The sequence below is a fragment of the Microbacterium sp. LWH13-1.2 genome (genome assembly GCF_038397735.1).
GTDB lineage: Bacteria > Actinomycetota > Actinomycetes > Actinomycetales > Microbacteriaceae > Microbacterium.
Genome location: NZ_CP151635.1, coordinates 2,979,957 through 3,035,260 on the forward strand (window position 1 = coordinate 2,979,957; position 55,304 = coordinate 3,035,260).

Genomic DNA, 55,304 nt, shown 5'->3' on the forward strand with positions numbered 1-55,304 from the left:
ACCGCGAAGGACATCACCGTCGGCGACATCACGGTGCACCTCTACGCCGCCGTGCTCGGGCAGGCCGACGACGAACAGCGGCTGGCGCAGACTCGATCGCTGTTCTCGCAGGTCGAGACCGCGCTGCAGGCGCAGGCACCGGCCGTCGCGAAGGGCACTGTGGTCGGTACCGTCACGACGCTGTGGGGAACCACCACAGATGTCGTCGCTGACGCCGACGCCGACCTCGTGATGTGGAACGGCGCGACCGCGCAGGCGACATCGACCTTCACCCTCGGGGAGAACCGCGAGGACGGCGATGAGATCGGAACGATCACGAGCGTCGGCCCGCTGAACACCGTGACGACGTCGGTATCGCTGGCAGACGACGTGGACGCACCGAGCCCGTGGTGGCGGCTGACCCATCCGCTCGAACTGTTCGGACTGACCGAAGCCCAGCGCTGAGGCCGGCCCGGGCGTCCGGACGCCCGGACGCCCTCGCCCCCTCACGCCCTCACGCCCTCACGCAGACGCGCCGCCCCGAATGAACGGGGCGGGGCGTCTGTCGGTTCACGCTGCGTGCGCGTCAGTCGCTCTGACCACCGGAGTCCGGTCGCTCGACGATCGCCTGAGCTGCAGCGGTCTCGGCCGCGGGCGTCTGAGCGCCGACCGACGCGCCGACCTGCGCGGCTTCCGCTTCCTCTTCCGCGTCGCCGCTCACGACGACCGGAGTCGTACCCGTGAGCGCATCCTCGGCGTCGATGTCGGTCGCCGCCTGTTCGAACTGCGACTGGTACAGACGCCAGTAGGCGCCCTGCGCGGCGATCAGCTCGTCGTGCGTGCCCTTCTCGACGATGTCGCCGTGCTCCATCACGAGGATGAGGTCGGCGTCGCGGATCGTCGACAGGCGGTGGGCGATCACGAACGACGTGCGCCCCTGCCGCAGAGCCGCCATCGCGTGCTGCAGCAGCAGCTCGGTGCGTGTGTCGACCGCCGATGTGGCCTCGTCGAGGATCAGGATCGACGGCTGGGCGACGAACGCCCGCGCGATCGTGATCAGCTGACGCTCACCCGCCGAGACGTTCGACGCGTCCTCGTCGAGCACCGTGTCGTACCCCTCGGGCAGGGCGTGCACGAAGCGATCGACGTACGTCGCCTTAGCCGCTTCGAGAACCTCGTCGTCGGTCGCGGTCGAGCGGCCGTACCGGATGTTCTCACGGATGCTTCCGGCGAACAGCCACGGATCCTGCAGCACCATTCCGGTGCGCGAACGCAGCTGGTCGCGCGTGACCTCGGAGATGTCCCGGCCGTCGAGCAGGATTCGCCCGTCGTTCAGCTCGTAGAACCGCATGATCAGGTTGACGAGCGTCGTCTTTCCCGCGCCCGTGGGGCCGACGATCGCGACGGTCTGACCCGGCTCGACGCGGAACGAGAGATCGGTGATCAGAGGGCGCTCGGGCGTGTAGGAGAACGCGACGTTCTCGAACTCCACGACGCCCTGGCCGTCTGCGAGCGCCGGAGCATCTGCGTCATCGGCCTCCTGCTCCTCGGTGTCGAGAAGCTCGAACACCCGCTCGGCCGACGCGGTTCCCGACTGCACGACCGCGGCCATGCCGCCCAGCTCCGACAGCGGCTGCGTGAACTGCTGCGAGTACTGGATGAACGCCTGCACGTCACCGAGGCGCAGCTGGCCGTTCGCGACCATGAGCCCACCGAGCACGGCGATGCCCACGTAGGTGAGGCTGCCGACGAAGGTCATCGCGGGCATGATGATGCCTGAGAGGAACTGCGCCTTGAAGCTCGCCTGGAACAGCTCCTCGTTCTCGTCCTTGAACTTGTCGAGGGCGTCCTGCTCGCGTCCGAAGACCTTCACGAGCGCGTGGCCCGAGAATGCCTCCTCGACGCGGGCGTTCAGCCGACCGACCTTTCGCCACTGCGTGCCGAAGGCCTTCTGCGACCTCGGTCCGATGACGCCGAAGATCACACCCATCAGCGGGAGGGCGACGAGCGCGACGAGCGCGAGCTGCCACGAGATCGAGAACATCAGCACCAGCACGCCCACGACCGTGAGAACGGCCGTGATCGCACCGGACAGCGACTGCTGCATGGTCTGGGTGATGTTGTCGATGTCGTTGGTGACGCGCGAGATCAGGTCGCCGCGCTGCACCTTGTCGAAGTACGACAGCGGCAGACGGTTGATCTTCGCCTCGACCTGCTCGCGCAGACGCCACATGGTGCGCACCATGATGACGTTGATGACGTAGCCCTGGATCCAGCTGAGGAAGGCGGCGGCGATGTAGATCGCGAGGACCGCGATGATGACCCACCGGAGCGCGCCGAAGTCGACGCCGTCGCCGACCTGGAAGCTGCCGAGCGCGGCGATCTGGTTCGCGAAGTCGTCCTGTCCGCCCTGGCGGAGCGTGGCGACCACGTCGTCCTGCGACGTTCCGGCCGGGAAGCCGGGGAAGTCGCCGTTCGCCTGCCCGAGCTGCACCGAGATGAAGCCCTTGTAGATGAGGTTGGTGGCCTCGCCGAGCACCTTCGGCGCGGCGACGGTGAGCACGACGCCGACCGCGCCGGCGATGGAGACCAGGATGAACCACACGGCCGAGGGCTTCAGCAGTCCGATCATCCGGCTGAAGCTCTTGCCGAAGTTGTCGGCCTTGCCCGGTGCGACGCTGTCCCACCCGCCGCCGTTCTGGCGCGCCTTCTCGGCGAGCTCGGCCTCGTACTTCTCTTCGTCCGTCAGTTCCGGCTCGGCCGTCGCGGTGGTTGCCGTGGCCTCGGCGGCCGTCGCCTTGGCGGCACGGCCCCGACGCGTCCGGGGTTCGTTCTGCTCGCTCATGCGTCCACCCCCAGCTGCGACTCGACGATCTCTCGATAGGTCGTGCTCGTCTCGAGGAGCTCCTCGTGCGTGCCGACGCCGACCATGGTGCCCCCTTCGAGCACGACGATGCGATCCGCATCGGTGATGGACGAGACGCGCTGCGCGACAACGATCTTGGTCACGTGAGGCAGCTCACGCCACAGCGCCTGCCTCAGATGCGCGTCGGTGGTGAGGTCGAGCGCCGAGAACGAATCGTCGAACACGAGGATCTGCGGCTGCCGCACGATGGCGCGGGCGATCGCGAGACGCTGACGCTGCCCGCCCGAGACGTTCGTGCCGCCCTGGGTGATCCGCGATTCGAGACCCTCGGGCATCTCCTCGACGAAGTCGCGACCCTGCGCGATCTCGAGGGCATGCCACAGCTCTTCGTCCGTCGCGTCTTCTCGGCCGTAGCGCAGGTTCGACGCGACGGTTCCCGTGAACAGGAACGGGCGCTGGGGAACCAGCCCGATGGTCGCCCACAGCGACTCGACGTCGGCCTTGCGGACATCGGTTCCCCCGACGAACACCGCGCCGCCCGTGGCATCGAAGAGTCGAGGGATCAGCGAGACGAGCGTGGTCTTGCCCGCACCCGTCGATCCCACGATCGCCACCGTCTCGCCGGGTTCGGCCGCGAAGCTGATGCCGGTGAGCACGGGCGAATCCGCACCGGGGTAGGTGAACTCGACGTCGTCGAACGCGACAGCACCCGGGGCCGGGAAGTCGGTGACGCCGTCGGTCGGGCGCTCCATGCTCGAGGTCGTGTCGAGGACCTCGCCGATGCGCTCTGCCGAGACGGCGGCGCGCGGGATCATGATGGCCATGAAGCTCGCCATGATGACACCGCCCATGATCTGACCGATGTACTGCATGAAGGCGAAGATCGTGCCGACCTGCACGGTGCCGCTGTTGACCTCGATGCCGCCGAACCAGACGACCGCCACGACCGTGACGTTGAGGATCAGCATGAACAGCGGGAACAGGAGCACGAACAGCGAGCCGACCTTGCGCCCGACGACCATGATGTCGGTGTTCGCTTCACGGAATCGCTCTTCTTCGATGCGCTCGCGCACGAAGGCCCGGACGACGCGCACGCCGGTCAGCTGCTCGCGCATGACGCGGTTCACGGTGTCGAGCTTGCCCTGGTAGCTGCGGAACAGCGGCACCATGCGGCTCACGACGAGGCCGGCGACGATCAGCAGCAGCGGCACGGAGACCGCGATCAGCCAGCTGAGACCGATGTTCGTCTGCACGGCGAAGATGATGCCGCCGATCGCGAGGAGCGGCGCGGTGACGAGCATGGTGGCGCCCATCATCGCGAGCATCTGCACCTGCTGCACGTCGTTCGTGTTGCGGGTGATGAGGGAACCGGCCCCGAACTGCGAGACCTCGCGCTCGGAGAAGCCGCTCACCTTGCCGAACACGTCGGCCCGGATGTCGCGGCCCGCTCCCATCGACGCACGGGCGGCGAAATAGGTGGCGATGACGGAAGCGATGATCTGGCCGAGCGACACGGCGAGCATGAACAGGCCGGTGCGCCAGATGTAGTCGGTGTCGGACTGAGCGACGCCTTTGTTGATGATGTCTTCGTTGAGACGGGGAAGGTACAGAGTCGCGATCGCGCTGGCGAACTGGAAGACCAGCACGGCCACGAGCAACCACTTATAGCGGGACAGATATCGAACGAGGATTTTTCCCAGCACAGGCGGACTTTCTAGGAAGGATGAAGCGCCAGATCTCCCGACGGGCGTACGCGGGCCGACGATCGCGCATATGACAGAGTGCCACGAACCGCGGACATTCGTATCCCCCTGTGGGCGGACCTTCGCTGACAGCGAACCATTCCCTGCGTGGCCAGCCTTTTCTGCACGGCGATGAACAACCGCGGATATATCGATATGCCTCAGAAGAGAGGGCGATCCGGCACGAACTCGCGTGCCTCGGCACCCGCATCCGCAGCAAGATCGGCGATGCTCGCGGGATCCCACTTCGGGTTGCGGTCCTTGTCGATGAGCTGCGCGCGGATCCCCTCGACGAGATCGGGATGACGGGTCGCGAACCACATCACCCGTCGGTACTCTCCCTCGAGCGCGGCCCGGAGGTTCGGAAGCGCCCGCGCCTCCCTGACCGCATCGAGGGTCACGGCGAGGCCGGTCGGGGCGAGACTCTCGAGCAGATCGGCGGCGGCCGCGGTCTCCGCCGTCCCCTGCTCGTGCAGGCGGGCGACGATCTCGACGACGGTGTCGGCGGAGAACGCCTCGTCGATCCAGGCGCGCGCGGCGGGCAGCTCGGACGGATCGGGCGTCTCGTCGAAGAGCAGAACGATCTCTGCCGGCCCCGTGGGATCGGCACGGTAGGCGAGCGCCTCGCGCAGCGCGTCGAGGCGCTCGGACGGGACGAAGTGATCGGCGAAGCCCATCAGCACGGCATCCGCTCCGTTCATGGTGCCGCCCGTGAGGCCGAAGTACTCGCCCAGCCGACCGGGAGCACGACCGAGAAGCCACGTTCCCCCCACGTCGGGCGTGAAGCCGATACGGGTCTCGGGCATCGCGAGCTTCGAGCGCTCCGTGACGATGCGGATGGCCGCGTGACCCGAGAGGCCGACGCCCCCGCCCATCGTGATGCCGTCGGCCAGCGACACGACGGGCTTCGAGTACTCGGCGATCATCGCGTTCAGTGCGTACTCGGCACGGAAGAACTCCGCGGTCTCGTCGGCTCGACCGGCCACGATCTGCGCATGCAGGCCGCGTACGTCGCCGCCGGCGCACATCCCGCGCTCGCCCTCGCCGTCGATCAGGACGATCTGCACATCCGTGTCCTCTCGCCATGCCTCGAGCGCCTCGGTGAGCAGCTGGATCATGCCCAGATCGAGGGCATTGATCGCCTCCGGCCGGTTGAGCGTCAGCCTGCCGAGCGCGCCTTCTGTGCGGACGAGGACCCGGGGAGCGGCGGTGGAATCGGTCACGGGTGCCACGTTACCCCTCGGCCGCAGCCTTGCATTCGGGTGGGTTTGTACGGTAAATGCGCGATCCGGCGGCTTTTCCGGCAGGATAGAGAGAACTGCCCACTGCAACGAGAGGTCGCAGATGCCCGACGGACAGGTGCTCGAGTTCACGCGCGTCACCAAGCGCTTCAATGACGTGACGGCGGTGTCAGACTTCTCCGCACGAGTCGAGCCCGGCGTCGTGACCGCTTTCCTCGGCCCGAACGGAGCCGGGAAGACCACGACGCTGCGCATCCTGCTCGGCCAGGTGCGCGCAAACTCCGGCACGGCCACGATCGGCGGGGTCGCTTTTCCCGAGCTCCGCCATCCCCTGCGCACCATCGGATCAGTGCTCGAGGAGACGGTCTACCGCCCACGCCGTTCAGCTGCGCGCCAGCTGACCATCGCGGCCAAGGCCAACGGCATCCCGCTCTCGCGCGTCGACGAGGTCCTCTCACTGGTCGGTCTCGAGCACGAGAGCGAAGGGCGCATCGGCAGCTTCTCGCTGGGCATGCGTCAGCGGCTGAGCGTCGCACACGCCCTGCTGGGCGACCCCGGCGCCCTCGTGTTCGACGAGCCGGCCAACGGACTCGATCCCGAAGGCATCCGCTGGATGCGCCTGCTCATGCGCCGCCTCGCCGATGAGGGCCGCACGGTCCTCGTCTCCTCGCACGTGCTGAGCGAGATCGAGCAGGTCGCCGACCACGTGCTCGTGCTCTCGAAGGGACAGCTCATGCTGTCCAGCGGCATCGAGAAGCTCGCAGACCCGTCTGCCGGATCGGTCGTCGTGGATGCCGCAGACCGCGCCGCGCTGAAGGCGGCGCTCTCGGCCGCAGGCCTCGAGGTCGAGGTGCTCCGCTCCGGACTCACCGTCCGCGGCAGCAACGCCGGAAAGGTCGGCGCCATCGCTGCGTCGGCCGGCATCGCCCTCACCACGCTGGTGCAGCGCGGCCCCACGCTCGAAGACGTGTTCATCGAACTCGTGCGCGGCGGCACGCTCGCGCCGCACGCGATCGCGGCAGCCTCTCAGTTCATCGCTCCCGAAGCCGAGACTGGGACGTCGGATGCTGCGCTCGACGCCGCTCCTGCGACCACGGTCCTGCCTGCGGTGATCGGCGAGGCCGCTGCGGATGCCTCCGTCGATACGGTGGACGCCTCCGTCGAGACGGTGGATGCCGCGGACGGCTCTGACGGCTCTGACGACGCTGAGGATGCGCCTGCCGACGACGCGGCGAACGTCGACGAGGGTGCGGAGATCGCCGAGACTGACGCATCCGAGACCGAGTCTTCTGCGGATGGGGCCACCGGCACCGCGGCTTCGGATGCTGCGGCTCCGGAAGCTGCGGCTTCGGATGCGGGACAGACTGACGCTGCGGCTCAGACTGACGCCGCGGCGGCGGATGCCGCTGAGGCCAAGGCCGACGACGCTGCCTACGCGGCCGCGGCGGCTCGCGACGTCGAGCACGCGGCAGCAGAGCTCGGCTACGCGGCCGATGCCTCAGACGCGAACGACGCCGAAGATGCGGCAGATGTCGTGTCGGAGGCCGCCGAGGCCGAAGAACACTCCGGACACGACGCGGATGCCGACGGTGCATCCGATGATGGCGACGCCGTCTCCGCGGAGGGCGCCCGTCCCTCTTTCGATGACATCCTCTTCGGGACCGCGTCGGCGAACGATGCGGAACCGTCGGTCGACGCCGGCACCGAGTCCGCGCCTGCAGTCGAGGGGATCGACGAGCACTCCGGCGTCGAGTTCTTCACCGAGGTGCCGGCATCCGATGAGCCTGTGTCCGATGAGCCTGTGTCCGATGAGCCTGTGTCCGACGACGACTCGGCCGCCGCCGAGGGAGATGCGTCGGATGACGACCCGCGCTCCGCGGCTGTCAGCTCGATGCTCGCCGCAGCCGCACGCGCCTACTACGAGGACGAGCCGAAGGACTACCCGCTCGGCGAGTCGGAGGCACCCGAGCCCTCGTCCGACGCGCAGACCGATAACCACGACGACGAGCATCACGAGCAGCACGACGGCGAGCATCACCGCTCCTGAGGCCGCGACGCAGCGCTTCACGCGAACGCCCTCCGCGCCGAAAGGCTGCGGAGGGCGTTCGTCTCGTTCTGGACCCCGGGTCAGGCGGGTCGGGGTCGGATCACCGGGCGACGGCTGCCCTTCGACACCGGAGTCGGCGACGTGGCGACGATCTCCTCGACGTCTGCAGGTTCATCGGAGACATCGAGCCTGAGCGCCTGGGTCAGCGCGAGGCCGTGTCGGGTCGTGAGGATCAGTCGACGGTACTGCTCGTCGCCCGAGAGATCGATGACGACGCTGGGGCGACGCCGACGGATCAGCACGAAGTCCACGCTTCCGGCGGCCTTCCACGTGCCCGCGGCGAGAACGCCGGGGATGTGCGTCCCGGGGTTCGGCACTCCGCGCAACCAGGTCCATGCGTCGTCGATCAGCTGCACCTTGGTGATGGTGTCGCGGACGAGTCGCACGTTGTCACGGTGGAAGCTCGCCGCACGCTCGATCGGCGAGAGCACGATCTCGAGTTGCGTCTGGTCGAGCAGCAACGTCACCATGCGTCCAGTCTGCCAGCGGCACCCTCCCAGATGTCTGTGTCTTGCTCACAGGAAGGCAACGATCCGTTGTCGGTTCCCACGATTCCACCCCTCTCCCATTCCGATGTTCCGCACGACTTTCGAACAAATCTACTAGACTCAGGTTATGACATCCGCCACCGACAACGGTCTCGAGCAGCGCCGGGAGCTGCTCGACTCCTGGGTCGAGAAGCGGCGGCAGATCGCCTGTCTCGAGGCGGAGGCATCTGACCTCCTCGCCGAGCGGATGCGGCTCGCCCGTACGGATTCCGATGACAGCCCGTTCCACCGCGATGCGATCCATCGATCTATGGTCGCGGAATACGCGGCAGCAGCCCGCATGACCCAGGGCAGCGTCGAGTACGCCTTCACCGACGCGGGCTTCCTCGACGCCAGCCATCCGCGCGTGCGCGAGGCGTTCCGGCGCGGCAGCATCAGCGGTGCGCACGTCCGCGAGATCGTACGCGCTGCCGGAGTCGTGCGCGAGGCGGTGAACAACGGCCGAGCGGACGCCGATGCACTGCCGCTGTACGACACCGTCGCCGTCATCGTCGCCGAGCGTGAGACTGCTGCGCGCACACGTGTGCATCTGCGCGAGCTGGCGGCGGTGCTGGCGGGCTCGACGACCACCGAGCGCCACGCACGTGCGGCGTCGGAGCGCACGGTGACCGTGCGGCCTGCAGGAGACGGGCTCTCCGTCCTGACTGTCGTGCTTCCCGAGCATCTCGCCGCCGCGATCCTCGATCGCCTCACCCAGCTCGCTCACGCCGTCATCGACGGACGGGACGACCGCGAGCCGGCGCTCGAGCCGATCGATGACGGCGAAGATCCGATCTATCCGGAGGACATCGCTCACGACGATCCGTCACGCGATGACTACGCGATCTTCGGAGAGGGGACGTTCACGACCGACCCCACCTGCCCCGCGGGGCCCGCGGTCGAGCACATCCCGGCAGACACACGCACGATCGATCAGGTGCGCGCCGATCTGCTGATCGACCTCTTGCTCGCGTCCGACCCGAGCGCCGCTGCCGGCTCGGGGCTCGACAACATTCGGGGACGGATCCACGTCACGGTGGCCGCGACCACTCTCGCAGGGTACGACGATCGTTCCGCCCAGCTCGACGGGCATGGTCCTCTTCACCCCGACGTCGCTCGCGACCTCGCCGGCCGAAACGGCGGCTGGTCACGCCTGTTCCTCGATCCGACCGGCTTGGTCGTCGAGACCGACACCTACCGCCCCACCGAGCCGATGCGACGATTCCTACGTGCCCGAGACCAGCACTGTCGATTCCCCGGATGCAGGATGCCGGTGCATCGGTGCCAGATCGATCACACCTTCGATCATGCGAAGGGCGGCAGGACGGACATCCACAATCTGGGTCACCTCTGTGCGACCCATCATGTGATAAAGCATCCCGATGTCGCAGACGAGCACAGGTGGACGGCGCGCCAGCTGCCCGACGGCACGATCGACTGGCTCAGCCCGCTCGGGCGCACCTACAGGGATTCACCGCGACGGCGAGTCATTTTCGTCTGAGCGAAACGCGTTCGTCTGAACGAAACGCGTTGGTCTGAGCGAAACGCGTTCGACTGGCGACATCCATCCGGCGAGCGATGTGCGACAGAATCCCCGTCCGCCGACGTGCCGACGGTTCGTTCGCGACTCAGGCGGTCGCCTGCGCCGCCGCACGGGCGGCGATCGGCAGCGCCGACTCGATGCGCTGCAGCTCCTCCTCGCCGTGAGCGGCGGTCAGGAACCACGCTTCGAACACGCTGGGCGGCAACGCGACCCCCCGCTCGCGCATGGCGTGGAAGAACGGCGCGTATCGGAACGACTCCTGCGCCTGTGCCTCGGCATACGTACGAGGCGCCGAAGCTCGGAAGGACGCGCTGAACAGGTTCCCCGCATGGGCGACGGCGTGCGTGACACCGGCATCGGTCAGCGCGGCATCCAGCGCACCGGCGACGCGAGCGGCCGCCGCATCGACCGTCGCATAGACCTCCGGCGTCGCGAGGCGCAGCGTCGCGAGGCCCGCTGCGACCGAGAGCGGGTTACCCGAGAGTGTGCCCGCCTGGTAGACGGGACCCACGGGCGCCAGCATGTCCATGACCTCGGCACGTCCGCCGAGAGCTGCCAGGGGCATTCCTCCGCCGACGACCTTGCCGAACGTGATGATGTCGGGCAGATAGTCCTCGCCTGCCGCAGCCTGAAGCCCCCAGAAACCCGCCGGGTGCACGCGGAAGCCCGTCAGCACCTCGTCGAGGATGAGCAGTGCTCCGTGCGCGTGGGCAGTGTCGGCCAGCAGCCGATTGAATCCGGGCGCAGGCGGCACCACGCCCATGTTGGCGGCTGCCGCCTCGACGATCACCGCGGCGATGCGATCACCGTGCTCGGCGAAGACCGCAGCCAGCGCATCAGGGTCGTTGTAGTCGATGACCAGAGTCTGGGCCGCGATCGGCGCGGGAACACCCGCAGACCCCGGCAGTGCGAGCGTCGCGACGCCCGATCCCGCCGCCGCGAGGAGGCCGTCGGAGTGCCCGTGATAGTGGCCGGCGAACTTCACCAGCAGGTCGCGGCCTGTCGCACCCCGCGCGAGGCGGATCGCCGTCATGGTGGCCTCGGTGCCGGTCGACACCAGGCGCACCCGCTCGATGGGTCGGACCTCGCCGAATCGCACGCGGTCTGCGATCAGCTGGGCGAGTTCGACCTCGCCCTCGGTCGGAGCGCCGAACGAGAGCCCTCGGGTGGCAGCCTCCTGCACCGCGGCGACGACCTCGGGCTGCGCATGTCCGAGCAGTGCAGGGCCCCACGAGGCGACCAGGTCGACGTACTCGTTGCCCGCGGCATCCGTGACCGTCGCGCCCTTCGCAGACGCGAGGAAACGCGGCGTACCGCCGACGGAACCGTACGCGCGCACCGGCGAATTCACGCCGCCGGGGATCACCGTGCGGGCAGCGGAGAACAGGTCGTCATTGCGGTCGGTCACAGCACACTCCTCAGCGATGGGCGGACCTCTCCCGCCATCCCTTCCAGGCTAGCCCGCACACCTGTGCGCGAGTCCCAGCGGACGATCGGCACGGGGGCAGAACTCGCTCAGCCGCGCAGCCAGCGGGCGGCTTCGGTGGCCCAGTACGTGAGGACGACGTCGGCACCTGCCCGACGGATCGACAGGAGGGACTCGAGGATCGACGCGCGACGATCGATCCAGCCGTTCGCCGCAGCCGCCTCGATCATGGCGTACTCACCAGACACCTGGTATGCCCACACCGGAATATGCACGGTGTCTCGAACCTCGCGCAGCACGTCGAGGAAGGCCATTGCCGGCTTCACCATGACGATGTCCGCGCCCTCCTCCTCATCGACGACGGCCTCGCGCACACCCTCGCGGCGGTTGCCGGGGTCGAGCTGGTAAGTGCGGCGATCGCCTGTGAGCTGAGAGTCGACGGCCTCGCGGAACGGGCCGTAGAACGCGCTCGCGTACTTCGCCGCGTAGGCGAGCAGAAGCACGTCGGTGTAGCCGTCCGAGTCGAGCGCCTCGCGGATGACGGCGACCTGGCCGTCCATCATCCCCGACAGGCCGAGCAGCTGGGAGCCGGCGCGGGCCTGCGCGAGTGCCATCGATGCGTAGCGCTCGAGCGTGGCGTCGTTGTCGACCGAGCCGTCTTCCGCGAGAACGCCGCAGTGCCCGTGGTCGGTGAACTCGTCGAGGCACAGGTCGGTCTGCACCACGAGCGCGTCGCCGACCTCGGCAGCGAGCGCCTCGGTCGCGACATTCAGGATGCCCTTCGGGTCATCCGCACCCGAGCCCTGCGCATCGCGCACGGCGGGCACGCCGAACAGCATCACACCCCCGACGCCTGCCTCGGCGGCCTCCGTCGCGGCCTTCCGCAGCGAGTCGAGCGAGTGCTGCGCGACCCCGGGCATCGAGCCGATCGGCGCGGCCTCGGTGATGCCTTCGCGCACGAACAGCGGCAGCACCAGTTGACGCGGCTCGAGAGAGGTCTCGCGCACCAGACCACGGACGGCCGGGGACTGACGCAGTCGGCGCAGTCGGACGTCGGGGAAGCTCACGGTGCCAGCTCGTCTGCCGCGTGCGGGAGGGTGAAGGTCGACACCGCATCGATCAGCGCATCCACGGTCTGCTTGTCGGCGACGACCGTGATCGGCAGGCCGGCCTTTCCGGCGTCCTTCGCCGTCCGAGGACCGATCGCCGCCAGAAGCGTCTCATCGGGGATCTCGGGGAACTGCTCGCGCACCTGCGCCGCGACAGAACCGCTCGTGATCAGGATGGCGTTGATGCGGCCGTTTTCGACATCACGCTTGATGCGATCCGTGACAGGCACGCCGACCGTGCGATATGCCACCACGCTGTCGACGTCGTGGCCCGCCTCCTGCAGCAGCACACTGAGCACGGGCTTCGCGATCTCGCTGCGCAGGGCCAGGATGCGGCGTGGCTGCGTCTCGAGAGCGATCAGCTGCTCGGCCATGCCTTCGGCCGAGTTGTCCTGCTCGGGAACCAGCGCGACCTCGTACCCGACGGCCTGCAGAGCGGCAGCCGTGGTCTCGCCGACGGCGGCGATCTTCGTGCCGCGCGGCACGACGGCCCTGTGGGCGAACATCACGTCGACGGTGGTCGCGCTCGTCACCGTCAGCCAGTCGTACGACCCGCCGGCGAGCTGTGCGAGCGCCACGTCGAGCGCCGCCTGGTCGGTGGTCGGTGCGAAGTTGATCAGCGGCGCGACGACGGGCACCGCGCCCTGCGCGCGCAGGCTCGCTGCCACACCGTCGCCCCACGGGCCTCCGCGGGGTACGAGGATGCGCCAGCCGTCCAGCGGTCGGTCCTGCTTCGAATTGGTCATGATGAGGAATGCTCTCGGGAGACGAGGTCGGCCGCCCCTTGCTCGAGCAGCCGATGGGCGACAGACAACCCGATCTCGCGTGCTGCGTGCATCGGGTCTGCACCACCGGCAGCATCCGCTCCGTTGCCGCTGCCGTTCCGACGAATATACTCCCCGTTCAGGGCTTCGGTGACGTCGAGGCCGATACGCCGGGTCCCGTCGGCCGCGTAGACCACCGTCCTGACGCGGATCTCATCGCCGTCGACGACCGCGTGTGCGGCCATCGGAGCCTGGCATCCCGCGTCGAGTCCTTCGAGCACAGCGCGCTCCACGGTGACGGCGAGGCGGGTGGCCTCGTCATCGAGTTCGGCGAGCGCCGAGAGCAGCTCCTCCGGAGCATCCGTCGTCGTCTCGACCGCGAGCGATCCCTGCCCCGGCGCGGTCGGCCACTCGGCGAGACCGAGCTCCTCGCGCCGAAGCGGCGAGTCGGAGCCGAGACGCGACAATCCGGCGGCAGCCAGGATGACGGCATCCAGCTCCCCCGATGCGACCCGCTGCAGTCGGGAGTCCACGTTGCCGCGGATGTCGACGACCTCGGCGTGCGGAGCCCTGCGTCGCACCTGCGCGATGCGCCGGGGCGACCCGGTGCCGACCTTGCTGCCGGAACGCAGCTCATGCAGCGGCGTGCCCCCACGAGTGATCGCGACATCGCGAGCGTCCTCGCGCACGGGGGTGGCAGCGATCACGAGGCCCTCCGGGATCACGGTGGGCAGGTCCTTCAGGGAGTGCACGAGGAAGTCGCACTCTCCCGCGAGCAGCGCCTCACGCAGACGCGTGGCGAAGATGCCCTGACCGCCGATCTCCGACAGCGAGGCACGGTTCGTGTCGCCCTCGCTCGTGATCGGAACCAGCTCGACGGTGCGACCCGAGATCCGCTCGAGGGCGGCGGCGACGTGACCGGACTGCGCCTGCGCGAGCGCGCTGCGGCGGGTGCCCAGTCGGATCGGTGTGGTCCGAGTGCTCTGAATGCTCATCGTCGGCCTACTGCAGCACGTCCGCGATCTCGTCGAACCGGAGGCGACGCCCCGTGTAGAAGGGGACCTCCTCCTTCACGTACAGACGCGCATCGGTGTAGCGCAGGTCGCGCATGAGGTCGACGAGCTCGGTGACGTCATCGGCCTCGAGCGGCAGGATCCACTCGTAGTCGCCGAGAGCGAATGCGGCCACGGTGTTCGCGATGACGCCCGTGAATGCGGCGCCCTTGCGACCGTGATCGGCGAGCATCTTCCGACGCTCCTCCTCGGGCGCGAGATACCACTCGGGCGTGCGCACGAACGGGTACAGGCACAGCCAGTCCTTGGGCTCGACACCCCGCAGGAACCCGGGCACGTGAGCGCGGTTGAACTCCGCGTCGCGGTGCACGCCCATGACGTTCCACACCGGCAGCAGCGTGCGCAGCAGCTCGGTGCGACGCAGGCGCCGGAGGGCCTTCTGGAGGTCTTCTGCGGTGTCGCCGTGCAGCCAGACGAGCAGGTCGGCGTCGGCCTTCAGGCCCGAGACATCGTAGAAGCCGCGAACCGTGACGCCGGAGTCCTCGACGTACGAGACGATCGTCTCGAGTTCGGTCGAATCGGATTCGGTGACCGGAACGTCGGGGTTTCGTCGCCAGACGGCCCACAGGGTGAAGCCGGACGGGTTCTCTTCGCGCTCATCGGACATACGACCAGTCTGCCCCCTTTGCAGAGCGCTCGCGAACGCGAGCCAGGATGCCGGAGTTCCGCCGAGCGATCAGCGCGAGAGCACCGGAAGCGATCAGCGAGAGAGCGCCCGAGCGATGACCCAGACGGCCCCACCGACGACCGCGGCGACGCCGACGGCCGCAGCGATCGCGGCCGCGGGGTTGCGGTCGGCGAACACACGCGCCTTCGCCGCGGCACGCTTGGATGCCTTGTCGATCCGCCGCGGGAAGTTGCCCTTGACCTCGATCGCCGCGAGAGCGGCCTTCAACTCGGCGCGAGCCGACTGCACAGGATCGACGATCCCCGCGGGGACGGCGGTCTTCGGCAGCGACCTCGTGATGTCAGAGTTCGTCATCGCCGGCCTCCTTCACGAGTCGGATGTCCTCGCCCACCGCCTGCGCGGGGTTCTTCCGGGCGAGCACCTTGCGGAACTTCAGGATGCCGAGCAGCGCGAACAGCAGCACGGCGAGGATCAGGATGCCGAGGACGGCGAGCGCCGACAGCCACACCGGCCACCAGGACGAGAGTCCCGCGATCGCGAACACCAGGATCACCGGCACGGCCCAGAACAGGAAGAACAGGGCGACCAGGAACCAGACGGACCCGATGCCCGCATCCTTCGCGGTCTTCGAGACCCACGCCTTGGCCGCATTGATCTCGGCCTTGACCAGGCTGCTGATGAGTTCGGGGAGGTCGCCGATCAGGGACAGCAGGCTGTCCTCGGCACGGTCGCGGTATCCGCGGGGCATGTCAGCTACCGGACTTCGCAGCGGTCGAGCTCGACGATGCCGGCTTCTTGACAGGGGGCTTCTTCGCAGCCGGCTTCTTCGCGGCGTCCTTGGCCTCGTCGACGGCGTCCTCGGTCGCATCGACGATGTCCTCCGCGGCCTTCTTGCCTGCGGCGACAGCCGAGTCGATACGCTGACCGGCGGTCTTGTCGCCGCCGCCTGCCGACTTGACGACCTTCTGCACGCCGGTCCAGATCGCACCGGGCACCGCCGCGGCCTTGTCGCCGACGTAGCCCTTGACCCGATCGACCTGCTCCTGCACAGGGTCGAGGTTCCAGACCTTGAGCCACTGCGTCTTGATCTGCTCGTAGCGCTCGCGGCCTGCGCGCGTTCCGAGCACGTATCCCACGCCGAGTCCTACGACGAGTCCGATCTTCCCCTTCATGGGGTCTCCTCACGTTGTTCCGGTGTGAACGCCTGGGGCGAACCGGCGGTTCGGCGCCGCCTGCCAGGTGTCCAGCGTAGCCCCGTATGCCGATTTGGGCATCTATCGGGCAGAGGGTTGACAGCCGAGCGTCTTTCGGGTTGGCCCGGCAGGGCGGGCAGGCGCGACCCGGCGATCACGACACGTCCGGTTCCCGGATCAGTCCCAGAGCAGTGCTCGACGAAGGCGATCCGCTTCCTCTCGCGCATCCGGGATGACCTGCGCGAGACCGGTGCCGGCGAGCCACGCCCCCACCGCTGCGACCCCGGAGACCGCCTGGATGGCGCTTCGCGCCGCCTCGCGTCGCGCGGCCGAGCCGATGATCGATGCGGGCTGCGACTGCACGTAGCGCGCACGATGCGCGTCGACGAGGACGCTTTCGGGCAGCGGGACGCCGAGCAGAGCGGATGCTTCACGCAAGGCGAGTCGCGCAGCAGCGGCGTCGTCGAGGCCCGCTGTCGCAGCAGGCTCGCCCTGCGCCCCGAAGGAGACGCGCAGGAGGTGCCGGCCGCCGGCTGCGTCGCGCACCCAGCCCCACTTCGCACTCGAGTGGGTCAGCGCCTTGGCCGTGTGACTTCCGGGGACAGTGAGCACACCGGTGCCACGAGGGGCGCCGTCCAACGCCGACGCAGCCAGCAACAGGGTCACGATCTCGATCTCGGGGGCGTCGGCCGCCGTGGTCTCGGCGAGTGCGGGCACCGCCTTGTCGAGCAGCCGGCGCGCGACATCCTCAGAGGTGGCGATCACGACCCCGTCGGCGGTGAGATCGAGATCTTCCGCCTCGCCGGCATCGGACTCATCGCTCGCGTCGACAGTCGTCTTCGCCTCGGCCCGCACCGACCAGGCATCCCCCGCCTGGGTGATGTCCGTCACGCGAGCGGCCGTGCGGACCACCCCGCCGAGTTTCTCGATGTCTGCGACGAGCGCCTCGACCAGCACCATCATGCCGCCGTCGATCCCCTCGACCGCGGCGCCGGGAGCCTGGGCGGCGCGCGCTGCGCTCTGCTCGCGCAGTGCCTGGACGGCTCCCGACAGCGAGCCGACGCTCGTCAGCGCGGCGTTGAGACCCGGAGCAGCGATGTCGACGTCGACGTCGTCGGGCGAGGCGGAGTACACACCGGTCGTCACGGGTGCCACGAGACGATCGCGGACCTTGGCGCCCATGCGCGACGACACCAGCTTGCCGAGGCTGTGGTTGTGGCCGATCGTCAGCGGCGGGCGCACCCGATCGAGGTACGCACGCCACGCTCCCGACCATCCGATGACGCGGCGGACGTCCTCCTGGAACGGGTTGCCGGGGATGCCGAGGATGCCGCCGACCGGCAACGGTGCGGCCCCGACACCGGGGATGCCGGCGAGCCAGGCGCCTCCTGCCGCGGGCGCGACGATGCGATCGGTGAGCCCGAGCTCCTCGAGGAGCGCGCGCACCCGGCCGCCCCTGGTCGCGTAGCTCTCGGCGCCTGCGTCGACCACGATCCCGTCGAGCTCGGCACGACGGATCGCTCCGCCCACGGCATCCGAGCCCTCCAGCAGCGTCACGCGCATGCCGACCTTCACGCACTCGCGGGCTGCGATCAGCCCGCCGGCGCCTCCGCCGACCACGACGATGTGTCGCTTCGCCGCGCGGGCGACCAGATCTGCGGGCTCGGCACGGGTCGACTCACGGTTCGCGGGCTTCGGGGTCATGGGTCAATCCTTTCACCCGCAGCCTGGACGGCATCCGGTCACAGACCGGAGAAACAGGCACGCGCGCTGGCGGGTCGCGCGCTCAGGCTTCAGCGGGAGTCTGTGCTCCACGGCCGGAGCCGCGTTTGCGCACCTCGCGGAGCACCATCTGCTCGGGGCACACGGTCGAGAGGAAGTCGCCGACCGAGAGCGCCAGGCGCTCGCCCACGAGCGAGTACAGGATGCGGTTGGCATCGCGGCGCTCGCTGACGAGACCGGCCTGACGGAGCACGCTGAGGTGCCTCGAGATGGTCGGCCCGCTCGACGAGAATCGTGAGGCGATCTCGCCCGCCGCGAGCTCTCCCTCTTTGAGGTCCTGGAGGATCTGACGCCGGGTCGGGTGGGCCAACGCGGCGAAGATGTCTGACGCGCTATCTGCCATGTTTGCAATATAGCACCCGAGCTAGATAGGCCCGCAGTATCCCGGACCGATCAGATCGAGTGCACCAGTTCGACGATGCGCGTGAGCTGGTCGGGGTCGGTCTCGGGCGGCACGCCGTGTCCGAGGTTGACGATGTGGCCACGGGCAGCGCGACCGCGCTCGACCACATCGCGCACATGGGCCTCGAGAACGGGCCAGGGAGCCGACAGGAGCGCCGGGTCGATGTTGCCCTGCACCGAGACGTCGGGTCCGAGGATCGCCGCGGCCTCGTCCAGCGGCAGCCGCCAGTCGACGCCCACTCCGTCTGCGATGCCGCCGAGTCGCATGTCGGCGAGGAACGGCCCGGTGCCCACACCGAAGTGGATGCTCGGCACGCCGATGCCCTCGAGAGCCACGTGGGAGTGCGGGGCGACGAAGGCGCGGTAGTCGGCGGTGCTCAGCGAGCCCGCCCACGAGTCGAACAGCTGCACGACGGATGCTCCGGCGTCGCGCTGGATCTCGAGGAAGCGCCGCGAGACCTGGGCCAGCCAGCCGGCGAGACGGTTCCACGACTCGGGATCCGAGTGCATCATGGCCCGAGCACGCAGGTGCTCCTTCGACGGGCCGCCCTCGACCAGGTAGGCGGCGAGAGTGAACGGCGCACCCGCGAAGCCGATCAGCGGGGTGTCGCCGAGCTCTGCCGTGACGATTCTCACGGCCTCGGCGATCGCGGTGCCGTCGAGCGAGAGCGGATCGATGGCCGTGATGCGATCGACGTCCGCCGCCGAGCGCACGGGGTTCGCGAAGACGGGCCCGCGGCCGGCCTCGATCTCGACGTCCACACCGGCGAGCCGCAGGGGGATGACGATGTCGCTGAAGAACACCGCGGCGTCGACACCGTGGCGACGCACCGGCTGCAGGGTGATCTCGGCGGCGAGGTCGGGCGTGAGGCAGGCGTCGAGCATGCGCGTTCCGACCCTCAGCTCGCGGTACTCGGGCAGCGACCTGCCCGCCTGCCGCATGAACCAGACGGGGGCATGCTCGGGACGGGGGCCGGTGAGGGCGCGCAGCAGCGGAGCGTCGGAGAGGGCCATGGATCCATCCTCCCATCCGGTCCTGGGCCGACCTGCATGAAGCCTCAGGTAGAATCGATGCGTGCTGCTGGTTGTCACGGCGAGTCACAAGACCGCCTCCTTCGAATTGCTCGAACGCCTGAGCCGCACCCCCGACGACGTCGCCTCCACTGTTGTGGACATGGCGTCCTGCGTGCAGGGTGCGGTCGTTCTTGCTACCTGCAACCGCTTCGAGGCCTACGTCGAGATGGACGAGCCGGTCACCGCCGCGGGTGCGATCGGCGTCGAGGCGGTGCTCGAAGCCGTCGAAGCCTCGACCGGCATCAGCACGGCAGAACTCGACGGCGCCTACGAGGTGCACTCCGGTCGCCGGGTCGCGGAGCATCTCTTCTCCGTCGCTTCAGGGCTCGAGTCCGTCGTCTCCGGCGAGGGCGAGATCGCAGGGCAGGTACGCCGCGCGCTGAAGTCCGCCCGCAAGGAGGGCACCACCTCCCCCGAACTCGAGCGACTGTTCCAGCGCGCGAGCCAGGCGCAGCGCAAGGTCAAGAACGTCACGGCTCTCGGTCGTGCGGGCCGGTCGCTCGTGCGACTCGCGCTCGAACTCGCCGACAGCCGAATCGCCGACTGGTCGACCGAGCGCGTGCTGCTCGTCGGCACCGGCGCCTACGCCGCGGTCACGCTCGCGACGCTCCGCGAACGCGGGGCCGTCAACATCTCGGTCTACTCGCCCTCCGGCCGCGCCGAGAAGTTCGCCGCGAAGCACGGCATCCGCCCGGTCGCGGCCGAGGACTACGCTCGCGTCGCTTCGCGATCGAGCCTGCTGATCACCTGCACGGCCGCCGCCGAACCCGTGCTGACGCCCCAGCATCTGCAGGCACCGACCGGCATCGCCCCCGAGGGATGCCCCGTCGCGTCGCACAGCCAGATGGTCGTCGACCTGGGCATGCCCCGCAATGTCGATCCTGCCGTCGCGACCCTCGAAGGCGTCGCGCTGCTCGACCTCGAGACCATCAGCCTGCACGCCCCGCTCGAAGAGCTGCAGGCGACCGATGCCGCTCGCACCGTCGTGCGCGAAGCCGCCGACACCTTCCACGTCGTCGGCAGCCGACAGAGCGTGACTCCGTCGGTCGTCGCCCTGCGGTCGCACATGTTCGCGCTGTTGGAAGCCGAGATCGGCCGCGCCCGTGCGCGCGGCGATGAAGACGGCAAGGTCGAGCAGGCGCTTCGCCACCTCACCGGCGTTCTGCTGCACACGCCGACCACTCGTGCGCACGAGCTCGCGGCCACCGGCCAGGCGGATGAATTCGCCGCCGCACTCTCGACGCTGTACGGCATCCAGCCGGTCGAGCCCGCGCAGGCGTCCGACGACGCCGCCGCGACCGCCTGAGTCGCCACCCTCACTGCACAGGATCCTTCGTCAGGATCCTGTTCCCCGTGCTCGGGATTCGCACGACGACCGGGCCACGCGCATCGCTCCTGCTTCATATCGTCGAACCATGACAAAGCCCATCCCCGGACGCAGACTGGGAGGATGCTCGTGGATCCCGATGTGATCAGCATCATCGTCGCCCTCTTCGCCTTCAGCGCGACCGTGCTCGGCGGGGTCTCTCGCATGATCGCCCGTCAGTCCCGAGGGCTGGAGGTGCGTTTCGACAGGATCGACGAGCGGTTCACGTCGGTCGAAACCGACATCGCCGACCTGAAGACGGAACTCAAGGCGGACATCGCCGAGGTCAGAGTCGAGATGGCCGATCTCAGAACCGAACTCAAGGGCGACGTCGCCGAACTCAGAACCGAACTCAAGGGCGACATCGCCGATCTCAGAACCGAACTCAAGGGCGACATCGCCGAACTCAGAACCGAACTCAAGGGCGACATCGCCGAGCTGCGGGCCGAGCTGAAGCAGGAGATCCATGAGGTCAAGACCGAGCTCAAAGCCGATATCGCCGACCTCCGGGTCTCGATCGCGCGCTTGGAGGGCCCTCTCCCGAAGCTGCAGCGCATCTGACTCCGGTCCGTGAGCGCGGGATGCCAGACTGGAGACATGGCCCTTCACATCACCGGAGACACCGCCGCCGATGCCCTGCTCACCGACAACCCGCTCGCCCTTCTGGTCGGGATGCTGTTGGATCAGCAGGTTCCGATGGAGACCGCGTTCGCGGGTCCGCTCAAGATCGAGCAGCGCACCGGAGCCACGGATGCGTCCACCATCGCCGGTATGGACCCCGACGAGTTCCTCGAGGCATTCAAGGCCACCCCCGCGGTCCACCGTTTCCCCGGCTCGATGGCCGCTCGGGTGCAGACCCTGTGCCAGGATCTCGTCGACCAGTGGGGCGGAGACGCGTCGGCGATCTGGACGGATGGCGATCCCTCTGGTGCAGAGGTACTGAAGCGTCTGAAGGCTCTGCCGGGGTTCGGTGAGCAGAAGGCCAAGATCTTCCTCGCGCTGCTCGGCAAGCAGTACGGCTTCACGGGTGCCGGCTGGCGCGAGGCCGCCGGCGACTACGGCGTCGAGGGCTCGTATCGCAGCGTCGCGGACATCGTGTCGCCCGAGTCACTGACCAAAGTGCGCGAGCACAAGAAGGCCATGAAGGCCGCGGCGAAGGCGAAAGCGTGAAGCCCACCGGCGACGACGTCGCAGGCCTCATCGCCCGTTCCAGCCCCGCGATCCGTCGTCGGGATGCCGAGACACTGACGGCGCTGATGCAGGACATCACCGGTCGCGCGCCGCAGACCTGGGGCACGATCATCGGCTTCGGCAGCTGCCATTACAGGTACCCGACGGGGACCGAGGGCGACAGCGGGCTGCTCGGCTTCGCGCCCCGCAAGGCAGCGACCACGATCTATCTGTTCGACGGCGTCGACGCCCACGCAGACGCCCTCGCGAACCTCGGCCCGCACACCACCGGCGTCGGCTGCCTCTACATCAAAGACCTCGAGCAGATCGATCTCGGCGTGCTCCGTGGCATCCTCGAGCGCTCGCTCGCGTGGGTCGAGGCCGGCGGCACAGATCAGGTGCAGCTCACCGTCACCGGCTGATCAGGTCCCGCTGATCCGTCCGCGGGGCCCGTCAGCGGAGCACCTCGACCAGCGCCACCCACGAGACCACGATCGCGGACACGATCGCGAGCAGGCAACCGGCAGCCGCGAGGTAGAGCCCTGCCGGATGGCCGAGGCCGACGAAGACACCCGCGACGAAATACGCCGTGATCGGTAGGAATCCCACCAGATACTTCAGCGGTCTGGCGCGATCCGCCGGATCCGGGTCGCGCGCGATGAGCACGGTCGCGTGGATCTGGGATGCCGACGCGAGCAGAGCTGCGATGAACGTCAGACTGCCGAGCCAGACCCCGTCGATGCCGGGCACGAGACCCAGCGCCGATACCGCGAGCGCGAGCAGAAGCGCCGCAATGCCCGCGAGCAGCCGCGCGGTGAGGGTGCGCGACTTCACGATCTCCCCGATGTTGACGCTCGCGGCGACGATGACGAGACCGGCGAGAGCAGCCGTCGCGCCCGCCATCGCCACGTTGAACTCGCTCCAGTCGTCGATCATGGGGTCAGCATAGAAGAACTCCATCCGTGGAAGACCCCCTCGTGCGAGCGAGGGGGTCTTCGGTCAGTTACGGAGGCGGACGGCTCAGCGCGCCCCGGCGAAGAACTCGCGGATGTCGCCGGCCAGCACCGCCGGGCGCTCGAGGGCAGCGAAGTGGCCGCCCTCGTCGAAGCGGTTCCAGTGGACGATGTTCGAGTTGTCGCGCTCCGCGAAGACTCGGATCGTCTGGAAGTCGTCCTTGAAGACCGCGACACCGGTGCGTGCGGCGTTGATGTGCGGCTCCGCCCCCTCCCCCGCGTCGGCTCGCGCGTTCTCGAGGTAGCTGCGGCTCATGCCTGAGGCCGCGTTCGCGAACCAGGCGACGCTCACCTCGAGCAGGATCTGATCCAACCGCACGAGCGACGTACCGTTGCCGAACGAGTTGAAGAGCTCGCTGTAGGCGAGCAATCCGATCGGAGAGTCGCTGATCCCCACCGAGACGGTCTGCGGGCGGGACGAGTTCATCGCGTTGTACCCGCCGACCGACTGGAACCACTGCATGTGCTCGAGCCCGGCATAGTCCTGCGGCTCGAGCTTCTCGAATTCGGCAGGGTCTCCGGAAGGGAACGAGAAGAGCTGCAGCACATGCAGTCCGAGGAAGCCGTCGGGGTTCAGCAGGCCGAGCTCACGCGCGACCATCGCGCCATTGTCGGAGCCATGGATCCCATAGCTGTCGTAGCCGAGCCCGCGCATCAGACGGTCGTACGCCGCAGCGACCCGCGCCGTCGTCCAGCCCGCCGAGGACAGCGGCTGCGAGAACCCGTAGCCGGGAGCATCCGGGATCACGACGTCGAAGGCGTCCTCCGCCCGACCTCCGTGCGCGACGGGATCGACCAGCTCGTCGATCAGGTCGAGGTAGTCGACCGCCGAGCCCGGGTAGGTGTGAGCGAGCAGCAGCGGCGTCGCTCCCTCATGCGCGGAGCGGACGTGGATGAAGTGCAGGTTCTGTCCGTCGATCTCGGTCGTGAAGTGCGGGACGGCGTTGATGCGGGCCTCGGCGGCGGTCCAGTCGAACTCGCGCCAGGCGTCGAGCGCCTCGCTGAGGTAGGTGTTGGGTGCTCCCGCATCCCAGTCGTCCGTCGGCGAAGGCTGCGGAAGACGGGTCCGGGCGAGGCGATCATGCAGATCGGCGACCTCGGCGGCGGACACCGAGACGGTGAAAGGCATGGCGGAGAAGGGGCTGGGGGTGGTGTTCGTGTTGTCCATATCTCGAGAGTAGAAACCAACTAGGTTGAATATGTTCCTAATGAAAGAATCGCTTCCAGGAGTTCTCATGGCCGATCCGACAGCTCGATTACTCGCCCTTCTGGCGCTGCTGCAGACGGGCCCCGAGCGCTCCGGCACCGAGCTCGCCTCGCGTCTGGGGGTGTCTACCCGCACGGTCCGCCACGACGTCGAGCGCCTCCGGGACCTCGGCTACCCGGTCGATGCGACGAGGGGATCGATCGGCGGATACCGGCTCGGCTCGGGCGGCAAGCTTCCACCCCTGCTTCTCGATGACGAGGAGGCCGTCGCGGTCACAGTCGGGCTGCGGGCGGCGGCGGGGATCGCAGGCATCGCGGAATCGGGCGCCAGGGCTCTCGCGAAGCTCGAGCAGGTGCTGCCCTCGCATCTTCGACCGACGGTCGACGCGCTGCGCTCGAGCGTCGACCGCGCGCCCGAGAACAACGACACCGACGCCCCGGACCCTGAGGTCGACGCCGCATCACTGCAGGCGATCGCCACCGCGATCCGCGGCGAGGAATGGCTGAGGTTCGACTACGAGAGCGTGGCGACGCTCGTCGAGCCGTATCGCCTGCTCACCTGGCATCGACGCTGGTATCTCGTGGGCCGTGACCCGCAGAGCGGCGAGTGGTCGACCTACCGCGTCGACTGGATGGAACTGCGGATGCCGACGCGTCGTCGTTTCGAGCCGCAGCCGCTGCCCGGCGGCGACTACACCGCCTTCGCGATGCGCACGATCGCGGTGAGCGGATGGGTCGTGCACGCCAGACTCCGGATCGATGCTCCCGCCGAGGCGGTGCTCGCCCGCATCCATGCCGCAGTGGGCGTGGTCGAACCCGTCGACGAGACGCACTGCATCCTCGTCACGGGTGCTGACAGCCTCGACACCGTCGCCGCATACATCGGGATGCTGATGATGGACTTCACGGTCGAGTCGCCACCGGAACTGATCCCGCGGCTGCAGGTGCTCTCGGAGCGCTACGCCCGCGCCGTGACGGGCTCAGCTGCCGGATCACGGGGATCCGGCAGCTGACACATCACGCGCCCTTGAGCCGATCGGCGAGGTACTGGTGCAGCTCGTCGATCGAGACGCGCTCCTGCGCCATGGTGTCGCGGTCGCGCACGGTGACGGCACGATCGTCCAGCGAGTCGAAGTCGATCGTGACGCAGAACGGCGTGCCGATCTCGTCCTGTCGACGGTAGCGGCGACCGATCGCACCCGCGTCGTCGAAGTCGACGGCCCACGAGCTGCGCAGCGTGTCGGCGACCTCGCGTGCCAGCGGCGACAGTCGCTCGTTGCGGCTCAGCGGCAGCACGGCGGCCTTGACCGGCGCGAGACGCGGGTCGAGCTTGAGAACGGTGCGGACGTCGGTGCCGCCCTTGGCGTTCGGCACCTCCTCCTCGCGGTATGCGTCGACGAGGAACGCCATCATGGCGCGGGTGAGGCCGAACGACGGCTCGATCACATACGGCGTGTAGCGCTCGCCGGTCGCCTGGTCGAAGTAGGTGAGGCTCTGGCCCGACGCCTCGCTGTGGCTCGACAGGTCGTAGTCCGTGCGGTTGGCGACGCCCATGAGCTCGCCCCACTCCTTGCCCGTGAAGCCGAAGCGATACTCGACGTCGATCGTGCCGGCGGAGTAGTGCGCGCGGTCGTCTTCGGGAACGTCGAACTGACGCATGTTCTCGGGGTCGATCCCGAGGTCGATGAACCAGTTCCAGCAGGCCTCGACCCAGTGCTCGAACCACTGCTGCGCGTCGGCGGGCGGCGTGAAGTACTCGATCTCCATCTGCTCGAACTCGCGCGTGCGGAAGATGAAGTTGCCGGGGGTGATCTCGTTGCGGAACGCCTTGCCGACCTGGCCGATGCCGAACGGCGGCTTCTTGCGGCTGGCCGTGAGCACATTCGAGAAGTTCACGAAGATGCCCTGAGCCGTCTCGGGGCGGAGGAAGTACAGGCCGGACTCGTCGTCGACGACGCCGAGGTAGGTCTTCACGAGACCCGAGAACGACTTCGGCTCGGTGTACTGGCCCTTGGTGCCGCAGTTGGGGCACGGTACATCGGCGAGGCCGTTCTCTGCCTTGCGGCCCTTGCGGGCCTCGAAGTCCTCGATCAGAGTGTCGGCACGGAATCGCTTGTGGCAGCTCAGGCACTCGACCAGCGGGTCGGTGAAGGTGGCGACGTGACCCGACGCCTCCCATACCCGCTTGGGCAGGATGATGCTGGAGTCGAGACCCACCATGTCGCCGCGTCCGCGCACGAACGTCTGCCACCACTGGCGGCGGATGTTCTCCTTGAGCTCGGTGCCGAGGGGCCCGTAGTCCCACGCGGACCGCGAACCGCCGTAGATCTCACCCGCTTGGAAGACGAACCCGCGGTGGCGGGCAAGGGCGATGACCTTGTCAAGACGGGACTGTTCGGCCACGGTGGCTCCAATGGTCGGCGGTGGGAAAGCCCGTGATCACGGGCACATCAATCCTATCCGCGACCGCTTCCCCGCAGCACCGGGCCTCGGCCCCTCACGCCGCGACTCACGCCGTGAAGAGGTAGCCCTTGTCGACGTCGAAGCCCGCGAGGGTCAGGCCGCTGCCCAGCAGGCCCTCCATCTGCGCGCGCAGGCGGGTGCGCCACTCGTGCGCGGCATCCGGCTCTTCGACCCTCATCGTCTCGATGTCGGAGGGGATCTCGAGCGTCTCGACGACCGCATCGGATTCCGGGGACTTCGCGATGTCTGCGAGCGCCCATTCGACGTCGAGCCGGTCGCTCTCGTCTCCTGCATCCCCTCCCCCGAAGATGCCGTACCGGTTGACGGAGTATCCGGTCACCCGGGCGCCGAGCACGGTGAGGAAGAAGTGCGCGTTGCGCGCGACGAGCGGGTCGAACGTCCAGGTGATGCGCCCCACATCACGCGAGAACGCCCACTGACGCTGGTGCTCTTTGAGTTCCCGGCCCCAGCCGCGTCCGCGGTACTCGGGCAGCAGCGCGGTGATGTGCGAGTGCATCGCCCGGCGTCCGGGGGCGCCGAAGAAGGCGATCGAGGCACCGACCATGCGTTCCTCCCCGCCCTCGGCGTCGAAGAGTCCGACGACGTAATTGCCGGACTGCTGCAGGGCACGCAGAGTACCGGCGTCGATCACGCGCTCGGGACCCCGGATGGAGTCGAGCAGCCCCTGCGCGTCGATGATGAGTTCAACGGTGTCCAGATCACGGATGGTTCGCACGCCCCCAGTCTGCCCCTCCCGCCTCTGATTTCGGAATCGCGCGGCCGGAATGGGCTGGGATGCGCGCGCTGACGGGGCGTACCGTGGGGGGATGGCATCCAGCGACACCACAGCCGAGAAGTCCGACACCCGGTTCTTCGGGCAGCCCTGGGCACTCGTCCACATCTTCGGCGTCGAGATGTGGGAGCGCTTCAGCTTCTACGGCATGCAGGGCATCCTGCTCATCTACCTCTACTTCTCGGTCAGCGAAGGAGGCCTGGGCCTGTCGCAGGCCGTCGCCGGTGGCATCGTCGGCGCCTACGGCGGGTCGGTCTACCTCTCCACCATCCTCGGCGCCTGGATCGCCGACCGGATGCTGGGCTCGGAGCGTGTGCTGTTCCTCAGCGCCATCGTGATCGTCGCCGGACACGTCGCTCTGGCACTCCTTCCCGGCTTCATCGGCGTGGGCGTAGGCCTCGTGCTGGTCGCCCTCGGTTCCGGCGGCCTCAAGGCGAACGCGACCTCGGTGGTCGGCACGCTCTACAGCGCAGACGACACCCGTCGGGATGCCGGATTCTCGCTGTTCTACCTCGGCATCAACCTCGGCGCCTTCATGGGTCCGATCCTCACCGGGATCCTGCAGTCGACCCTCGGATTCCACTACGGCTTCGGGCTCGCCGCCATCGGCATGACGCTCGGACTCGTGCAGTACTCGTTCGGTCGCAAGGCCCTGCCCGACGAGGCCCGGCGTGTGCCCAACCCGCTCCCCTCCTCGCGGTACCCGCTGGTCGCGATCATCGCACTGGCGGCGATCGCCCTCATCGTCGTGCTGGTGCTCGTCGGCGTCATCAAGGCCGACAACCTGTCGACCATCGTGATCATCGGCACGATCGTCGCCGCCGTCGCCTACTTCGCCGTGATCCTCAGCAGCCGCCGCATCGACGGCACCGAGCGCTCGCGGGTATGGGGCTTCCTGCCACTGTTCATCACAAGCGTCGCGTTCTGGTCGCTGTACCAGCAGCAGTTCACCGTGCTCACGGTCTATTCGGACGAGCGCCTCGACCGCAACATCTTCGGATTCGAGATGCCGGTCTCATGGGTGCAGTCGATCAACCCGGTGTTCATCATCATCCTGTCGGGCGTCTTCGCGGCGATCTGGACGCGCCTCGGCACCCGCCAGCCGTCGACCCCGGTGAAGTTCGCCCTCGGCGCGATCATCATGGGCGCAGCCTTCCTGCTCTTCCTGCCGTTCGCCGGCGGTGGCGCGAACTCCACTCCGCTGCTCGCGATCGTCGGCATCCTGTTCGTGTTCACGGTCGCCGAGCTGCTGATCTCCCCGGTCGGGCTGTCGGTGACGACGAAGCTCGCGCCGAAGGTCTTCCACACCCAGATGGTCGCTCTGTTCTTCCTGTCGATCGCCCTCGGCACCGCGATCTCGGGTTGGCTCGTGCGGTTCTACGATCCGAAGAACGAGGTTCCGTACTTCTCTATCCTCGGCGGCATCGCGATCGTCGTCGGCCTGGGGCTGCTCTTCTCCGTGAAGCCGGTGCTGCGGCTCATGAAGGGCGTGCACTGACGGTGCTGCGCGCCTGAAGGGCGTTCCGGTTCTGGCGACGCTGTTCGGGTCACGCGATGCGGGCGACGCGCGCCTCGCGTGTCCGGGACGCCGATAGCCTGAAGGGATGGGAGAGACCGATGATCGCGCGCGCAGAAGACTCTCCCGAACATCACCGAAGTGGGCGATCGTCGCGGTCCTGGCATTCGCCGGTCTCTGCTCGTCGTTCATGTTCACGCTGGTCGTGCCGCTGCAGGCCGAACTGCCGAGGCTTCTGAACGCATCTCGCGAGGACACCACCTGGGTCGTCACGATCACGCTGCTCGTCGCTGCCGTCGCCACCCCGATCTCGGGCCGCCTCGGCGACATGTACGGCAAGCGCCGGGTGGTGATCGTCCTGCTCGGACTGCTCATCGCCGGCTCCCTGATCGCCGCGCTCTCCGGCTCGATCGTGGGTGTGATCATCGGCCGGGCGCTGCAGGGAGCGGTCACCGGTGTGGTGCCGCTGGGCATCGCCATCATGCGAGACGTCCTGCCACCGGAGCGGCTGGGCACCGCCGTCGCGCTGATGAGCGCGACGATGGGCGTCGGCGGTGCGATCGGGATGCCGGTGGCCGCCCTCCTCGCCGAGAACGCCGACTGGCACTGGCTGTTCTGGCTCGCTGCCGGGCTCGGTGTCGTCGGCCTGGCGCTCGTTCTCCTCGTGGTCCCGGAGGACGTGCTGCGCTTCCCCGGCCGCCTCGACGTGCTCGGCGCGATCGGTCTCGCGATCGGCCTCACCGGCATCCTGCTGTTCGTCTCGCGGGGAGCCGAGTGGGGCTGGACTGCTCCGCTGACGCTCAGCTGCATCATCGGCGGAGTCGGCGTGCTGCTGATCTGGGGCTGGTACCAGCTGCGCACGAAGGATCCTCTGCTCGACCTGCGCGTCGCTGCCCGCCCCGCCGTGCTGTTCACGAACATCGCCGCGATCGGCATGGGGTTCGCGCTCTTCGCCTCGAACGTGACGTTCCCGCAGCTGCTCGAGGGTCCCACCGCCTCGGGCGCCGGCTTCGGACTCGACATGGTGTCGGCCTCGCTCATCATCATGCCCGCGGGGCTCGTGATGATGGTCATCTCGCCGCTGTCGGGTTGGCTCGAGCGCGCCGTCGGACCCCGCCCCCTGTTCACGGTCGGCGCCGGTGCGATCGTGCTCGCCTACGTGTTCGTGCTGCTGTGGTCGAGCGAGATCTGGCACATCCTGGTCGGCAACCTGCTGATCGGCGTCGGCATCGGGTTCACCTTCGCCGCCATGCCGATGATCATCATGCGGTCGGTGCCGACCAACGAGACGGGTGCCTCGAACGGACTGAACGCGCTCTTCCGCTCGGTCGGCACCTCCAGCGCCTCGGCCGTGATGGGCGGGGTGCTCGCGGCCATGAGCGTCGACGTCGGCGGGGTCTCCGTGCCCACCCGCGCGGCGTTCGATCTGTGCTTCTGGCTGGCGATCGCCGCCGGCATCGTCGCCCTGGTGCTGTCGCTCTTCATCCCGCGTCAGCGCGCTGCCGAGCAGCATCCGTCGCTCCCGGGGTAGGCACCGGCCCGACCGTGATCAGATCACGCGCGGATCGGGGTCCGTCTCCGTCGGCGGTCGCAACCGCGCAGGAATCGGCCACTCGAGCACGAACTGCTGCACGGGCGAACGGGTGACGTCGCCGAAGTCGTCGATCTTCACCACGATGCGCCCGGGAACCCCGGCTTCATCGGGGGTGACCTCGAGGATGCGCACGCGAAGGGGGCGCTCCGCCTCGCCCTCGAGCATCCAGGGATCCGCGAGCCATGCGATACCCCGCTCCTCGAGTGCCGCCTCGGCGTCGAGCCACTCGGTGGCACCGGAGGCGACGCGGCCGAGCACATCGACAGCGACCCAGGCGTCGCCCTCCGGGTGGATCCACCCGAGCAGCTCACGGTCATCGCGGCGATGCGGGATCCAGTCGGTGCGGGGCATGCCCCCAGGCTAGTGAGCCTGGAGAGTCGCCGCCGGCGCGGCGTATCGAGGCTCCGGAACTCAGTGCGTGTACTCCATGAGCTCGACGCCGAGCACACGGAAGGCGTCGTGCGCGCGCAGCCTATGCGTGATCGACAGGTCGTCGAAGCACACGATCAGCGAGTATGCGACGCCGGCGCGGGGTCCGGCGAGCACGCCCGCCTCGGCGCGCACGCCGCGGTCGCGCCCTGTCTTGTTGATGAACAGCAGGCCGTGGGCATCGTGGTCGTGCGCGAACGGGTCGAGCCCCGTCGATGCGGCCACCAGGCTGAGATCCTGGTTCAGGCTGAGCCACTCCGACACCTGTGCGCTCACCGAAGCGCCGACCACCTGCGAGTTCACGAGGGCCGAGAAGAGTCCGGCGAGCTCTCGCGCGGAGCCGACAGCCACCTGAGGCGCGTCGTCGGGGCCGCGCTCATCGCGGAAACGGTCGAGCAGTGCCGTGCGGCGAAGCCCCAGGGTCTCGATGCGCTCACGCACCCTGTCGTGGCCGACCCGCTGCAGCAGCGCGTTGACAGCGATCGGATCTCCGGCCGTCGCCGCGAGCACGGCGAGGTCTTCGAGCGGAAGCGCAGGTGCGTGCAGGTGCCGCCACAGCCCCGAGCTCGAGACCGACTCGATGGCGCTGCGTTCGACGATCTCGAGCGGGTCGAGGGTTCCTGCCTCGAACGCCGACGCCACCTCGATCAGCAGGGGGACGACCCCGAGACCCGCGATCGGCATCGTGACGTGATCGTCACCCGAGAGAACATGCACGTGGCTGTCGAGGTCGACGACATGCACAGAGACCTGGGCCCCGGAATCGGCCAGCTGCTCGAGCGCCTGCAAAGTCGAGGTGAACGAGCGTCGCCCTGCGGCGGCACGACGCGGCAAGCGTCGGCTGGTCCGCTGAGAGCGGCGCAGCGAGGCCAGTGACGGCCCTTCGACAGGCTCGGGAGCACCCACGCGTGATCCTTAAAGGGGGGTTGGATTGGCGGGATGCTGCAGGGTTCATCCCCCGCAGCATCGATATCGTAACCCCCTCGGGTGAGGATGCCCTACAGACTCCGATGTTTGGTCATCAGATCGTCATGCAGGAGAAAACAGGGCACCCCCGGAACCGGATCCGGCTACGACGGACGGCTCACCAGATCGTCACACGGGAGTCCTGCGGCAGCCAGAGGGCGTCGGACTCCGCGACATCGAAGGCCTCGTAGAAGGCGTCGATGTTGCGGACGATCTGGTTGCAGCGGAACTCGTTGGGCGAATGCGGGTCGATCGTCAGCAGTCGCAGCGTCTCGGCGTCGCGGCTCTTCTGCTGCCACACCTGAGCCCACGACAGCAGCAGTCGCTGCACGCCCGTGTATCCGTCGATGACCGGAGCCTCAGCCCCGCCGAGCGAGAGCTCGTACGCCTTCAGCGCGATGCCGAGACCACCGAGGTCGCCGATGTTCTCGCCGATCGTGAGGGCACCGTTGACGTGGTGCGCGGCATCGAGCCCTTCGGGTACCAGCTCGTCGTACTGCGCGATGAGCGCCTTCGTGCGCTCCTCGAACGCCGAGCGGTCGGCATCCGTCCACCAGTCCTCGAGCTTGCCGGCGCCGTCGTAGCGGCTGCCCTGGTCGTCGAAGCCGTGGCCGATCTCGTGCCCGATGACCGCGCCGATGCCACCGTAGTTCGCTGCGGCATCACGGGAGACGTCGAAGAACGGGTACTGCAGGATCGCCGCGGGGAAGACGATCTCGTTCATCGACGGGTTGTAGTACGCGTTGACCATCTGCGGAGGCATGTGCCACTCGTCACGGTCGATCGGCTTGCCGACCTTCGCGACATTGCGGTCGTGCTCGAAGATCGCCGCACGCCGTACGTTGCCGAACAGGTCGTCGCGGTCGATGACGAGGCTCGAGTAGTCGCGCCAGACAGTGGGGTGGCCGATCTTGGGAGTGAACGAGTCGAGCTTCGCAAGGGCGCGCTCGCGGGTCTCGGCGGTCATCCACTCGAGGTCGGTGATGCTCCGGCGGTACGCCTCGATGAGGTTCGCGACGAGCTCGTCCATCGCGGCCTTCGCCGTCGGCGGGTAGTGGCGCTCGACATAGACCTTGCCGATCGCCTCGCTCAGCGCGCTCTCGGTGACCGAGACTCCACGCTTCCAGCGCTCGCGGATCGTGGGGACGCCGGTGAGCTCGGTGCCGTAGAACGAGAAGTTCTCCTGCACGAAGTCGTCGGTGAGGTAGGGAGCTGCGGCGTGCACGACCTGTGCGCGCAGCCACGCCTTCCAGTCGTCGAGACGCTCGGCGGCGAGCAGCGTGCCGAGTCCCTCGAGGAAGCTCGGCTGGGAGACGACGATCTCGGAGAACGCCTCGGGGTGCTCGGGGGCGACGGCGTCGCGCCAGGGCTCGAGGTCGACGCCCGCGAGCTCCTGGAGCTCGGCCCAGGACTTGAGGTTGTAGGTCGCGACGGCGTCGCGGCTCTTCACGTTGTCCCAGTGGTGACCCGCGAGCTCGGTCTCGAGCGCGATCGCGCGGTCGGCAGTGCCTGCCGCGTCTGGGATGCCGGCGAGGGACAGCAGGCGCTCGAGGTGGGCACGGTACGCCGCACGCGTCTCGGCGAACGTGTCGAGGCGGAAGTAGCTCTCGTCGGGGAGCGAGAGTCCCGACTGCACCACGACGGGAAGGTAGCGCTCGGGGTTTCCGGGGTCGCCGTCGACGTAGAAGCCGATCAGGTGCGCTCGGCCGTCACGGTCGTACGCGCCGACCGTGCGGAGGAAGGCCGGGACGCTGTCGATGGAGTCGATCTCGGCGAGTGTCTCGGCGAGTGGCGTGACACCGGCTGCAGCGATGCGCTCGGTGTCCATGAAGCTCGCGAACAGATCCCCGATCTTGCGCGCGAGAGTGCCGTCCTCGGCATCCTGCGACTCCTCGATGATCGCCCTGACGTCCTTCTCTGCCTGCTCGGCGAGCAGATGGAACGACCCCCAGCGCGCTTTGTCGCCCGGGATCTCGGTGCGTGCGAGCCACGCGCCGTTGACGTGACGATAGAGGTCGTCCTGCGGGCGGATGTCGGAGCTGAACTCGGAGGTCTCAAGGCCGGAGGGAAGCACGTCTGTCATGCGAACAGCCTATGCGTCGCTCCGACATCCGGGCGGGAGGGAGCGACGCCCCCGGTACGACGCCCTGCGTCCTCAGGCCCTGCGACGGATGCCGAACCGCCGACGTCGCGGCTGCTCCGGCGCCTCCGCGGCGGGGGCGCCGGATCTCGCCGCCCGCCTGTCGGCCCAGGCCGCGACCTCGACGTCGATGTCACGCGGTTCCGTGACCACAGGAGGCCCGCCCTGCAGTTGACGGCGGGCCTCGATGACACGCCTGTTGAAGTCCGCGAGCACATCGCGCACGTCGGCCTCGCGGCCCAGCAGGTCGAGCTGGTCGTCGAGCTCTCGGTCTTCGGTGCGCAGCAGGATGGCCGGCGGGCCGAGTCCCGTGAGGTTCTCCTTCTCGATCTTGCGACGGATCCACCAGTCGGGGTCGTGGTGAGTGCCGAGTCCCTCGAGGGGCTTGCCCGCACCGGGCAGATCGTCGAAGTCGCCCCGGCGGATCGCGACCTGGATCGCCGTCTCGATGAACGCGGCCCGATCGGTCGCGGCGGCGATCCCCGGAGCGGTGCCGGACTCGGCATCCTCCTCCGAGCCGTCGCTCTGCTGCCGCGCGCGATATCGCGCCGCGGCCTCGCGTGGATCCGTCATGATGCACCTCCGTCGCATCCGATTGCTCCAGGGTACGACGGCGTGCGCGGAGCAGGTGTTCCTGAGCCGACGATCGTACTGTCGGCACCAGCCCATAGGCTCGGAGGATGACGGAGCGCACCCTCAATCGTGAGATCCTGCGCCTCGCCGTCCCCGCCCTCGGTGCGCTGATCGCCGAACCGGCGTTCCTCATCGTCGATGCCGCCCTCGTCGGGCACCTCGGAACCACCCCGCTCGCGGGCCTCGGCATCGCCGGAGCAGTGCTGCAGACGATCGTCGGACTCATGGTCTTCCTCGCTTACTCCACGACCCCTGCGGTGGCTCGACTCTTCGGCGCCGGACGGCCGGGCGAAGCCGTCTCGGTCGGCATCAACGGCATGTGGCTGGCGCTCGCGATCGGAGCGGTGCTCGCCGCGGCGGGCGCTGCGTCGTCCCCGTGGCTCGTGTCGCTGTTCGGCGCGACCGATGCTGTGGCCGCCCAGGCGAACGACTACCTCATCGTCTCGATGTGGGGTCTGCCGGCCATGCTGATCGTGTTCGCTGCCACGGGGCTGCTGCGCGGCATGCAGGACACCATGACGCCCCTGTGGATCGCGGGCCTGGGGTTCGGCGCGAACGCGCTGCTCAACGTCGTGTTCATCTACGGGTTCGGTTGGGGCATCGCCGGCTCGGCAGCCGGAACCGTCGTCGCACAGTGGGGCATGGTCGGCGCCTACGTGCTGGTGATCCGCCGTCTCGCCGTGAAGCACGATGCCTCGCTGAAAGCGCGCAGGGACGGCATGGGCAGCACCGCACGGTCAGGAGGCTGGCTGTTCCTGCGCACGGTGAGCCTGCGGGCGGCTCTCCTCGTGACCGTCGCCGTGGCCACGGGCATCGGCACCGACGAGCTCGCCGGCTGGCAGATCGTGTTCACGATCTTCTCGGCGGCGGCCTTCGCGCTCGATGCCCTGGCGATCGCCGCGCAGGCTCTGATCGGCAAGGAGCTCGGCGCGGGTGATGAACGTCAGGTGCACCGGGTTCTCCGGCGCACCGTCGCCTGGGGCGCATGGTTCGGCGTCGTGGTCGGTGCGCTCATCGCGGCGCTCTCGGGCGTGCTCGGCATCGTGTTCACGGGTGACCCGACGGTCGCTGCTCTCGTGCAGCCGGCGCTCCTGATCCTGGCGGTCGCCCAGCCGATCGCGGGAGTCGTGTTCGTGCTCGACGGCGTACTCATGGGCGCGAACGATGCCCGCTACCTCGCGCTCGCGGGCGTGCTCAACCTCCTGCCGTTCCTGCCTGCGCTGTGGATCATCGCTGCGACGGGAGTCGACGGCGCCGCCGGTCTCATCTGGCTCGCCGTCGCGTTCTTCGGCGTCTACCTGCTGGCGCGGCTCGGCACCCTCGGCTGGCGCGTGCGCTCAGGCCGGTGGATCTCGGCCGGCGTCTGAGACTGCACGATCGATCAGGCGTTCTCGAGGTCGGCGATCACGATCTTCTTCATGTGCATGAGCGCCTGGATCTGCTCCGGCCGCTGCTGAAGCAGATCCAGGCCTGCGGGCACGACCTGCCAGCTCACGCCGAACCTGTCCTTGCACCAGCCGCAGGCCTCGGATTCGGGCACGGCCGAGAGCGCCGCCCAGTATCTGTCGATCTCGACCTGGTCCTCGCACCCGATCACGAACGAGATGGACTCGTTGAAGGCGAACTCGGGTCCGCCGTCGAGGCAGCCGAACGGTGTGCCGTTCAGGGTGAACTCTCCGTTGAGCACCTTGCCGCTCATGCCCTCGAAATGTCGATCGAGCGATTCATCGGGGTAGAGCACCACCTGGTCGATCGACGAGTTCGGGAACACCGAGACGTAGTACTCCATCGCCTCCTGCGCCTGACCGTCGAACCAGAGGAACGGGCGGATGGGACTGATCTCTGCCATGGCGGCCTCCTCGGATCGGCACTCACGCTACGCCCGCGTCGGCACCGTGTCGAGGGGATGCTGCGGAGTCAGCCCGCGTATCTCCGGCACCACTCGTACATGATCACGGCGGCCGCCGCGCTTGCGTTGATCGACCGCGTCGAGCCGTACTGGGTGATCTCGATATGGGCGGATGCCGCGGCGAGCGCCGCATCCGAGAGCCCCGGCCCCTCCTGCCCGAACATCAGCACGCAGGTCTGCGGCAGCTCGGCGCGATCCACGGGCACGGCGCCGTCGACGTTGTCGACGGCGATGATCGGGATGCCTTCGGCAGCCGCCCATTCGGCGAACGTCTCGACATCCTCGTGGTGCACGACGTGCTGGTACCGGTCGGTGACCATGGCACCGCGCTTGTTCCAGCGGCGGCGGCCGATGATGTGCACGGTATCGGCGAGGAACGCGTTGGCGCTGCGCACGATCGACCCGATGTTCATGTCGTGCTGCCAGTTCTCGATCGCGACGTGGAACGGATGCCGCTGCGTGTCGAGGTCGGCGACGATCGCCTCCATCCGCCAGTAGCGGTAGCGATCGATCACGTTGCGCGTGTCACCCGCCGCAAGCAGCTCGGGATCGTACTGCTCGCCCTCCGGCCACTCCGATTCACCCCCGGGCCACGGCCCCACCCCGTATCCGGGCTGCGCCGACGATCCACCTGTCTCCGCTGCCGCCGCGGGTGCCTGCTCATCCATTCCGCCAGGCTATCCGCCACATGACGGACACCATATTTAGGTCAGCCGAAAAATCCGCTACGATTTCGGCATGCCTAAAAATGTCGCGCTCGACGAGGTCGCCCCCTCAGCCCGCGCCACCGCACCCGGCAGCCTGTGGCTGCTCGGCCCCGCGCTGGTCGCCGGCGTCGCCTATCTCGACCCCGGCAACGTCGCCAGCAACATGACGGCAGGCGCCCAGTACGGCTACCTGCTCGTCTGGGTCGTCGTCGCCGGAAACGTCATGGCATGGCTGATCCAGTACCTCTCGGCGAAGCTCGGAGTGGTCACCGGGCAGAGCCTCCCCGAGGTGCTCGGCACGCGGCTCACACGGCCGTGGGCTCGACGGGCGTACTGGCTGCAGGCCGAGCTCGTCGCGATGGCGACCGACCTGGCCGAGGTCATCGGCGGCGCGGTCGCGCTCCACCTGCTCTTCGACATCCCCCTGCTGCTCGGCGGGGTCATCACCGGGGCCGTGTCGATGATCCTGCTCGCGGTGCAGAGCCGACGCGGCGCTCGACCGTTCGAGTTCGTGATCATCGGGCTCATGGTGATCATCACGGTCGGCTTCGTCGCGGGCCTCTTCGTCGCCCCGCCGGACGCGGCCAGTGTCGTCGGCGGACTCGTTCCCCGCTTCGAGGACACGGGATCGGTGCTGCTGGCGGCCTCGATCCTCGGCGCGACCATCATGCCGCACGCGATCTACGCCCACTCGTCGCTGACCCGCGACCGCTTCGGCTCGGCGGCAGCGCACGCCCCGACCGAGGCCGCGCGCACCGACACCTCGCGCATCCGTCGCCTGCTCACCGCGACCCGCTGGGACGTCTCGATCGCGATGGTGATCGCGGGCACCGTGAACCTCGGCATCCTGCTGCTCGCCGCCGCGAACCTCGCCGGCGTCGAGGGCACCGATTCGCTCGAAGGGGCGCATGCAGCGCTCGCGGCAGGACTCGGCCCCGTCGTCGCGACGTTCTTCGCGGTGGGTCTGCTCGCATCGGGCCTCGCCTCGACCTCGGTCGGCGCCTACGCGGGAGCGGAGATCATGCACGGCCTCCTGCACGTGCGCATCCCGCTGCTCGCTCGACGCCTGGTGACGCTGGTCCCGGCGCTGGTGATCCTCGGCGTCGGAGTGGACCCGACCCTGGCCCTCGTGCTCAGCCAGGTCGTGCTGTCGTTCGGCATCCCGTTCGCCCTGATCCCGCTCGTCGCCCTCACCGCTCAGCGCCGCACGCTCGGCCCGTGGGTGAACCGGGTGTGGACGACGGCCGCGGGCATCGTGGCGTCGGTACTGCTCATCGCCCTCAACGGCGCCCTGCTCTGGTTGGTGCTGACCGGCGCCTGAGGCGGCGCAGAGGCGCACACGCAGGAGCAGCACTCGAGGGACAAGACAGAACCGCCCCGAGCCGGCACGGGAAGATTCGGCTCGGGGCGGCGGTCTGTCACCGCGGGTCAGCGCTTTCGGAGGGTCTCCGTCCACTGCGAGACCGCGCCGTCGGAGATGCGGTAGCCGGGCTCCGGCACCGCGACGACGGTGACCTCACCCGTGACGCGCACCTTGCCGTTGCGGGCTTCGACCTTCTCGCCGTTCACGTAGTAGCTGACGCCCTTCACGTTCGTCGGCACCTTGACCTCGTCGCGAGAGGTGCCCGGCTTGTCGGTGAACTTCGGCGCCTTCGGCTCCGTCGGGGCCGTCAGCACCGGGACGTTCGCCCAGTCGAGGTCGCTCGCGAGGTAGAACGAGGTGTACGCCGGCTGGTTGTACGTCGTCTGCTGACGAGCGGTCTCGACCCGGTACTGCACGTCGTGCATGAGGGTCGTGAGCTTGTGCGCGGTGGGCTCGGCGGTCGTGAAGAACCGCAGTGCGCTCGAGTCCGCGGTGCGCACGAGCAGCTCCTCGCGCCAGTCACCCAGCACGTCGGCGACCAGAGACGGGTTGCCCTTGGTGCCGTTGTTCGTGAGGGTGCCGGTGGCCGTCAGCACGGTGCCGCGCGTCCAGTCGTCGATGGTGGGCGTCTGGGTGCCGCTGCCGTTCACGAGCTGGGTGGTCATGTCTCCTGCCCAGCGGATCGACATGTTCGTGCCAGGCGTCTCGGCCTGCAGCACCTCACCGGTCGCGCTGAGAAGGCCGCTGCCCTCGGTGCCGCCGGGCATGCTCGACCACACCTCGATGCCGGGCACATCCGGTCGCACGTCGCCGATCATCGCTCGACCCGTGTCACGGCCGGAGTATGCGCCGAAGAGCGACTCCCCGGTCGCGGCGTCGCGCATCACGGATCCGTAGGGCGCGCTGGTGGCGCCCTCGTGGGCTGTCCAGATCTCAAGACCGGGCCGGCTCGGATCGATGTCGGTCACGTGCATCGCGTCGCCGTGACCGAGTCGCACGGTCGCGCCGGGGTCGGCACTGCCCGCAGGCAGCACGTCGAACGAGCTGTACAGCAGGCTGCCGTCGTCGTCGACGGTCGCCGATCCGTAGACGAGCTCCTGCCTTCCGTCGGCGTCCACGTCGGCGAAGCTCAGCGAGTGATCACCCTGGGTCGTGATCGTGCCGAACTCGGGGTCGGTGCCGTCACGACCATGCGGCGAGTCGTTGAACGGGTTCGTCATGGGCACGTGGCCGCTGTCGACATCCCAGCGCTGCGTCAGACGCTTGCCGTCCCAGTCGAAGGCGGCGACGGTCGTGCGCGTGTAGTACCCCCGCGCGAAGACGGCGGACGGATGCTGGCCGTCGAGGTATCCGACACCCGCCAGGAATCGATCGACCCGGTTGGCCGGCTCGATTCGCGACATCGCATAGTCGCCCCACAGCAGTCCGTCGTCCCCTCGCTCTGTCGGATACGGAATGGTCTGCAGCTCCGTGCCGGTCGCGCTGTCGAAGACCGTGAGGTATTCGGGACCGTCGACGATGAAGCCCTCGAACTCGCGAAGCAGGTTTCGTGCGCTGCGGCTCGGCGCATACACGTCGATGAAGGTGGTCGCCAGTTCCTGCGCGCTCTCCTGCGAGAGGGGGTACTCGTGGGTCACGGGCATGCCCCATGCCTCTTCGAGAGTCGCCGGCCACTGGCCGGACACGACTTCGTCGCGCTCGCTCCAGCCGAGGAACATCTCGACCAGGTGCGCCTCGTAGTCGGCGGCGCTGAGACGGTAGTCGTCGTCGTTCGAGTAGCCGGCCTTGCGGTCCGCCTTGGGCAGCGTGATGTAGGACTCGCTCGCGACCGAGCCGTCTGCGGCGAACTGCACCGACTTGGTGCCTGGGGCCGTCTTCAGCATCGTCTCGGATCGCCCGTCGCCGTCGAAGTCGTAGACGAGGAACTGCGTGTAGTGCGCGCCGGCGCGGATGTTCACACCGAGGTCGAGACGGTTCAGCAGCGTGCCGTCGAGCTCGTAGGTGTCGAGATAGACCGGGCCCGTGTAGCCGCGCTGCGAGACGTCCTTCGAGTTCGACGGGTCCCACTTCACGACGTACTCGTACTGCCCGTCTCCGTCGACATCGCCGACCGAGACGTCGTTCGCCGAATACGTGTACGCCTCCCCCTTCGGGGTGACTCCGTCGGCGGGCTTCTGCAACGGCAGGTCGTAGTGCCCGTCGGCCCAGGCGGTGACGGATGCCGAGGCGGATGCCGTCAGCTCGACGCCGCTCACGATCGGGACCACGGAGTACTCCGAGGTCGCGGTCCCGTCGGCATCCGGGTAGTTGGTGCTGTCGGTGACGGTCGCGATCTTCGCGCCGTCGCGGTAGACGGCGAAGCCGGGACCTGCGAGACCTGTGTCGGTCGCGCCGGTCGCCTCGGTGGCCAGCAGCCTCCAGCTGAGGAAGACGCCGTCGGCGGTCGAGACGGCGACGAGACCGCGGTCGAGAGTCTCGAGCTGCGGCCCGGTGGATCCAGGGTCATGACGGCCGGTGACGGGCGCGTCCGAGGCGACGGCTCCCGCACTCTGCGCACCCCCTGCGAGGAGGCAGCCGGCGGTGGCCACCGCCACGACGGCGCGGAACGAATGGTGTCGGATATTCATCGTCGAAATCCTTCTCTGAGCGTCGAGCTCGTTCGGATAGCGTTTTCCCGTGCCCGCTCGAAGCTACCCGCCTCGCCAGGGCCCGTCAAGGAACTCCGCCGAATTGAGACGATTCACGGCTCGCGCGGCGGAGTGCTCCGACGATTAGGCTCGAGGTCATGTCCACCGAAACCGCGCGCCGCTCCGTCCGCATCCTCACCTGGATCGGAATCGCGACCGGGGTGATCGGCGGGCTCCTCGTCGCCTTCCCGACAGTGCTGCCCGTCGGGGGCCCGTGGGTGCAGCTCGCGCTGGGGATAGCGACGCTCGTCCTGGCCTTCCGCGCGCGCAAGATCGGGATCGCCGAGATCGAGGGATTCGACGGACGGATCTCTCTCTTCGCCGCACTGCTCGGATTCCTCATCGTCTTCTTCGCCGGCCAGGTCGCGTTCGGCATCCTCGTCGACGTCGCCAACCCGTGAGCACGACGCATCCGACCCGCGGCCTCTGAGCGCAGCGGACCGCTGATCTAGGCTGGACCCGTGGCATCCCCGGCAGCAGACGACTACCTCAAGACCGTCTACGCGCATACCGAGTGGCAGGACGCGCCGATCACCCCCTCGGTGCTCGCCGCGAAGCTCGGCATCGCTCCCTCGTCGGTGACCGAGATGGTGAAGAAGCTCGCCGCCGCCGGTCTCGTCTCGCACGTGCCGTACGGTGCGGTGCGACTCACGGATGCCGGCACGCAACGAGCCCTGGCGATGGTGCGCCGCCATCGGCTGATCGAGACCTGGCTCGTGCAGGAGTTCGGCTACGGGTGGCACGAGGTGCACGACGAGGCCGAGGTGCTCGAGCACACGATCAGCGACCGACTGCTCGAGGGCATCGACGCACGCCTCGGACGGCCGCGTTTCGACCCGCACGGGGACGCGATCCCCGATGCGAACGGCGCGACCGCCCGAGAGCCGTTCGTGTTGCTCGCCGATGCACCGACGGGCCACACCGGGCGAGTGCTGCGCGTCGACGACCGCGACCCCGAGCTGTTGCGCGCGCTGGAGGCGGCGGGTGTCTCCGTCGCCGCGACCGTCACGATCACGGACTCCGGCATCGAGCTCGACGGCGCGCAGACAGCCCTCCCCGAGGGTGCGTCCGAGGTCGTCTGGCTCAGCGCCTGAGTGCGGCCCGGGTCGTCCGACTCAGCGCCTGAACGGTTCCGGCTCGTTCGCTCGAACCTGACACCTGCCCGTGACCGCGGGCCAATAGGCTGTGCACATGGCACACCGCGATGACATCGAATGCTGGCTCACCGACATGGACGGCGTGCTCGTCCATGAGAACGACGCCATTCCCGGAGCCGCCGAGCTGCTCGCCGGATGGGAGCAGAACGAGATCCCGTACCTGGTCCTGACGAACAACTCGATCTTCACCGCGCGCGACCTCTCCGCCCGCCTGCGGGCCAGCGGCCTGACCGTGCCCGAGGAGCGCATCTGGACCTCGGCCCTCGCGACCGCGGACTTCCTCGCACAGCAGCTGCCAGGGGGCTCGGCCTTCGTGATCGGCGAGGCCGGCATCCTGACCGCCCTGCACGAGGCCGGGTTCATCATGACCGAGACGAACCCCGACTTCGTGGTCGTCGGCGAGACCCGCAACTACTCGTTCGAGGCCATCACCAAGGCGATCCGGCTCATCATCAGGGGCGCGCGCTTCATCGTCACGAACCCGGATGCCACGGGCCCGTCGGCCGACGGAGTGATGCCGGCGACCGGTGCGATCGCCGCCCTCATCACCAAGGCCACCGGCAAGGAGCCGTACGTCGTCGGCAAGCCGAACCCGATGATGTTCCGCTCGGCCCTGAACAAGATCGGCGCGCACTCGAAGAAGACGGGCATGATCGGCGACCGCATGGACACCGACATCATCGCCGGCATCGAGGCTGGCCTGCACACCGTGCTGGTCATGACCGGCATCAGCGACCAGGCCGAGGTCGAGAAGTACCCGTTCCGCCCCGACGAGATCGTCGACTCCGTCGCCGACCTGCTGCCGACCGTCACCGAGTCGATCCCGACGCTCGACGAGGACTGACATGGGGGCGCTCGACGAGGGAGAGCGTGTCGTCGCAGCGGATGCTGCCGTCTGGCGCGCCTGGCTCGAGGAGCATCACGAGCGCACCGCCGGAGTCTGGCTGCTGAGCGTGCGCGGCAGCCGCGCGGACGGCGTCGGATACGAGGATGCCGTGCGCCAGGCACTGTGCTTCGGATGGATCGACGGCCCGGTGCGCACCTTCGACGATCAGACCGTCGGGCAATGGTTCTCGCCCCGACGCCGCGGCAGCGGGTGGGCGGCGACGAACAAGGCGCGTCTGGTCGCCCTCGAAGCTGCGGGGCTCCTCGCCCCGGCCGGCATCCGCGTGCTCGAGGCCGCGAAGGCCGACGGGTCCTGGACCGTGCTCGACGGCCCCGAGGCGGGCATCGAGCCCGACGAGCTGACCGAGGCACTGGATGCCGTGCCCGCCGCGCGCGCGAACTGGGATGCGTTCCCGAAGTCGGTCAAGAAGTTCGGCCTCACACACATCGCGATGGCGAAGCGCGCAGAGACGCGTGCCGCGCGGATCGCGAAGATCGTGGCGGATGCCGCGGAGGGGAAACGCCCATGAACCAGTCGGACCTGCTCTTCCTGGTGGTCTTCCTGATCCTTCTCAGCACGCTGACGGTGTTCGTCGTCCAGTTCTGGCGCTCCCGTCGCCGCGGCGGAGACGGCGAGGGCGACGGACGCGCCGGCTGGTGGGAAGGCCCCTGGGACGACGACGACCGCAAGCGCTGAGCGCGGCCTTCCCTTCCATCCCCCCTCAGCCCAGGGTGAGGCTGCGCACTCGCTCGACCGGCTCCGGCATCCTCAGCGGTCCTGCGCCCGGGGTGATCGTGCCGAGGATGCGCGGCTCCCGGGCTCCGGTGCCTCCGGGCGTCACCGCGGCCACGCCGTGCATGGTGCACCAGCCGATGAGGGCGAACAGGATCGCCTCCTTGCCGTCGACGGACGCACCGAGCTCGTCGGCCAGCACGACCTCGACCTCGGGGAGCGCGTCCCGCAGCCCCTGCATGATCAGCGGGTTGTGGCATCCGCCGCCCGAGACGGCGAGGAAGCCGATGCCAGCGGCCCGGACGTCCTGCGCGACAGTTCGCACCGTCAGCTCCGTGAGGGTGCGCACGAGGTCGGGGACGGAGAGCGCGCGACCCGAGGAGCCCGTGAGGCGGTCGACGTGCGCGCGGACATAGTCGAGGTGGAAGTGCTCCTTGCCGGTGCTCTTGGGGGCAGCGAGCGAGTAGTACGGGTCGGCGAGAAGAGCTGCGAGGAGATCTTCGTCGACGGCGCCGGTACGCGCGATGGCAGCGTCCGCGTCGTAGCCTCGCTCGTGCAGTCCTTCGGCCACGACGACCGCATCGACCAGCGCGTTCGCCGGGCCGACGTCGTACGCCGAAAGCGCGTCGGTGCCCACCACGGTCATGTTGGCGATGCCGCCGAGGTTCACCGCAGCCGAGACTCCCGCTCGGCCACGCAGCAGCAGCTCGTCGAGGAACGACACCAGCGGAGCACCGTGTCCACCGGCGGTGATGTCGCGGATGCGCACGTCCGACACGACCGGCGCGCCCACCCGCTCGGCGATCCATGCCGGCTGGCCGATCTGCAGGGTGCCGAGCGCATGACCGTCGGCGACCCAGTGGAAGACCGTCTGGCCGTGCGTGCACACGGCGTCCACTCCCCCGATCGCGTCGGATGCCGTGGCGGCGACCTCGGCGAAGGCCTGCCCGATCAGAGTGTCGAGTTCGCAGACCTCGGCGAGGGTCGTGGACGTCGGAGGCAGCGCGGCGATGAGACGGGCCCGGAGCTCCGGCGCGTACGGGATGCTGTCGTCGTGCAGCACCGTGCCGCGCAATGCGCCGTCGCTCTCCTCGAAATCCACGACCGTGACGTCGATGCCGTCATGTGAGGTGCCCGAGAGCAGTCCGAGTACGCGCATGCCTGTTCCTTTCGTCGCCTGGTACGAGCGTAGGGCCGATTTGTTAGGGAGGCGAACGGAAAGGTGAATCTCTTCTGCACAGATGACCACCGAGCCGAATCGTCCACCGTCGTCGGCACGACGTCCTCCGCCGCGCCGACCCACACACGTGCCGCACGTAGCATTCTGCGAGACCCCACCCTCCACCCGCAGAATGGGAGCATGTTCGTGTCCGCAGAGACCATCACGACCGTCATCAGCGCGCTCGGCATCGTGCTCACGCTGGGGAGCAGTATGCTCGCGGGCTTCGCCTGGTGCATCCGCAGATGCGACCGTGTCGAGCAGACCCTCGGTGCACGCATCGATGCGGTCGCGGCCGACACGACCGAGCTCAAGATCGCGATGGCCCGACTCGAAGGTCCGCAGCGCCACCTGATCGTCGCGGCCCGCTGACGCGACGACAGCCAGCGACGGCGATTCAGCGCAGGACGAGCGCCGCGGCGCCGATGAGCGGTCCCTCGTCGCCGAGCCCCGAGCGCACGACTCGGGTGCGACGCGAATACTCGTGAGCCGCGCTCGCGGTCAGGGCCTGCTGCACGAGGTCGATGTAGTCGGCGGACACCCGCGAGAATCCGCCGCCGATCGCGACGGTATCGAGGTCGACGAGGGTCGCTGCATCCGCGAGGGCCTCACCGACGGCCTTCGCCGAACGTTCGATGGCCGCACGCGCGGTCGCGTCGCCCGCGGCGGCATCCCGCGCCAGGTCCTCGCCGGTGGCTCCCGCCCAGCCCTGCTGCTGCGCCCAGGCGGCACTCGACGGGCCGGAGGCGATCTCCTCGAGCGTGAGTCCGCCTTCGCGGCGCACCTGTCCGAGGTGTCCGGCGTTGCCGGTAGCGCCGGGGATGTACGCGCCGTTGACGACGAATCCCCCGCCGACGCCGGTGGAGACGACGATCGACAGCGATGCTCCGGCATCCTGAGTGGCGCCCAGCCACGACTCGGCGAGCGCGAGCGCACCGCCGTCGTGACCGAAGACCGTGGGCAGCGCACGGCCGAGGATCCCGGAGGCGGTCGTGCGCACCGCATCCGCGAGACCGTATCCGCGGGCTGCAGGCATGTTCACCGGAAGGATCTGACCGGCAGTCCGGTCGATCGGCCCCGCACTGCCGATGCCGGCGCCGATGAGCTCGCCGTCTTCGGGGAGGCGGGAGAGCGCATGGGCGATCACCGTCGCGATCGCATCGTCGAGCGACGCGGGAGTGGCATCCCGACCGGTCGCCCTACGACTGCGGCTTCCACGCACCAGCGTGCCGTGCTCGTCCACGAGCGCGGCCTCCATCTTCGTGCCGCCCACGTCGACGGCCAGGGCGTAGCGGGTCACTGGGGGTCGAGTCCGAGGTCGTCGAGGTCGAAGGCCGCACGCCATTCGAGGCCCTCGGCTTCGATCGCTGCCTGAGCGCCGGTCTTGCGGTCGACGATCACGGCGACGGCGACGATCTCGGCGCCCTCCTTGCGCAGCGCCTCGACGGCCTTGAGCGCCGACTGCCCGGTCGTCGAGGTGTCTTCGAGCACGACGACGCGCTTGCCCTTGACGTCTGCCCCCTCGATCTGGCGACCGCGTCCGTGGTCCTTCGGCTCCTTGCGCACCACGAACGCGTCGAGCGGGCGGTCGGTGGCGACCGAGGCGTGCAGCACCGAGTTCGCGATGGGATCGGCCCCGAGGGTCAGGCCTCCGACCGCGACCACGTCGAGGTCGCCGATCAGGTCGAGCATGATGCGGCCGATCGCGGGAGCCGCCCGGTGGTCGAGTGTGAGCTTGCGCATGTCGACGTAGTACGTCGCCTTCTTGCCGCTCGAGAGCGTGAAGTCTCCGTGGAACACGGCCTCGTCCTTGATCAGGTCGAGGAGGGTCTGGCGGTCTGCGTCGAGTGCGGTCACGGCATCCAGTGTAGGAGGTGGGCCCTAGGCTTGACGCATGCGCTTGGCCACCTGGAACGTCAACTCCATCCGCACCCGTGTCACCCGCACCGTCGAGTTCGCCGTCCGAGAGGACATCGACGTGCTGGCGATGCAGGAGATCAAGTGCAAGCCCGAGCAGTTCCCGTACGGGCCGTTCGAAGAAGCCGGATATCACGTCGAGGTGCACGGCCTCAATCAGTGGAACGGCGTCGCGATCGCGAGCCGCCTGCCGATCACCGACGTCCGCACCTCGTTCGACGGCATGCCGGGCTTCGCCAAGGGGCATGAGGGCCCGGATGCTCCGCTCGAGGCGCGCGCGCTGGGCGTGCTCGTCGACGGCGTGCGCGTGTGGAGCCTGTATGTGCCGAACGGCCGCTCGCTCGAGGACCCGCACTACACGTACAAGCTGCACTGGCTCGAGGAGCTGAAGAAGGCGACTGCCGCCGAGCTGTCGGAGAACCCCGATCTGCCTCTCGCACTGGTCGGCGACTTCAACATCATCCCGTTCGACAAGGACAACGGTGACCCCGACATCGTCGAGGGCGTCTCGACGCACGTCTCGCCGCAGGAGCGCGAGGCCTTCTTCGCGTTCGGCGACGCGGGCCTCACCGACGTGGTGCGACCGCTGATCCCCGAGGGATTCACCTACTGGGACTACCAGCGCCTGAAGTTCCCTCGCAACGAGGGCGTGCGCATCGACTTCGTCCTCGGCTCGAAGACGCTTGCAGATGCGGTCACCGGCGCTTCGATCCACCGCGACGAGCGCAAGGGCGAGCAGCCGAGCGACCACGTCCCCGTGGTCGTCGAGTTCGACCTCGGCGGCGCTGAAGAAGACGACGACCTGCCGATGATCTTCTCCTGAGTGCTGTGTCGCTTCGCCTGATCGCCACCGATCTCGACGGGACGCTGCTCGATTCGTCGTCCACGGTCACGCGGCGCACACGGGCGGCACTCGACCGGGCGCGGACTCGCGGCATCCATGTCGTGCCCGTGACCGCCCGGCAGCCGATCGGACTCCGGGCGGTCGCCGACGGCGCGGGCTTCGACGGGTGGGCGCTGTGCAGCAACGGCGCCTATGCGACGCACCTCACGGACGGACGGATGCTGTTCGCCGAGGAGCTTCCGCCCGAGACGATCCGCGCCTTGGCCGAGGCGCTCCGCGCCAGCATCCCCGGACTGTTGTTCGCGAGCGTGCGCGAGGGCGGCGAGACGTTCGTCGCCCAGCACGGCTATGCCGAGATCGCCGATCTGTCGGATCACAAGCGCGACCCGCGCACGATGGGCGGTGTGGGGCTCGACCAGGTGCTCGCCGCTCCCAGTCTGAAGCTCGTGATCCGGCATCCGGAGCTCGCACCGTCTGCACTGTTCGAAGCGCTGTGCGACCTCGGGCTCACCGGCTTCGAGGCCACGCTGTCGGGGGCGCCGTTCGTCGAGGTCATGGCGCAGGGCGTCACCAAGGCCACCGGCCTCGCCCGCCTCTGCGAGCACCTCGAGATCGACCGCCGCGACGTGATCGCCTTCGGCGATGCGCTCAACGACGTCGAGATGCTCCGCTGGGCAGGCCTCGGGGTCGCGATGGCCGATGCCGATGACGTCGTGCAGGATGCCGCCGACGAGACGACGACGTCGAACGACGACGACGGCGTCGCGAGGGTGATCGAGCGCCTGCTCGGCTGACGCGTCGAGTCGGGTCGAGTCGAGTCGAAGGGTCAGTCCTCGAAGGTCCCGACCTCGGGCACCCGATCCGTCCGGCCGTAGCGCAGCAGCATCACGCCGCCGTCATCTGCGATCGGGGGCGCGAGCAGCCGCAGCACCGACGGCAGCGCGCCGTCGTCGAACACCTTCTTGCCTGTGCCGAGCAGGATCGGGTACACCCACAGATTCAGCTCATCGAACAGGCCCTCGGCGAGCAATGAGTGCACGAGGTCGATGCTGCCGATCACGTGCACCTCGTGGTGCTGCGCCCGCAGCTCGACGATCTCTGCGGCGAGGTCCTCGCCCACCCGGTGACTGTTCTGCCAATCGAGCATGATGCCGGCATCCCGTGTCGCCACGTACTTCGGAACCCGGTCGAAGAGCCTGCCGATCTCTCCCGACGGGCCCTCGGTGTGCTGCGGCCAGTACGCGGCGAAGATGTCGTAGGTGCGGCGGCCGAGCAGCAGGGCGTCGAGCCGCTGCATCCCCTGTGAGACGGTCTCCCCCATGCCCGACGACGGGTATCCGGCCTGCCAGCCGCTGAAGCGGAATCCGCCGGACGGGTCCTCGTCGGTGCCGCCGGGCCCCTGGGCGACGCCGTCGAGGGTCATGAAGAGGTCGATCAGGATGCGTCCGGCCATCAGAGTGCTCCTTTGCACGAGAGATCCTGCACGATGACACGGCTCACCCTATGCGCTCACTCGGAGGCGCGGGAGGGTGTCTGGTCGACGGGATCCGACCGTTGCTCGCCCCACCGGCCGAGCGCCTCGATCGCGACGCGCAAAGCGAGACCTCGATCGGTGAGCCCGTAGGCGCGCGTGTTGTGCCGGAGGGCAAGCCTGCTGAGCACTCCCGCCGCCTCGAGTTCTCGCAGACGTGTCGCGAGCATGTTCGTCGGCACCCCGAGATCGCGCTGCAGATCGCCGTACCTCTGCGGCCCGTCGAGAAGCTTCTCGACGATGAGCAGCGCCCACCGGGCACCGACGACGTCGAGGGCTGCAGCGAGGTCGCTCACGCGTCCTGGTCGGAGTCCGGTTTCATCCAGAACGGCGAGTAGTGATAGCCGTCGGGGTCATCGAACTGGCGCTGATACATGAACGGGTAGTCGTCCGTGTCGCCGACGCGCCCACCGGCGGCAGCGGCGCGCTCGACGAGAGCGTCGACAGCCTCCCGGCTGTCGAGGTCGAACGAGACCGTGACCTTCGACGGGGTGTCCGGTCCGCCGATCACGTCCTCGGTGCCGCCGACGCTCGCGTACATCTCGCGGCTGCCGAGCATGACGTATTGGTCGGGCGCGATCGCGAAGCACGACACGTTGTGATCGGACATCTCGGCGTTGAGGGTCCAGCCGAGCGCGGTGTAGAACGCTGTGGCCCGGTCGACGCTCGCGACCGGGCAGGTGATGAAGAGGCTCATGTGCTGATACTTGCAAAATGCAAGTGCGCCGTCAAGGGGTCCATCGACGACGCCGAAGACCCAGCAGCGCGAGCACGCCCGCGCCGGCCGTGAGGGCTGCGACGACCCCGAGACCCAAGCCCGGGACGGATGCCGTCGCCACGGCGCCCGCGACGAGCGGACCGCCCGCGTCCCCGAGCTCCCGCCCCAACTCGGCGCTGCCCATGGTGCGCCCCATGCGCTCAGGCGGTGTGGTCGCTGCGAGGTGCGAGAACGCGATCGGCGTCGCGATGCCGACCCCGACGCCGACCAGCAGCGCGGTGGCGACGAGCGCGACCGGCACCTGCGTCACCGCGGCGAGCGCGATCCCCGCGGCGATCACGAGCAGCCCGCCGACTGTGCCGAGCCGCACCGAGATGCGACCCCGATCGTGTGCGCCACCGACGAAAGGCTGAGCGACGCTCGATGCGATGGCGAGCACGGTCACTATCGCCATGCTCCCCACGGTGTCGAGCCCGGCCTGGCGGCCGAGCAGCGGCAGGAAGCCGACCGCGACCGCGAGCGCCCCGGTCGTCGCGGCCAGCACCAGAGTGGGGACGAGGAAGCCGGGGGCAGCGAGCTCTCGCGCCAGATCGACGAGGGTCACACGCGTGCGCGGCAGCACCGTCACCGCGGGAATCGCCAGGGCGACCCACGCTGCGGCGGCGAGTCCGAGCACCGCGAGCGCCCAGAACAGCGCCGGCATGCCACCCCAGACCACGAGCACCGCCCCGATCAGCGGGCCGAGCGCGTAGCCGAGGCTCTTCCACGAGCCGTAGCGACCGAAGTACTTCCCCCGCGTGGCATCGTCGGTGAGCCGGGCGACCGCGGCAGATGACGAGGGCGAGAAGGCGGATGCCGCGGCACCCTGACCGAGCCGGCCGATCACGAGCCCGAGCATCCCCGGCACGACGGCCCCGACCGCCGAGAACGCCGAGAACGCGAGAAGCCCTCCGATGATCACGGGGCGCACGCCGATGCGGTCGCTCAGCGCACCGAACAGCGGCTTGAGCAGCACCTCGGCGAGGTCGTACAGCGCGAGGGTCAGGCCGAACGCGAGCAGTGTCCAGCCGATGTCCTCGGTCTCGGCACCGAGGGCGGCGGCGATGCCGTGCGCGCCGAACGCGGTGGTGAAGCCGGCGAGATAGAGCGGGGCGAGCCGGGGCGTCGCGAGCGGCGGGGTCGAGGTCACGGTCGATTCTCCCAGGCGCGCACTCGACGGGGCGGCCGCGATGACGACGTGATCCCCCGTGCGGGGGATGCCGCGGCATCCCCCTTCGATCTACGGTGGGGGAATGCCCGCAGCGCCGTTCACCCGCACGCCCAGTGCCCGCGAGCAGCGCAGCGACCTCATCCTCGCCGCCGTGATGTTCGTGGGCGCGGTGCTGAGCGCCGCCCTCTCGACGATCGCTGAGATCTACGGAGACACCAGGGCTGAGCCCTGGACCGCACTCCTCTACGCGGTCGCCGTGACCGTGCCGCTCGCCGTGAGACGCCGCTGGCCCGCCCAGGTCGCGATCGCGATCTGCGTCGCCTACTTCCTCGCGATCTCCTTCCAGGTGCCCGAGATCTACGTCGGCAACATCGCCATGTTCGTGTCGCTGTACACGGTGGGCGCGTGGATGAACAACCGCAGAGCCGCGATGATCGTGCGCGTCTCGATCATCGTCGGCATGTTCGTCTGGCTCATCATCACGATGTACCGCCAGGCGATCGAGGAGGCCGACAAGGCCGAGGTCGCAGCCGGCCTGCTCTCGCCCTATCTGGCCTTCATGCTCATCCAGCTGCTGCTGAATGTCCTCTACTTCGGCGGCGCGTACTACTTCGGCGAGCGCTCGTGGCATGCCGCGCAGGAGCGTCAGGTGCTCGAACAGCGCACGGCCGAGCTCGAGCGGGAGCGCGAGGTGACAGCCGCTCAAGCCGTCGCCCTCGACCGCGTGCGCATCGCCCGTGAGCTGCACGACGTGGTCGCCCATCACGTGTCGGTCATGGGCGTGCAGGCGGGCGCCGCTCGTCTCGTGATCGACCAGGATCCGGAGAAGTCCAAGAGCATCCTGACCGGCATCGAAGGGTCGGCGCGCGACGCCATCCACGAGCTCCGGCAGCTGCTCGAGACCCTGCGCTCCCCCGGCAGCGAGGCACCGGATGCCGCGTCGACCGTGACCCTCGACGACATCCGCTCGCTGGTCGAGGCGTCGGTCGAGGCGGGGCTCCCCACCGACTACGCGGTGATCGGCGAACCGGTCGCCGTGCCGTCGGTCGTCGCCGTGAACCTCTATCGGATCACGCAGGAGTCGCTCACGAACGCTCGCCGTCACGCCGGAGTCGGTGCCACCGCCGACGTCCGTGTGCGCTACGACGGCGATGGGGTCGAGGTCGAGGTCGTCAACACCGGCCGAGCGATCGCCGTGCTGCGGCCGGGTCTGGGTCAGCTCGGCATGCGCGAGCGGGCCGCGGCGTCGGGCGGCACCCTCGAGGTGGCACCTCGCCCCTCGGGCGGGCTGCGCGTGCGCGCCCGCGTGCCCCTGACAGGCACAGCCCCGCAGACCGGCACAGCCCCGCAGACCGGCACAGCCCCACGGACCGGCACAGCCCCGCAGACCGACCAGCAGACCGAGACGAGCCCCGCCTCATGACCACGCCCACGCCCGCGCCCGCATCCACGCCTCCGATCCGCGTGCTTCTCGTCGACGACCATGCGATGCTGCGTGCCGGATTCCGGACGATCCTCGACACCCAGCCCGACATCACGGTGGTCGGCGAGGCGGCGACCGGCGCCTCGGCCCTGGCGCAGGCATCCGCGCTGCTCCCCGACGTGATCACCATGGACGTGCAGATGCCCGACATGGACGGCATCGAAGCGACCAGGCGGATCGTCGCCGACCCCGCGATCGCCGCGGCCATCGCGATCGTCACGACGTTCGACCGGGACGACTACCTCTATCAGGCGCTGGATGCCGGAGCGAGCGGCTTCCTGCTCAAGAACGCCGGCGCCGAGGACCTCATCGCCGCAGTCCGCGCACTCGCGGCGGGCGACGGGATGCTGGCGCCCGAAGTCACGCGCAGGGTGCTCGCGCGGTTCGCCCACACTCCCGCGCCCGCGGCCACACCCGCATCCGCATCCGCACCGGCATCCGGCCCTGTGGTCGACTCCTCCGCGCCGGTGACGCTCGTCGACCCGCTCACCGACCGCGAGGCCGAGGTGCTCGTGCTGCTCGCGGACGCCCGCAGCAACGCCGAGATCGCGAGCGCGCTGTTCATCGGCGAAGCCACCGTGAAGACCCACGTCTCACGTGTGCTGCAGAAGCTCGGTGCCAGAGACCGCGTGCAGGCGGTCGTGCTGGCGCACCGCATGGGACTGGCATAACCGCGACTGCACCGGCCACCGCAACTCCGACCCAGCCCCGATACCCTCAGAGGATGCCGACCGCCGCGCCCCTCTCCCGACCGATCCTGGCCGGGATCGTCACCGCGCTGGTCGGATTCACGAGCTCGTTCGCCGTCGTGCTCACGGGCCTCAGCGCGGTCGGCGCGACACCGGAGCAGGCCGCCAGCGGACTGCTCGCGGTCAGCCTCACGATGGGGCTCGCCTGCGTCGTGCTCGCCTGGCGGTATCGGATGCCGATCACCGTCGCCTGGTCGACTCCCGGCGCCGCGCTGCTCGCCGCGACCGGCGTCGTCGAGGGAGGCTGGTCGGCGGCCGTCGGCGCGTTCCTCGTCGCAGCGGCGCTGATCCTGCTCACGGCGCTGTGGCCCGCGCTGGGCGCGCTGATCGCGCGCATCCCTCCGTCCATCGCGCAGGCGATGCTCGCCGGCGTTCTGCTGCCGCTGTGCCTCGCTCCGATCACCGGACTCGTCACCAATCCGTGGGGCGTGATCCCGATCGTGCTGACCTGGCTGGTCTTCGCCCGTCTCGCACCGCGATGGGCGGTTCCGCTCGCATTCCTCGCAGCGACCGTCGTGGTCACCGTCTCGCTCGTCCAGGAGGGCGCTCCGGTCGACGCCGGCCTGCTGGTCCCCCGCTTCGAACTCACCGCACCGACCTTCACGCTCGGCGCCATGATCGGTGTCGCTCTGCCGCTGTTCATCGTCACGATGGCGTCGCAGAACGTGCCGGGCATCGCGATCATGCGCAGCTTCGGCTACGAGGTTCCGTGGCGCCCCGCCATGCTCGTCACCGGTCTCGGCACCGCGCTCGGCGCCACGGCCGGGGGCCACGCGATCAACCTCGCGGCGATCAGCGCCGCGCTCGCGGCCTCCCCCGACGCCGACCCCGACCCGAAGCGGCGCTGGGTGGCCGGCGTCTCGACCGGGGCCTCGTATCTCGTGCTCGGCGGGTTCTCCGCCGCATTCGCCGCGCTCGTGCTCCTCGCACCCGACGCCGTGATCCCCGCGGTCGCCGGGCTCGCGCTGTTCGGAGCGTTCGGTGCATCGGTGCAGCAGGCGATCGACGACCCCGGCGAGCGCATCCCCGCCGTCGTCACTTTCCTGGTGGCGGCATCGGGCATCTCGCTGCTGGGCGTGAGCGCCGCGTTCTGGGCGCTCGTCGCCGGTCTCCTCGTGCGCACAGTGCTGCACGCCGGGCGGCGCTGAGCCCTCTGCCGATCGGCTCGGCTAGCGTGGGGGCGTGACCGTTCCCGCACCAGCGCCCGTCCCTTCAGCCGGCACTCCCGCCGGTCACTTCGACGCCCGCGCGCTGCTCGAGCCGGTGAACCCCGCCGAGGTCGACGCGTTCGCCCGTGCCCAGCGCGCCGCCAATCGCTCCTCCGCCGGGCAGATCGTCGCGTGGGTGGCTGTGGGGTTCGCCGCGCTGTGCGTGGTGCCCGTCATCGGGATCATGATCCTGGGCCTCGGGTACACGATCGGGCGCGGCACCGGGGTCGCGGTCGCCG

The 55,304-nt window shown here is 68.9% G+C and carries 57 protein-coding genes (2 of these 57 cut by a window edge); 24 read left to right on the forward strand and 33 right to left on the reverse strand.

Going from position 1 to position 55,304, the window contains the following annotated elements; genetic code table 11:
- Positions 1–444: the final stretch of a D-alanyl-D-alanine carboxypeptidase gene (locus MRBLWH13_RS14340; RefSeq protein WP_341955623.1), read on the forward strand. The gene continues 1,095 nt to the left of window position 1, outside the view; only the last 444 of its 1,539 coding nucleotides appear in the window; the start codon falls outside the window, past its left edge; it ends in the stop codon at positions 442–444.
- Between the two features lie 121 nt (positions 445–565).
- Here MRBLWH13_RS14340 and MRBLWH13_RS14345 read toward each other — a convergent pair whose 3' ends face one another.
- The 3 genes from MRBLWH13_RS14345 to MRBLWH13_RS14355 all read right to left on the reverse strand — a co-directional run bounded on the left by MRBLWH13_RS14345 (position 566) and on the right by MRBLWH13_RS14355 (position 5,810).
- A complete protein-coding gene (locus MRBLWH13_RS14345) occupies positions 566–2,824 on the reverse strand; it encodes an ABC transporter ATP-binding protein (RefSeq protein ID WP_341955624.1) in 2,259 nt (752 codons plus the stop codon).
- The gene (locus MRBLWH13_RS14350) at positions 2,821–4,548 is read right to left on the reverse strand and encodes an ABC transporter ATP-binding protein (RefSeq protein ID WP_341955625.1); all 1,728 of its coding nucleotides are present in this window, start codon (positions 4,546–4,548) and stop codon (positions 2,821–2,823) included. The genes MRBLWH13_RS14345 and MRBLWH13_RS14350 overlap by 4 nt, the downstream gene beginning before the upstream one ends.
- 200 nt (positions 4,549–4,748) lie before the next feature.
- Positions 4,749–5,810, reverse strand: coding sequence for an enoyl-CoA hydratase/isomerase family protein (locus tag MRBLWH13_RS14355; RefSeq protein WP_341955626.1), 1,062 nt, complete (start codon positions 5,808–5,810; stop codon positions 4,749–4,751).
- A gap of 121 nt (positions 5,811–5,931) precedes the next feature.
- On the opposite strand from MRBLWH13_RS14355, the gene MRBLWH13_RS14360 reads away from it, so the two are divergent.
- Complete coding sequence (locus MRBLWH13_RS14360; protein ID WP_341955627.1) at positions 5,932–7,875, forward strand: ATP-binding cassette domain-containing protein; 1,944 nt, start codon at positions 5,932–5,934, stop codon at positions 7,873–7,875.
- 80 nt (positions 7,876–7,955) lie between these two features.
- Here the strand turns inward: MRBLWH13_RS14360 and MRBLWH13_RS14365 are convergent, their stop codons facing one another.
- A complete protein-coding gene (locus MRBLWH13_RS14365; protein ID WP_056374511.1) occupies positions 7,956–8,405 on the reverse strand; it encodes a hypothetical protein in 450 nt (149 codons plus the stop codon).
- A 145-nt stretch (positions 8,406–8,550) separates the two neighbouring features.
- On the opposite strand from MRBLWH13_RS14365, the gene MRBLWH13_RS14370 reads away from it, so the two are divergent.
- Positions 8,551–9,963, forward strand: a complete 1,413-nt coding sequence (locus MRBLWH13_RS14370; protein WP_341955628.1) for a DUF222 domain-containing protein — start codon at positions 8,551–8,553, stop codon at positions 9,961–9,963.
- A 127-nt stretch (positions 9,964–10,090) separates the two neighbouring features.
- On the opposite strand, the gene MRBLWH13_RS14375 is transcribed toward MRBLWH13_RS14370, so the two are convergent.
- From MRBLWH13_RS14375 to hemE, 11 genes are all read right to left on the reverse strand, one after another.
- Positions 10,091–11,413, reverse strand: a complete 1,323-nt coding sequence (locus tag MRBLWH13_RS14375; RefSeq protein WP_341955629.1) for a glutamate-1-semialdehyde 2,1-aminomutase — start codon at positions 11,411–11,413, stop codon at positions 10,091–10,093.
- Positions 11,414–11,520: 107 nt separating this feature from the next.
- The gene (hemB, locus tag MRBLWH13_RS14380) at positions 11,521–12,498 is read right to left on the reverse strand and encodes a porphobilinogen synthase (protein WP_341955630.1); all 978 of its coding nucleotides are present in this window, start codon (positions 12,496–12,498) and stop codon (positions 11,521–11,523) included.
- The gene (locus tag MRBLWH13_RS14385) at positions 12,495–13,286 is read right to left on the reverse strand and encodes a uroporphyrinogen-III synthase (protein WP_259161611.1); all 792 of its coding nucleotides are present in this window, start codon (positions 13,284–13,286) and stop codon (positions 12,495–12,497) included. The genes hemB and MRBLWH13_RS14385 overlap by 4 nt, the downstream gene beginning before the upstream one ends.
- Entirely contained in the window at positions 13,283–14,299 is a 1,017-nt protein-coding gene (hemC, locus tag MRBLWH13_RS14390; protein ID WP_341955631.1) for a hydroxymethylbilane synthase, read from the reverse strand. Before hemC ends, MRBLWH13_RS14385 begins: the two co-directional genes overlap by 4 nt.
- A gap of 7 nt (positions 14,300–14,306) precedes the next feature.
- On the reverse strand, positions 14,307–14,984 hold the full coding sequence (gene hemQ / locus MRBLWH13_RS14395) for a hydrogen peroxide-dependent heme synthase (protein ID WP_341955632.1): 678 nt from the start codon (positions 14,982–14,984) through the stop codon (positions 14,307–14,309).
- A 93-nt stretch (positions 14,985–15,077) separates the two neighbouring features.
- Positions 15,078–15,359: a hypothetical protein gene (locus tag MRBLWH13_RS14400; protein ID WP_082477971.1), complete on the reverse strand. Its 282-nt coding sequence runs from the start codon at positions 15,357–15,359 to the stop codon at positions 15,078–15,080.
- Complete coding sequence (locus MRBLWH13_RS14405; RefSeq protein WP_056313761.1) at positions 15,346–15,753, reverse strand: phage holin family protein; 408 nt, start codon at positions 15,751–15,753, stop codon at positions 15,346–15,348. The genes MRBLWH13_RS14400 and MRBLWH13_RS14405 overlap by 14 nt, the downstream gene beginning before the upstream one ends.
- Before the next feature lies 1 nt (position 15,754).
- A complete protein-coding gene (locus tag MRBLWH13_RS14410) occupies positions 15,755–16,177 on the reverse strand; it encodes a hypothetical protein (RefSeq protein WP_341955633.1) in 423 nt (140 codons plus the stop codon).
- Between the two features lie 198 nt (positions 16,178–16,375).
- Complete coding sequence (locus MRBLWH13_RS14415) at positions 16,376–17,902, reverse strand: FAD-dependent oxidoreductase (RefSeq protein ID WP_341955634.1); 1,527 nt, start codon at positions 17,900–17,902, stop codon at positions 16,376–16,378.
- A gap of 82 nt (positions 17,903–17,984) precedes the next feature.
- On the reverse strand, positions 17,985–18,323 hold the full coding sequence (locus MRBLWH13_RS14420; RefSeq protein ID WP_341955635.1) for a metalloregulator ArsR/SmtB family transcription factor: 339 nt from the start codon (positions 18,321–18,323) through the stop codon (positions 17,985–17,987).
- Positions 18,324–18,373: 50 nt separating this feature from the next.
- Positions 18,374–19,396, reverse strand: coding sequence for a uroporphyrinogen decarboxylase (hemE, locus tag MRBLWH13_RS14425; protein ID WP_341955636.1), 1,023 nt, complete (start codon positions 19,394–19,396; stop codon positions 18,374–18,376).
- Between the two features lie 61 nt (positions 19,397–19,457).
- On the opposite strand from hemE, the gene MRBLWH13_RS14430 reads away from it, so the two are divergent.
- From MRBLWH13_RS14430 to MRBLWH13_RS14445, 4 genes are all read left to right on the forward strand, one after another.
- Entirely contained in the window at positions 19,458–20,762 is a 1,305-nt protein-coding gene (locus MRBLWH13_RS14430; protein ID WP_341955637.1) for a glutamyl-tRNA reductase, read from the forward strand.
- A 144-nt stretch (positions 20,763–20,906) separates the two neighbouring features.
- Entirely contained in the window at positions 20,907–21,383 is a 477-nt protein-coding gene (locus MRBLWH13_RS14435; RefSeq protein WP_341955638.1) for a DUF4407 domain-containing protein, read from the forward strand.
- A gap of 36 nt (positions 21,384–21,419) precedes the next feature.
- Positions 21,420–21,992, forward strand: coding sequence for an HhH-GPD-type base excision DNA repair protein (locus MRBLWH13_RS14440; protein WP_341955639.1), 573 nt, complete (start codon positions 21,420–21,422; stop codon positions 21,990–21,992).
- Positions 21,989–22,414, forward strand: coding sequence for a DUF1801 domain-containing protein (locus MRBLWH13_RS14445; RefSeq protein ID WP_341955640.1), 426 nt, complete (start codon positions 21,989–21,991; stop codon positions 22,412–22,414). Before MRBLWH13_RS14440 ends, MRBLWH13_RS14445 begins: the two co-directional genes overlap by 4 nt.
- A gap of 31 nt (positions 22,415–22,445) precedes the next feature.
- On the opposite strand, the gene MRBLWH13_RS14450 is transcribed toward MRBLWH13_RS14445, so the two are convergent.
- Positions 22,446–22,928, reverse strand: a complete 483-nt coding sequence (locus MRBLWH13_RS14450) for a hypothetical protein (RefSeq protein WP_341955641.1) — start codon at positions 22,926–22,928, stop codon at positions 22,446–22,448.
- A gap of 84 nt (positions 22,929–23,012) precedes the next feature.
- Positions 23,013–24,173, reverse strand: coding sequence for an epoxide hydrolase family protein (locus tag MRBLWH13_RS14455; RefSeq protein WP_341955642.1), 1,161 nt, complete (start codon positions 24,171–24,173; stop codon positions 23,013–23,015).
- Positions 24,174–24,240: 67 nt separating this feature from the next.
- Here MRBLWH13_RS14455 and MRBLWH13_RS14460 point away from each other — a divergent pair, with 67 nt between their 5' ends.
- Complete coding sequence (locus MRBLWH13_RS14460; protein WP_341955643.1) at positions 24,241–25,224, forward strand: WYL domain-containing protein; 984 nt, start codon at positions 24,241–24,243, stop codon at positions 25,222–25,224.
- A 4-nt stretch (positions 25,225–25,228) separates the two neighbouring features.
- Here the strand turns inward: MRBLWH13_RS14460 and MRBLWH13_RS14465 are convergent, their stop codons facing one another.
- Together MRBLWH13_RS14465 and MRBLWH13_RS14470 are read right to left on the reverse strand one after the other, a co-directional pair.
- Positions 25,229–26,614 carry a glycine--tRNA ligase gene (locus MRBLWH13_RS14465; protein WP_341955644.1) on the reverse strand — a complete coding sequence of 462 codons (1,386 nt, stop codon included), beginning with the start codon at positions 26,612–26,614 and terminating at the stop codon, positions 25,229–25,231.
- A gap of 106 nt (positions 26,615–26,720) precedes the next feature.
- Entirely contained in the window at positions 26,721–27,410 is a 690-nt protein-coding gene (locus MRBLWH13_RS14470) for a GNAT family N-acetyltransferase (RefSeq protein WP_341955645.1), read from the reverse strand.
- Between the two features lie 91 nt (positions 27,411–27,501).
- On the opposite strand from MRBLWH13_RS14470, the gene MRBLWH13_RS14475 reads away from it, so the two are divergent.
- Together MRBLWH13_RS14475 and MRBLWH13_RS14480 are read left to right on the forward strand one after the other, a co-directional pair.
- Positions 27,502–28,965 carry a peptide MFS transporter gene (locus tag MRBLWH13_RS14475; protein ID WP_341955646.1) on the forward strand — a complete coding sequence of 488 codons (1,464 nt, stop codon included), beginning with the start codon at positions 27,502–27,504 and terminating at the stop codon, positions 28,963–28,965.
- Positions 28,966–29,071: 106 nt separating this feature from the next.
- A complete protein-coding gene (locus tag MRBLWH13_RS14480) occupies positions 29,072–30,514 on the forward strand; it encodes an MFS transporter (protein ID WP_341955647.1) in 1,443 nt (480 codons plus the stop codon).
- An 18-nt stretch (positions 30,515–30,532) separates the two neighbouring features.
- Here the strand turns inward: MRBLWH13_RS14480 and MRBLWH13_RS14485 are convergent, their stop codons facing one another.
- The 4 genes from MRBLWH13_RS14485 to MRBLWH13_RS14500 form a co-directional block, all read right to left on the reverse strand.
- On the reverse strand, positions 30,533–30,928 hold the full coding sequence (locus MRBLWH13_RS14485; protein WP_341955648.1) for a hypothetical protein: 396 nt from the start codon (positions 30,926–30,928) through the stop codon (positions 30,533–30,535).
- A 60-nt stretch (positions 30,929–30,988) separates the two neighbouring features.
- Positions 30,989–31,912, reverse strand: a complete 924-nt coding sequence (locus tag MRBLWH13_RS14490; RefSeq protein ID WP_341955649.1) for a serine hydrolase — start codon at positions 31,910–31,912, stop codon at positions 30,989–30,991.
- A 178-nt stretch (positions 31,913–32,090) separates the two neighbouring features.
- A complete protein-coding gene (locus MRBLWH13_RS14495) occupies positions 32,091–34,055 on the reverse strand; it encodes a M13-type metalloendopeptidase (protein WP_341955650.1) in 1,965 nt (654 codons plus the stop codon).
- A 72-nt stretch (positions 34,056–34,127) separates the two neighbouring features.
- Entirely contained in the window at positions 34,128–34,685 is a 558-nt protein-coding gene (locus MRBLWH13_RS14500; protein ID WP_341955651.1) for a DUF1992 domain-containing protein, read from the reverse strand.
- A gap of 107 nt (positions 34,686–34,792) precedes the next feature.
- Here MRBLWH13_RS14500 and MRBLWH13_RS14505 point away from each other — a divergent pair, with 107 nt between their 5' ends.
- Entirely contained in the window at positions 34,793–36,112 is a 1,320-nt protein-coding gene (locus MRBLWH13_RS14505) for an MATE family efflux transporter (RefSeq protein ID WP_341955652.1), read from the forward strand.
- A gap of 14 nt (positions 36,113–36,126) precedes the next feature.
- On the opposite strand, the gene MRBLWH13_RS14510 is transcribed toward MRBLWH13_RS14505, so the two are convergent.
- A complete protein-coding gene (locus tag MRBLWH13_RS14510) occupies positions 36,127–36,594 on the reverse strand; it encodes a VOC family protein (RefSeq protein WP_341955653.1) in 468 nt (155 codons plus the stop codon).
- Positions 36,595–36,662: 68 nt separating this feature from the next.
- Positions 36,663–37,322 (reverse strand): TrmH family RNA methyltransferase, encoded by a 660-nt coding sequence (locus MRBLWH13_RS14515; protein WP_341955654.1) that lies wholly within the window; start codon positions 37,320–37,322, stop codon positions 36,663–36,665.
- A gap of 70 nt (positions 37,323–37,392) precedes the next feature.
- Between MRBLWH13_RS14515 and MRBLWH13_RS14520 the strand changes: the two genes are divergently transcribed.
- On the forward strand, positions 37,393–38,682 hold the full coding sequence (locus MRBLWH13_RS14520) for an Nramp family divalent metal transporter (RefSeq protein ID WP_341955655.1): 1,290 nt from the start codon (positions 37,393–37,395) through the stop codon (positions 38,680–38,682).
- A 107-nt stretch (positions 38,683–38,789) separates the two neighbouring features.
- Here the strand turns inward: MRBLWH13_RS14520 and MRBLWH13_RS14525 are convergent, their stop codons facing one another.
- Positions 38,790–41,351: a rhamnogalacturonan lyase gene (locus tag MRBLWH13_RS14525; protein ID WP_341955656.1), complete on the reverse strand. Its 2,562-nt coding sequence runs from the start codon at positions 41,349–41,351 to the stop codon at positions 38,790–38,792.
- A 158-nt stretch (positions 41,352–41,509) separates the two neighbouring features.
- Between MRBLWH13_RS14525 and MRBLWH13_RS14530 the strand changes: the two genes are divergently transcribed.
- From MRBLWH13_RS14530 to MRBLWH13_RS14550, 5 genes are all read left to right on the forward strand, one after another.
- Complete coding sequence (locus MRBLWH13_RS14530; protein ID WP_341955657.1) at positions 41,510–41,812, forward strand: hypothetical protein; 303 nt, start codon at positions 41,510–41,512, stop codon at positions 41,810–41,812.
- Positions 41,813–41,872: 60 nt separating this feature from the next.
- Positions 41,873–42,505: a metal-dependent transcriptional regulator gene (locus MRBLWH13_RS14535; protein ID WP_341955658.1), complete on the forward strand. Its 633-nt coding sequence runs from the start codon at positions 41,873–41,875 to the stop codon at positions 42,503–42,505.
- Positions 42,506–42,602: 97 nt separating this feature from the next.
- On the forward strand, positions 42,603–43,412 hold the full coding sequence (locus tag MRBLWH13_RS14540) for an HAD-IIA family hydrolase (RefSeq protein WP_311245603.1): 810 nt from the start codon (positions 42,603–42,605) through the stop codon (positions 43,410–43,412).
- A 1-nt stretch (position 43,413) separates the two neighbouring features.
- Complete coding sequence (locus MRBLWH13_RS14545; protein WP_341955659.1) at positions 43,414–43,983, forward strand: YdeI/OmpD-associated family protein; 570 nt, start codon at positions 43,414–43,416, stop codon at positions 43,981–43,983.
- Positions 43,980–44,150 (forward strand): hypothetical protein, encoded by a 171-nt coding sequence (locus MRBLWH13_RS14550; RefSeq protein WP_200933991.1) that lies wholly within the window; start codon positions 43,980–43,982, stop codon positions 44,148–44,150. Before MRBLWH13_RS14545 ends, MRBLWH13_RS14550 begins: the two co-directional genes overlap by 4 nt.
- Positions 44,151–44,175: 25 nt before the next feature.
- Here MRBLWH13_RS14550 and MRBLWH13_RS14555 read toward each other — a convergent pair whose 3' ends face one another.
- Entirely contained in the window at positions 44,176–45,345 is a 1,170-nt protein-coding gene (locus MRBLWH13_RS14555) for an anhydro-N-acetylmuramic acid kinase (RefSeq protein WP_341955660.1), read from the reverse strand.
- A 201-nt stretch (positions 45,346–45,546) separates the two neighbouring features.
- Here MRBLWH13_RS14555 and MRBLWH13_RS14560 point away from each other — a divergent pair, with 201 nt between their 5' ends.
- Positions 45,547–45,777: a hypothetical protein gene (locus MRBLWH13_RS14560; protein ID WP_341955661.1), complete on the forward strand. Its 231-nt coding sequence runs from the start codon at positions 45,547–45,549 to the stop codon at positions 45,775–45,777.
- Between the two features lie 25 nt (positions 45,778–45,802).
- Here the strand turns inward: MRBLWH13_RS14560 and MRBLWH13_RS14565 are convergent, their stop codons facing one another.
- Entirely contained in the window at positions 45,803–46,705 is a 903-nt protein-coding gene (locus MRBLWH13_RS14565; RefSeq protein WP_341955662.1) for an ROK family protein, read from the reverse strand.
- A complete protein-coding gene (gene pyrE / locus MRBLWH13_RS14570; protein WP_029262822.1) occupies positions 46,702–47,262 on the reverse strand; it encodes an orotate phosphoribosyltransferase in 561 nt (186 codons plus the stop codon). The genes MRBLWH13_RS14565 and pyrE overlap by 4 nt, the downstream gene beginning before the upstream one ends.
- Positions 47,263–47,299: 37 nt before the next feature.
- Here pyrE and MRBLWH13_RS14575 point away from each other — a divergent pair, with 37 nt between their 5' ends.
- Together MRBLWH13_RS14575 and MRBLWH13_RS14580 are read left to right on the forward strand one after the other, a co-directional pair.
- Entirely contained in the window at positions 47,300–48,145 is an 846-nt protein-coding gene (locus tag MRBLWH13_RS14575; protein WP_341955663.1) for an exodeoxyribonuclease III, read from the forward strand.
- Between the two features lie 5 nt (positions 48,146–48,150).
- Entirely contained in the window at positions 48,151–48,960 is an 810-nt protein-coding gene (locus MRBLWH13_RS14580; protein WP_341955664.1) for an HAD family hydrolase, read from the forward strand.
- 32 nt (positions 48,961–48,992) lie between these two features.
- Here the strand turns inward: MRBLWH13_RS14580 and MRBLWH13_RS14585 are convergent, their stop codons facing one another.
- The 4 genes from MRBLWH13_RS14585 to MRBLWH13_RS14600 are packed head-to-tail and all read right to left on the reverse strand — an operon-like array spanning position 48,993 to position 51,604.
- Positions 48,993–49,619, reverse strand: coding sequence for a dihydrofolate reductase family protein (locus MRBLWH13_RS14585; RefSeq protein ID WP_341955665.1), 627 nt, complete (start codon positions 49,617–49,619; stop codon positions 48,993–48,995).
- 56 nt (positions 49,620–49,675) lie between these two features.
- Entirely contained in the window at positions 49,676–49,993 is a 318-nt protein-coding gene (locus MRBLWH13_RS14590) for a helix-turn-helix domain-containing protein (protein WP_341955666.1), read from the reverse strand.
- The gene (locus MRBLWH13_RS14595; protein WP_341955667.1) at positions 49,990–50,394 is read right to left on the reverse strand and encodes a VOC family protein; all 405 of its coding nucleotides are present in this window, start codon (positions 50,392–50,394) and stop codon (positions 49,990–49,992) included. The genes MRBLWH13_RS14590 and MRBLWH13_RS14595 overlap by 4 nt, the downstream gene beginning before the upstream one ends.
- Positions 50,395–50,425: 31 nt before the next feature.
- Positions 50,426–51,604 carry an MFS transporter gene (locus MRBLWH13_RS14600; RefSeq protein ID WP_341955668.1) on the reverse strand — a complete coding sequence of 393 codons (1,179 nt, stop codon included), beginning with the start codon at positions 51,602–51,604 and terminating at the stop codon, positions 50,426–50,428.
- Between the two features lie 103 nt (positions 51,605–51,707).
- On the opposite strand from MRBLWH13_RS14600, the gene MRBLWH13_RS14605 reads away from it, so the two are divergent.
- The 4 genes in view from MRBLWH13_RS14605 to MRBLWH13_RS14620 are tightly spaced (at most 53 nt apart) and all read left to right on the forward strand, a layout consistent with a single transcriptional unit that may run on beyond the window.
- Complete coding sequence (locus tag MRBLWH13_RS14605) at positions 51,708–53,048, forward strand: sensor histidine kinase (protein ID WP_341955669.1); 1,341 nt, start codon at positions 51,708–51,710, stop codon at positions 53,046–53,048.
- Positions 53,045–53,779 carry a response regulator transcription factor gene (locus MRBLWH13_RS14610; RefSeq protein WP_341955670.1) on the forward strand — a complete coding sequence of 245 codons (735 nt, stop codon included), beginning with the start codon at positions 53,045–53,047 and terminating at the stop codon, positions 53,777–53,779. The genes MRBLWH13_RS14605 and MRBLWH13_RS14610 overlap by 4 nt, the downstream gene beginning before the upstream one ends.
- Positions 53,780–53,832: 53 nt before the next feature.
- Positions 53,833–55,005: a benzoate/H(+) symporter BenE family transporter gene (locus MRBLWH13_RS14615; RefSeq protein ID WP_341955671.1), complete on the forward strand. Its 1,173-nt coding sequence runs from the start codon at positions 53,833–53,835 to the stop codon at positions 55,003–55,005.
- A gap of 34 nt (positions 55,006–55,039) precedes the next feature.
- Positions 55,040–55,304, forward strand: partial view of a hypothetical protein gene (locus tag MRBLWH13_RS14620; protein WP_341955672.1) — the beginning only. 941 nt of this gene lie beyond the right edge of the window; 265 of the gene's 1,206 nt are visible here — the first part of the coding sequence; its start codon is at positions 55,040–55,042; the stop codon falls past the right edge of the window.

Coding starts and splice junctions, on each gene's coding strand:
- MRBLWH13_RS14365 (WP_056374511.1), bottom strand. CDS start 8,405: ATGGTGACGTTGCTGCTCGACCAGACGCAACTCGAGATCGTGCTCTCG.
- MRBLWH13_RS14545 (WP_341955659.1), top strand. CDS start 43,414: ATGGGGGCGCTCGACGAGGGAGAGCGTGTCGTCGCAGCGGATGCTGCC.
- MRBLWH13_RS14435 (WP_341955638.1), top strand. CDS start 20,907: ATGCTCGTGGATCCCGATGTGATCAGCATCATCGTCGCCCTCTTCGCC.
- MRBLWH13_RS14540 (WP_311245603.1), top strand. CDS start 42,603: ATGGCACACCGCGATGACATCGAATGCTGGCTCACCGACATGGACGGC.
- MRBLWH13_RS14510 (WP_341955653.1), bottom strand. CDS start 36,594: ATGGCAGAGATCAGTCCCATCCGCCCGTTCCTCTGGTTCGACGGTCAG.
- MRBLWH13_RS14615 (WP_341955671.1), top strand. CDS start 53,833: ATGCCGACCGCCGCGCCCCTCTCCCGACCGATCCTGGCCGGGATCGTC.
- hemE (WP_341955636.1), bottom strand. CDS start 19,396: ATGGCCCTCTCCGACGCTCCGCTGCTGCGCGCCCTCACCGGCCCCCGT.
- MRBLWH13_RS14480 (WP_341955647.1), top strand. CDS start 29,072: ATGGGAGAGACCGATGATCGCGCGCGCAGAAGACTCTCCCGAACATCA.
- MRBLWH13_RS14610 (WP_341955670.1), top strand. CDS start 53,045: ATGACCACGCCCACGCCCGCGCCCGCATCCACGCCTCCGATCCGCGTG.
- MRBLWH13_RS14455 (WP_341955642.1), bottom strand. CDS start 24,173: ATGGACAACACGAACACCACCCCCAGCCCCTTCTCCGCCATGCCTTTC.
- MRBLWH13_RS14475 (WP_341955646.1), top strand. CDS start 27,502: ATGGCATCCAGCGACACCACAGCCGAGAAGTCCGACACCCGGTTCTTC.
- MRBLWH13_RS14345 (WP_341955624.1), bottom strand. CDS start 2,824: ATGAGCGAGCAGAACGAACCCCGGACGCGTCGGGGCCGTGCCGCCAAG.
- MRBLWH13_RS14555 (WP_341955660.1), bottom strand. CDS start 45,345: ATGCGCGTACTCGGACTGCTCTCGGGCACCTCACATGACGGCATCGAC.
- hemC (WP_341955631.1), bottom strand. CDS start 14,299: ATGAGCATTCAGAGCACTCGGACCACACCGATCCGACTGGGCACCCGC.
- MRBLWH13_RS14420 (WP_341955635.1), bottom strand. CDS start 18,323: ATGGCAGATAGCGCGTCAGACATCTTCGCCGCGTTGGCCCACCCGACC.
- MRBLWH13_RS14440 (WP_341955639.1), top strand. CDS start 21,420: ATGGCCCTTCACATCACCGGAGACACCGCCGCCGATGCCCTGCTCACC.
- hemQ (WP_341955632.1), bottom strand. CDS start 14,984: ATGTCCGATGAGCGCGAAGAGAACCCGTCCGGCTTCACCCTGTGGGCC.
- MRBLWH13_RS14410 (WP_341955633.1), bottom strand. CDS start 16,177: ATGAAGGGGAAGATCGGACTCGTCGTAGGACTCGGCGTGGGATACGTG.
- MRBLWH13_RS14370 (WP_341955628.1), top strand. CDS start 8,551: ATGACATCCGCCACCGACAACGGTCTCGAGCAGCGCCGGGAGCTGCTC.
- MRBLWH13_RS14595 (WP_341955667.1), bottom strand. CDS start 50,394: ATGAGCCTCTTCATCACCTGCCCGGTCGCGAGCGTCGACCGGGCCACA.
- MRBLWH13_RS14605 (WP_341955669.1), top strand. CDS start 51,708: ATGCCCGCAGCGCCGTTCACCCGCACGCCCAGTGCCCGCGAGCAGCGC.
- MRBLWH13_RS14515 (WP_341955654.1), bottom strand. CDS start 37,322: ATGGATGAGCAGGCACCCGCGGCGGCAGCGGAGACAGGTGGATCGTCG.
- MRBLWH13_RS14385 (WP_259161611.1), bottom strand. CDS start 13,286: ATGACCAATTCGAAGCAGGACCGACCGCTGGACGGCTGGCGCATCCTC.
- MRBLWH13_RS14560 (WP_341955661.1), top strand. CDS start 45,547: ATGTTCGTGTCCGCAGAGACCATCACGACCGTCATCAGCGCGCTCGGC.
- MRBLWH13_RS14505 (WP_341955652.1), top strand. CDS start 34,793: ATGACGGAGCGCACCCTCAATCGTGAGATCCTGCGCCTCGCCGTCCCC.
- MRBLWH13_RS14500 (WP_341955651.1), bottom strand. CDS start 34,685: ATGACGGATCCACGCGAGGCCGCGGCGCGATATCGCGCGCGGCAGCAG.
- MRBLWH13_RS14575 (WP_341955663.1), top strand. CDS start 47,300: ATGCGCTTGGCCACCTGGAACGTCAACTCCATCCGCACCCGTGTCACC.
- MRBLWH13_RS14405 (WP_056313761.1), bottom strand. CDS start 15,753: ATGCCCCGCGGATACCGCGACCGTGCCGAGGACAGCCTGCTGTCCCTG.
- MRBLWH13_RS14530 (WP_341955657.1), top strand. CDS start 41,510: ATGTCCACCGAAACCGCGCGCCGCTCCGTCCGCATCCTCACCTGGATC.
- MRBLWH13_RS14485 (WP_341955648.1), bottom strand. CDS start 30,928: ATGCCCCGCACCGACTGGATCCCGCATCGCCGCGATGACCGTGAGCTG.
- MRBLWH13_RS14360 (WP_341955627.1), top strand. CDS start 5,932: ATGCCCGACGGACAGGTGCTCGAGTTCACGCGCGTCACCAAGCGCTTC.
- MRBLWH13_RS14525 (WP_341955656.1), bottom strand. CDS start 41,351: ATGAATATCCGACACCATTCGTTCCGCGCCGTCGTGGCGGTGGCCACC.
- MRBLWH13_RS14450 (WP_341955641.1), bottom strand. CDS start 22,928: ATGATCGACGACTGGAGCGAGTTCAACGTGGCGATGGCGGGCGCGACG.
- MRBLWH13_RS14550 (WP_200933991.1), top strand. CDS start 43,980: ATGAACCAGTCGGACCTGCTCTTCCTGGTGGTCTTCCTGATCCTTCTC.
- MRBLWH13_RS14460 (WP_341955643.1), top strand. CDS start 24,241: ATGGCCGATCCGACAGCTCGATTACTCGCCCTTCTGGCGCTGCTGCAG.
- MRBLWH13_RS14520 (WP_341955655.1), top strand. CDS start 37,393: ATGCCTAAAAATGTCGCGCTCGACGAGGTCGCCCCCTCAGCCCGCGCC.
- MRBLWH13_RS14400 (WP_082477971.1), bottom strand. CDS start 15,359: ATGACGAACTCTGACATCACGAGGTCGCTGCCGAAGACCGCCGTCCCC.
- MRBLWH13_RS14495 (WP_341955650.1), bottom strand. CDS start 34,055: ATGACAGACGTGCTTCCCTCCGGCCTTGAGACCTCCGAGTTCAGCTCC.
- MRBLWH13_RS14415 (WP_341955634.1), bottom strand. CDS start 17,902: ATGACCCCGAAGCCCGCGAACCGTGAGTCGACCCGTGCCGAGCCCGCA.
- MRBLWH13_RS14585 (WP_341955665.1), bottom strand. CDS start 49,619: ATGGCCGGACGCATCCTGATCGACCTCTTCATGACCCTCGACGGCGTC.